This is a genomic window from Devosia faecipullorum (genome assembly GCF_015158295.1).
In the GTDB taxonomy this organism is placed as follows: Bacteria; Pseudomonadota; Alphaproteobacteria; order Rhizobiales; family Devosiaceae; genus Devosia; species Devosia faecipullorum.
This window is the reverse complement of record NZ_JACDXV010000006.1, coordinates 114,095-171,185: the sequence shown is the minus strand read 5'-3', so window position 1 is coordinate 171,185 and position 57,091 is coordinate 114,095. Positions and strand designations below refer to the sequence as shown.

The window sequence follows — 57,091 nt, the reverse complement described above, 5'->3', positions numbered from 1 at the left end:
GGTGAAATCGCCGAGGAAGATGTCGAGCTCAACCGCAATATCGGGCTCAACGGCCTCAAGATCATCCGTGAGATCGCCGCGAGGAAGCAGCCCGGTGAAGTCGTCAATATCCTGACCCATTGCAATGCCGGCTGGTTGGCCACCGTCGATTACGGCACCGCCACTGCCCCGATTTATCTCGCCGTCGAAGCAGGCATTCCGGTCCACGTCTATGTCGATGAGACCCGCCCGCGCAACCAGGGCGCGCAATTGACCGCCTGGGAGCTGAATGGCCATGGTGTGCCCCATACGCTGATCGTCGACAATGCCGGCGGCCATCTGATGCAGCATGGCCAGGTGGACATGGTCATCGTCGGCACCGACCGCACCACCGCCAATGGCGATGTGTGCAACAAGATCGGCACCTATCTCAAGGCCCTCGCCGCCAAGGACAATAACGTGCCGTTTTACGTCGCCCTGCCTTCGCCGACCATTGACTGGACGGTAAAGGATGGCGTGAAGGAAATTCCCATCGAGGAGCGCACCGGCGACGAGGTCTCCTTCGTGCAGGGCCGCGGCCCGGACGGCAAGACCGTCTCGGTGCGCATCTCGCCCGAGGGAAGCCCTGCGGCCAATCCGGCCTTCGATGTGACCCCCGCGCGCCTCATCACCGGCCTGATCACCGAGCGCGGTGTCGCGAAAGCCTCGCCTGAGGGGCTAAAAGATCTTTTCCCCGAACGGAACTGAGCCATGTCCATCCCCAATCGCCAATCGACTGAAGATGTCGCGGCCGGCATTCGCAGGCGGGTCTTCCTGCACACGATGCGCAATAATGGCGGCTATCTGAGCCAGGCCTGTTCAGCGGCCGAAAGTCTGGCCCTACTGTATAATGAAGTGCTCAAGCTGGGCGAACCGACGCTGCCGAAACTGCCGCCACCCTTTGCCGGCGTGCCCTCGGCCAATAATCCCGATGCCTTTACCGGCGCCGGCTATCATGGACCGTTCGCCCCCGATTATGACCGTTTCATCATTTCGCCGGCCCATTATGCCCTCGTCATCTACTCGGCCCTGATCCAGATGGGCCGCATGGACGAGAACGCGCTGGACCATTTCAACCGCGATGGCGGATCGGTGGAAATGATCGGCGCCGAGCACAGCCCTGGCATGGAGGTGACCACCGGCTCGCTGGCGCAGGGCCTGTCCATGGCCTCCGGCCTGGCCTGGGCACGCAAGCGCAAGGGCGAAAAGGGCAAAGTGTGGGTCTATATGTCCGATGGTGAATTCCAGGAAGGCCAGACCTGGGAGGCGCTGGCGGCGCTATCCTATCACGGCATCGACAATATCCGTGCCATCGTCGACGTGAACCGCCAGCAATGCGACGGCGCCATGTCCTCGGTGCTCGATCTTGGCGACCTGCCTGGTCGGGTCGCCGCTTTCGGCGTGACCTGCCGGTCAGTCGATGGTCACGACCTCGATGCGCTGCGCGCCGCCGCCGACAGCGCCGAACCGGGCAAGCCGCTGGTGATCCTGGCCAATACTTCGCCCTTCCAGGGCATGAACTATCTCCAGAAGCGCTTCCCGCGCCTGCACTACGTACGGTTCAAGACCAGGGAAGAACGCGAAGACATGAAACTGGCTTTGGCCGCCGAACTCGGCGTCGACCTGGCAGATATCTGAGAGGCTCGGAAAAATGGTCGAAATCGTCAATCGTCCCTATGCCAGGGCTTTCGAAACCTTTGCGATCGCGCGCCCGGAGGTGATCTGCCTCTCCGCCGACCTCACCTCTTCCTGCGAGGTCGATGGCTTCCGCGATAGGCATCCCGAGCAGTTCCTGTCCCTCGGCATGGCCGAGCAGAATATGCTCTCCTTTGCCGGCGGCATGGCCATGCACGGCTTCCGGCCGTTCCTGCATACATTTGCGGTCTTTCTTTACCGCCGGCCCTATGACCAGCTGATCAATTCCATCGCCTATTCGAACCGCAAGGTGCGGCTGATGGGTTTCCTGCCCGGCATCACCACGCCCGGCGGCATCACTCATCAGGCGATCGAGGATATTGCGGTGATGCGCACCATCCCCAACATGACGATCCTGGAAACCGGCGACGCCACCGAGGTCGAAACCGTGCTGGAGGTGGCGGACGCCGTGGACGGTCCGGTCTATGTCCGCGTGCTGCGCGGCGAAGTCCCGCGCCTGTTCTCGACCCCGTTCGAGTTCAACAAGCTGCGCACGCTTTCGGAAGGCGATGACATATTGGTCGTTACCTCCGGGGTTTGCACCGAAGAAGCCATGCGCGCCGCCGAACCATTGAAGGCACGCAATGTCGGGGTGCATCACCTGCATGTCTCGACATTGAAGCCGTTTGACCGGGCCGGATTGCTGCAGGCCGCACGCGGCAAGAAGGGCATCGTCACGCTGGAAAACCACCTCATCAATGGTGGCCTCGGCTCGCTGGTCGCGGAAATCCTGGCCGAAGAAGGGCTGGGCATTCGCTTCAAGCGGCTGGGCCTAAACGACACTTTCGCCCATGGCGCCTCCAAGCCTTACCTCATGAAGAAATATGGGCTCGACGCCCCGGCGCTGGTCAAAGCCATCGGCGAGCTGCTGGGCCGGAATCTCGACATCGACGATGCCGAATTCGAGGCGGCGCGCCTTGATACGGTCCATTCGGCGCAAAAGGCGGAAGCGCTCTGATGGCGCGCTTTTCGGTAACCTATTGGCTGGGCGCGAGCGATGAGCAGGAGGCGCGCGCCCGCGCCCTTGACATCGCGGCCGAGCAAACTGTCGAAATTCCCCGCGACATCGTGCCCAAGGGCTATGTCGAGGACGAAATCCTTGGCCGCCTCGAAGCGCTGCGCCCCGGCGTCGACGCCCGTGGCGGATACCTGGCCGAAATTTCCTATTCGGACGATGGCGTCGGCCCTGATTTCGTCCAACTGCTCAATGTCGTTTTCGGCAATTCCTCGATCAAGACCCAGACCCGCGTCGAGGATATGAGCCTGAGCGCAGCCATCGTCGATCTATGCCCCGGCCCCAAATTCGGCGCTGCCGGTCTGCGGGCCCGGGCCGGTGTCTCCGGGCCGATCCTGATGTCGGCGATCAAGCCGGTGGGGTTGACGACCGGGGAACTCGCCGGTCTCGCGCATCAATTTGCCTTGGGCGGAATGAACCTCATCAAGGACGACCATGGCTTGGCCAGCCAGGCGATGTCGCCCTATGAGGAGCGCCTCAAAGCCTGTACCGAGGCGGTGGCCGAAGCCAATCTGAGGACCGGGTTCAACGCCACCTACGTGCCCAATATTTCCGGCCCGGCGGTCGAGGTGTTCGACCGCGCCTGGATGGCGCAGGAATTGGGCGCAGGCGCCGTCATGCTTGCCCCCTCCCTGATCGGTTTCGACGTGGCCAGGACGCTGGCGGCCGACCCCGATTTCCTGCTGCCGATCATTTCGCATCCGACCTTTGGCGGAACCAATGTCATCACCCCGACCACCGGCTTCTCGCACCGGTTCTTCTTCGGGCTGCTGCAGCGGCTGATGGGGGTGGACGCGGTGGTCTATCCCAATTTCGGCGGAAGGTTTGGCTTTACCCGCGACGAATGTCTCGCCATTGCCGAAGGCTGTTCGGTGGAATTTTCGGGGTTGAAACCGATCCTGCCCGCGCCGGGCGGCGGCATGACCTTCGAACGCATTCCCGAAATGCGAGCCACCTACGGCGACGACGTGGTCTATCTCATCGGCGGGGCGCTCCTGCGCGAGCAGGACGATCTGCCCGGCGCCTGCCGGCGGCTGGCTGAGGCGGTGGGGCAGAGCTGAACGGCTCTCCCTACCAGCTTGGCGCCGCCAGCACGCCGCCATCCACCACCAGATTGGACCCGCTGATCCACCGCGCCGCATCGGAGGCGAGGAACAGCGCCGCGTCCGCAATGTCTTCCGGGGTCCCCAGTCGCCCGAGCGGGGCATTGGCCCGCCAGCGGCCGACGCCTTCCGGCCAGCGGGTGGACAGGCCACCGGTATCGATGAGGCCGGGGGAAATGGCATTGACCCTGATCCCCCTGGGGCCCAGTTCGAGCGCCGCCGCCCGCGTCAGCATGAGCAAAGCTGCTTTCGAGGCCGCGTAATGAGCATGCCCGGCGGCGGGCTGGAGCCCTTCGATGGAGGCGATGTTGACGGCGCAGGCGGGCCGTCCCGCCTGTGCCAGGGCGCGCATCAGCGCCATGGGGCCGGCCACATTGGCGGCCATCATTGCGGCCATTGCCTCCCCGGTAATCGTCTCGAACGGCAGAACCGGTTGCAGGCCGGCATTGTTGACGAGGATGTCGACCGGACCAAGCGCCGCAGTCACGGCGTCCATCAACCCTATGCACTGGTCTTCGGCGGAGAGGTTGGCTGAAAAGGCCTGGCCGCCGATATCGGCGGCTAGCGTTTCGGCGGCTTCGCGATTGGCGTGATAATGCACGGCGACCTTTGCCCCGGATTCGGCAAAGCGCAAGGCAATGCCCTGGCCGATGCCCCCAGATGCGCCGGTGACCAGCACGACATTACCGGAAAAATCGAAATGCGCCTGGGCCATCAGAGTGCCGGGAACAGCTTTTCGAGAATGCCGGTGATCTTCTGGCCGGAAATGGCGGCGTTCTCGATCACGTCCTCGATAGTGTCCGGCGCTTCACCCGGCGCGCCGGTGGCGGGATTGGTGATGGCCGAAAGGCCGAGCACCGGCAGGCCGGCGTGAACTGCGGCGATGGTTTCGAGAACCGTGGACATGCCCACGGCGTCGCCTCCCGTGGCGCGGAAATAGCGGCGCTCCGCCGAGGTTTCGAGCGACGGCCCGGTCAGCCCGAGATAAATACCGCGATGCAGTTTCTGGCCTGCGGCTTCGGCGGCGGCAATGGCCTTTTCACGCAGGGTCGGATCATAGGCGCGGGTGAGGTCGGGGAAGCGCAAGCCGATCCCGTCGTCATTGGGGCCGATCAGCGGATTGTGGCCGGTGAGATTGATATGATCCTCGATCAGCATCACCGAACCGGCCTCAAAAGCCGGGTTCAACCCGCCGGCGGCATTGGTGAGGATGAGCTGTTTGGGACCGAAAGCGCTGAGAAGGTAGATGGCGAGGGCGATGTCGCGCGCCGTCCAGCCCTCATAGAGATGGACGCGGCCCTGCATCAGCACCGTGCGGCGGCCGAAAAGTGTGCCGATGACGAGGCGTCCATGATGGCCGGGGGCGGTAGAGACCGGAAAGCCGGCAATTTCCTGATAGGGGATATAGGTGGGGTGGGCGACCATGTCGGCCAGATGGCCAAGGCCGGTGCCGAGGACGATGGCCGTGTCGCAGGGCGCCCCCATGCGCGAGGCGATCGAGGCGCGCGCGGCGTTCAGCCGGTCGATCTGGCGTTGTGTCATCGAAAAACTCCTAAAATGATCAGGCGATCGAAGCGCGGATGGCCGGGATCTGCGCTTCGGCTTCGGCTAGCGTGTCGGCAATGTCGAGCCTTGTGAGTTGCCCGTCGCGCACCACTTGCTCACCGCCGAGAAAGACATGGCGCACGTCGGACTTATTGGCGGAATAAACGATATGGGTCATGGGGTCGAACATCGGCACAGCATGGGGCCGCCGGAGATCGAGCAGGATCATATCGGCGAACTTGCCAACTTCCAGCGAACCGATGCGGTCAGCGGCGTTCAGCGCCTTGGCGCCGTTGAGCGTTGCCATGGCCAGGGCCTGCCTTGTGGTGACGACGCCGGCATCCATGGCGACGGCCTTGTGGATGGTGGCGGCCAGCCGCAGGGCGAGCCACATGTCGAGGTCGTTCCCCGACACGGCGCCATCGGTGCCCAGCGCAATATTGATGTCGGCATCGAGCATTTCTGGTACGCGGGCAAAGCCGGAGGCCAGCTTTAGGTTGGAGAGCGGATTGTGCACCGCCGTCGCGCCGCGCCGGGCCAGAATGGCGATCTCGGCGTCGCTGAGATGCACGCAATGGGCAAAGACAGAACGGTCATCCACGAGGTCATGATCTTCGAGATGATCGACGATGCGTCGTCCATAGCGTTCGGTCACGGTTTGCTGTTCGGCCGTGGTTTCGGCCACATGGGTGCAGAACAGGGCATCGTATTTGCGCGCCAGGGCCCGGGCGTCCTGCAAATGCTCAGGCGACACCGTATAGGTGCCATGCGGCATGGCGGCGGCGAAGACATCTTCGGCGCCCTTGAAGGTGTCGAAGAAAATCTCGGCCTTGCGCAATCGGGCGGCATGATCCTCGCCGGTTGGGCCGGGATAGTCGAAAAAGATGCCGCCGGTCGACACCCTGACGCCGACATCGCGGCCCGCCTGCACGGTTTCGTGCGGATGCCAGAACATGTCCATCACCGTGGTGACGCCGCCCAGCAATTGCTCGGCAAAGCCGAGCACCGAGCCCAGATGGGTGGTCTTTGGGTTGAGGATCGCCGCCTCGGCCTTCCACACGGTTTCCAGCCAGGGTTCGAGCTTGAGGTTTTCAACGAGGCCACGAAAGAGGGCGCTGGCAGCGTGGCAATGGGTGTTGATCAGGCCCGGCATGAGTAGCATGCCGGCGGCATCGACGACACGTTTTGCCTGACCCTGCATGGCGGCGAGTTCGTCTGCATTGCCAATATGGGTGATGCGGCCATTGCGGACGGCGACGCCGCCTTTTTCCAGCGTGGTGCCTTTGGCATCGGCCGTCGCCACGACGGCATTGGTTACGATCAGATCGATCATTTACGCCACTTTCGCTTTGCGCCAGGCCGAGAGCGCGAGGAGGACGATCAGCGTGGCCAGATAGGGCATCATGTCGCTGAATTGCTGTGGCAGGCCCAAGCCCTGGACCCGGAACGAGAAGGAATCCACAAATCCGAACAAGAGGGCGATCAACAGCACGGCAATGGGATGCCCGCGCGTCAGCAGCACAGCGACCACCGCGATCCAGCCGCGCCCGGCGCTCATGTTCTCGACGAAGAGATTGACATTGGCGATGGACAATTGCGCCCCGGCAAGGCCGCAAAGCGCGCCGCACATGACCAGAGCCCAAAGGCGCACGCGATTTGGACTAACGCCCCCGGCCACGAGGCCTGCCGGATTTTCACCGGCGGCGCGAATGCGCAGGCCCAGGCGGTGGCGGGCGAAGAACACATGCAACGCCAGCGCTGCGGCCACGGCGATGTAAAAGAGGATCGACTGACCGGAGAAAAACGGCCCCAGCACCGGCACCTGCGACAGGCCGGGAATATGGATGGGGGCAAAGCCCCTGATGCCGGGATCGCGGAAGGCGCCCGAGACATCGAAGATGGCGCGCAGCAGATAGACCGTCAGGCCCGCCGCAAACAGGTTTAGCCCGATGGAGACGACGATGCCGTCGCCCTTGCGGCGCAGATTGAACTCGGCAAAGAGCAGGCCCATGACCACGCCGCCGGCCATGGCGGCCAGCGCGCCCCACCATTCCGAGCCGAGGAAATAGGAGCCGAGAACCGCGCAGAACGCGCCGACCAGGATAAAGCCCTCCAGCGCAATATTGAACACGCCCGCCCGCTCGCAGATCGCTCCGCCAAGGGCGGCGAGCAGGATGGGGGTGAGAAAGCGCGGCACCGAATTGAGAAATGCCGGGTCGAGCAGCATATCAAGCACCATTGCCGCTCTCCCTGTCGCCGGTAAGGTTCGCTCCGGCCACGCGCCCGGCCACAAACAGGATGATGACCGCCTGCATGATCAGGGCGATTTCCTTGGGCACGTCCGCGCTGCGCTCCATGCCGGCGGCGCCGGTCTGCACCGCGGCGAAAAACAGGCCCGAAAGCGGCACTGCCCAGGGCACCATGCCGACCATCAGCACGGCGATGATACCGGTCCAGGCATAGAGGGGCTGCACCAGCATGCCATCAGTGAAGCGATGATGGACGCCATAGACGGCGAGCGCGCCGACAAGCCCGGCGATGGCGCCGCTCAACATCAGAGTGCGCAGCGTCAGCGCCGTCACCGGCAGACCGGAAGCGCGGGCGAAGTTCGGCGCCAGCCCGTTCATGCGGGCGCGATAACCGCCAATGGTCATGTTGGAATAGATGATCGCCAGGAAAGCGACGACGACAATGGCAAGAATGCCCATGTCGAGCCGCGTGCCGGGGAAGAGCGGTATCCAGGCCTCATTGGCCACCTGAAACGTCTGGGGCAGGCCGGAAGCCACATCGCGGAACGGGTGGCCGACGAGATAGGAGGCGATATAGCGCGCCGGATAATTGAGCAGCAGCGAGCCGATCAGAAGGGGCACGCCGACATAGGCATACATCATGCCCGCCAACAGGCCCCAAAACGCCCCGGCCAGCATGCCGGCCCCGATCCCGGCGGCAAGCACCAGCCAGCCCGGTCCGGGCAGATAGACACCGACCAGAGCCGCGACGATGCCGCCGGCCACCAATTGGCCCTCGCCGCCAATATTGAACAGACCGGCGCGGAAACTGATCATCACCGAGAGCGCCATGCCTACGATCAAGGTGGCGCGGCCCAAAGTGGTGAAGAGGTAGGCAAGGTTCCGCCCGCCGAAGGCGCCGTTGAAAAATCCGGCCACCGCTTCGCCGAAATTCGCGTTGGCGATGAACATCAAGGCCAATAAGATGCCGAAAATCCAGGCGAATACGGCAAGCCAGGGGCCGATCTGGCGCATGAAGCTCTGGTCCATCACGCCGCCCTTTCCGAGGTCATCAAGGCGCCGATGGCGAGCCTGTCGGCCTCCGCTGCCGCGAATTCCCCGGCAATACGGCCTTCATAGAGCACCAGAATACGGTCGGACAATGCCAGGACTTCATCCAGTTCGGTGGAGACGAGCAGGATCGCGTGTCCCTGATCGCGCATGCGGATCAGCTCGCGATGGATGAAGTCGATCGCCCCGATATCGACGCCCCAGGTGGGGTTTTCAGCAATGATGAGCGGCGTTTCCCGCGCCAGCTCGCGCCCGACGACGAGCTTCTGCTTGTTTCCCCCCGACATCGAGGAGCAACGCGCCGTCGGTCCGGCGACCTTGATGGTGAAGCGTTCGATCAGCTGGCGGGCAAAACCGGCCATCGCGGGGCGATTGAGCAGTGGGCCCCTGCTGAAAGCGGGCGTGCCTTCGCGGCCGATGACGGCGTTTTCATAGACGCGGGCGTCGAGGGCGAGCCCAACGGTCTGGCGGTCGGCAGGGATATAGCTCAGTCCCGCGTCGCGATGTCCGGCCACATCGGCCTCGGTGACGTCTCGATCCAGAAGAGTGATCCTGCCGGCAAGCGGCCTGCGCAGGCCAACCAGCGCTTCGATGATCTGGCTTTGGCCATTGCCGGAAATGCCGGCAATGCCGACGACCTCGCCGCGCTTGACCGCGAAGCTGACTGGTCCGGCCGTCCGGCCCTTCCTGCGCGCTGAGAGGTTTTCGACCTTGAGCACCGTGGCGCCGAAAGCCTGGCCACCGCGCGTCAGCGGCGAGGGCAGGTCGCCCCCAATGATGCCACGGGCGATTTCATCCTTGCTGGTGTCCGCCATGGCGCAGGAGCGCACCAATTTGCCACCACGCATGACGCTGACCCAGTCGGCAATCGCCACGACCTCGTCGAGCTTGTGGGTGATAAGGGCGATGGATTTGCCGCTTTCGCGGAAATTCCGAAGAATTTTGAACAGGTTCTCGGTTTCCTGCGGGGTGAGCACCGCCGTGGGCTCATCGAGAATGAGCATTTCGGCGTCGCGATAGAGAACCTTGAGGATTTCGACGATCTGGCGCTCGGAAACAGACAGATCGGCCACCTTGCGATCGACCGCGACCCCTATGCCGTAAAGGCGCGCGATCTCTTCGAGACGCCGGCGGGCCGCAGGGAAATCGACGAAGCCGAAAATGCGCGTCGGCTCGGCGCAGAGCACGACGTTTTCAAGAACGCTCATGGCGTCCTGCAACATGAAATGCTGGTGGACCATGCCCAGTCTGGCGGCGATGGCGTCCTGCGGATTGCGCCAGCGCTTTTCCGCGCCATCGATCCTGATATTGCCGGTCTCGGGGGTAATCATGCCGAACAGCACGTTCATCACCGTACTCTTGCCGGCGCCATTCTCGCCCACGACCGCATGGATCTGGCCAGGCGCAAAGCGCAGCGATACCTGATCCACGGCCGTTAAGGCGCCGAAACGCACCGTGATGCCGCTCATTTCGACCTGCATGGCCTGCCCCGGAACAGAATTGGCCTGCCGTCCCGGAAAGACGGCAGGCCGGATTATTTGTCTTAGTTCGCGGTCATCGGATCAGCGATGACGAGCGAGCCGTCTTCGATCTGGGCGGCGACTTCGCGCACCCGGGCCAGAACGTCCGGCATGCCGGTGATCAGGCACTGGCTGTCTGCCAGGCCGTCTTCGGCAAGCCCGATGATCGACATGCCGCCTTCCTTGAGGCCGAGCGTGGAGAAGGTCTGCTTGCCGCCCGCATCGATGGCTTCGATTGCCGCCAGAATGGCATTGTCGACGCGCTTGAGCGTGCCGGAAACCATGTGCTCGGGCGCTTCGGGGCAGAGATTTACGTCAACGGCGAAAGCCTTGAAATCGGCTTCCTTGGCGGCCTCGAACACACCGAAATCGCCGCCGGACGTGGCGGTGAAGATCACGTCCGAGCCGGCGGACCTGATGGCGAGCGCCTGTTCCTTGGCGCGCACCGGATCGGCAAACGGATTCTCGCCGCCCACCCAGCGGATATCCACCTCGACGCCTTCCTTCTGCGCCTTGGCGCCCATGGCATAGCCATCGGTGTAGCGGTGCAGGAACGGAATATCGAGCGCCGATACCACGCCCACCTTATTGGTTTCGGTCAGCATCGCCGCGACCACGCCGATCAGATAGGTCGCTTCATATTCGCGGAACACGGCGCAGTGAACGTTGTCGGGACGATTGTCGATGCATTGATCGACAATCAGGAATTGGGTATCGGGCACGGTCGGCGCGAGTTCGGCGATCACGTCGTTGAATTCGAACCCGGCCACCACGACCACCGAAGCGCCTTCATTGATGGCGGCCTCGACATTTTCCTTGCGCGCGGCGGCATTGGCGCTTTCGAAGGTCTTGGCCTCGGCGCCGTATTTTGCGGCGGCAGCCTCGGTGCCTGTCTGCCCCATCTTGAGGAAGGCATTCACCCCGATCGGATCGGGCGAGACATAAACAAAGAGCTTGTCCTGTGCCTGTGCCGCGCTTGCGGCGCCCAGAACGGCCAGACTTGCGCCCGCCAGAAGCGAAATCCACGACTTCATCGAAACCTCCTGTTCACCGCCGCTGAACCCGCAGCGGAATTCTCCCACGAGACAAGCATGCCGCCCTTTTGCCGGCAAGCGTCTCCACCCTTTATCGCCTGCAAGAGAACAATGGCTTTGACACGAGTCAAGGCAATTTCTACATTCGTCAGCGGCTTTTACATTTGTCTAAGTGCGCGTCATGGCTCCCTCCTGGTTTATCCCCGCCGCCGGCCTGCCGGAATTCTTCACCGGCGAGCGCTGCCACATCACCGAATTGCATAATGCGGCGGAAAGCCCGGAGACCTCGTTGGCGGTAACGCGGGTCGAGCCGGGGGTCACGACCCAGCTTCATGCCCTTACGGGCATCACCGAACGCTACGTCGTCCGCAAGGGTGAAGGACTGGTGGAAATCGGCGGGGTCACGCAGAAGCTGCAGGTGGGCGACAGTGCGATCATCCCGGCGGGCGTGGCGCAGCGGATCACCAATACCGGCGCACAAGATCTGGAATTCTATTGCCTCTGCACGCCGAGATTCGTGCCCGAGAGCTATGTGGACCTCGAAACAAACCCGCCGGCGGCGGTTTGATTTCCGACCGGCAGAAGATGGGCGGCCTATAAAGTGATGTCTCCGAGCGGCTTGGAGAGAAAACTCCGCGTTCGGCCCTTGGGGAAATCCGGCAAGACACCGAATACCTTATAACCGGCCCGCTGGTAGACCTTGAGGGCGTGGGGGCTGAACGTATCGATATGAGCGCCGTGGCATTGCCGGGCCAAGGCTTCGGTCTCTGCCATCGCCAGCAGGCGCGCGGCCAATCCCTGGCCGCGCCGGCTTTCGGCAACCCACAACCATTGCACATAGAGCCAGCCCCAGGCGGTATAACCGGATAGGCCGGCGAGGATGGCGCCGTCGTCATCGCGCATGACTACCGCCAGCGGACGTCGCTCGGAAGGGTCGACATCGGCGTCGTTGAACGCGGTCAATTGCCGGCCGATGATATCCAGGTCTTCCGCCGCTGGACTATCGGTGACCTCGATGGTGAGCCGGTCCATCGCTCAGGCGGCCAGGATGCCGCCGGTGAGCGGATGCGGGGCGCCCGTCGTTGTGGGAAAGCTGATCGGGAGCCCGCGCAAGACCCGGACGGCGAGCAGAGCAAAGCATTCTGCCTCGATGGCGTCGCCCCGCCAGCCAACAGCCTCGGCCGGCACGGCCTCAACCCTGGCGCGGGTTTGGAGCATGGCCATGATCGCTGGATTGTGTCGCCCGCCGCCGCAGACGATGAGTTTTTCGGGCCGGCGCGGCAGGATGTCGAGCGCCTTGCCGACGGCGCCGGTGGTAAAGGCGGTCAGTGTCGCCGCGCCGTCCTCGGGGCCAAGGCCATCGGCCATGCTGGAGAGGAAATCGAAGCGGTCGAGCGATTTGGGATAGGGGGCCGAAAGATAGGGATGGGTGAGCAGGCGCTGGAGGCGCACTTCATCCACCTTGCCACGCAGCGCCATTTCTCCGTTCCGGTCCATGTCGCCGAGGCCGAGATGCTTGATGAAATCATTGATCGGCGCATTGGCCGGACCGGCATCGAAAGCGACCAGATGGTCGTCGCCGTCCCACCAGGTGACGTTGGCGACCCCGCCCAGATTGAGCACTGCCGTATTGCCGTCAGTCGCGCCGATCATGCGCAGCAAGGCCTGGTGGTAGAGAGCGGCCAATGGCGCGCCCTGCCCACCGGCGCGAATATCGGCCGAACGGAAATCATAGGCGACAGGGATATTGGTCAATTCCCGCATCAACGCGCCATTGCCCAATTGACGGGTGGCGCCGATGCGGCCGGGCTGAGGGGCGCGATGCAATACGGACTGACCGTGAAAGCCGATTATGCCGATCTCTTCGGGTCGCAATCCGGCAGTGCCGATCAGATCGAGCACGGCCGCCGATTGAGCGCGGGTCAGGGCATCCTCGGCTTCGGCGAAGATCGCCGGTTCGTCGCCGTTGAAATTCCACGCGCGCGCCTGGGTCAGAGTTTCCTCCAGCAGGTCGCGGATCGCTTGTGGATAGGGCGCCAATGTATAGGCGCCGAAGCGCTCGATGGTCTCGCCGTCGGTGCGCAACAGCGCCACGTCGATATTGCCATCCAGCACGGTTCCCGTCATCAGCCCGACGGCCCAGATCGGCTCCATGATCGTCTCCTTACTTGCTATTGATGTAATCGCCGACGGCGCGGCGCAACGGGATGATGCCGCTGTCGAAATGGCGCGTGGGATGCACCCGATTGGTTAGAAGCGTCCAGGCATGGCCGCGCTCGAAATCGATCCACAGGCCTGTGCCGGTAAAGCCGGTATGGCCAATGGTCTGTGCCGAACAATGTTCGCCGCCCGACCAGCCTTCATAGGGGCGCTCCCAGCCATGGGTGCGACGGCCCGAGAGCGGCTTGCGGATCAGCGCCTCCGGCCCGGCATCGGCGAGCCTGACCTCGGCGAAATCGAGAAGGCTCGCTGCCGTGCCAAATAGGCCGGCATGGCCCGCGCCGGCGAGGGCAGAGCAATTGTCGTCATGCACTTCGCCCACCAGCACCCGATGACGCCAATAGCAGTCCTCGGTGGCCGCGGCTTGGGCAGGGTCGGCGGACCAGGCAAAGCCTGTGCCGGGGTCCATGTCGCGAATCCACTTGCCTTCGAGGCGTTCAAGCGCCAGGCCCAGCAGGATGAAATTGATGTCCGAATAGACCGAGGGCCCGGCGGCAAATTCGTGCTGGAGCAGGAAGGTGCGCAAAAGATCGGGGTCGCGCCCATAGGTATAGAGCGGAAAAACGGCCGGAAATGGGGTCTGGTGACCGAGACATTGCCGGAAGGTGACCCGGCGCTCCCAGTTGTCGAGATTGTAGTGACGGAAATCCGGCAGGACACTGGTCAAGGGGGCGTCGAGATCGATGCGTCCTGTGGCCGCCAGGGCGAGGATGCGTTCGGTGGTGAACAATACCTTCGTCAGCGAGGCGAGGTCGAACCAGGTATCCGCACCCATCTTCCGGCTTGTCGGCACCGTCTGCGCCTGGCCCGACGCGCGAATGGCCCGGTGGCCATCCCTATCGACCACGCCAAGCACACCTCCCGGAATGCGGCCCGCATCGATGGCGGTTTCAACAAGGGTGAAGGCCTGATCCAGTCGCACTTCGATGGAAGTCATTTCGTGTCCTCAAGGCGGACGCGGTGATCGTCTCCGGCCTCACGCCAGCGAGATGGCGGCGGCTCATAGCCGGCGGGGCGCACTAGGGACGGCACCTGCGTCATGTCTACGGCAAAATGCTGTCTGCGCCGCTCCACTGCCGGTACGGCGGCGATCAGGCGTTTCGTATAAGTGTGCTGCGGGGTAGAGAGCACGGCCCGCGCCTTGCCGATCTCGACGATCTGGCCGGCATACATGACTGCGACACGGTGGGCGATGCGTTCGACCACGGCCATATCGTGCGAGATGAACAAATAGGCGAGGCCGAATTCGCGCTGCAGATCGATCAGCAGTTCAAGCACCTTGGCCTGCACCGAGACGTCGAGCGCCGATACCGCTTCGTCCAGCACGACGACATCGGGATTGAGCATCAGGGCGCGGGCAATGCAGAGGCGCTGTCGCTGTCCGCCCGAGAATTGATGCGGGTAACGGGTCAGCGCGTCGGCGGGCAAGCCCACCCGGTCAAGCAGGAAGGCCATGCGCTCGCGCAGCGCCGCGTCGAGCCGGCGGCCATCGGCGATCGCGGGTTCGGCCAGGAGCGCCTCGACATTGAGGCGCGGATTGAGGGAGGCGAAAGGATCCTGAAACACCATCTGAATGGGATGGGCGCTGCGTCCAGACCCGGCCGTGATCTGTCCACCCGTCTTGCTGTTGAGATTGAGGAGGGCCCTCGCGGTGGTCGATTTGCCGCAGCCGCTCTCCCCGACAATGGCCAGGGTTTCGCCGGGCGCCAGATCGAAGCTGACCCCATCGACGGCATGAATGGCGCCTTTGGGTTTGAACCAGGATTTGCCGACGGGAAAGCGTACCACGAGGTCTTCGACCCGCACGATCGGTTCGGGGGCCGGCGCGCCATCGTCACGCACCGATTTGCCCGAAGTGAAATGCGGCACGGCGCGCAGCAAGTGTCTGGTATAATCGTGGCGGGGATGGTCCAGCACCATATCCGCCCTGTCCTGCTCCACGGCAAGGCCGCTCTGCATCACCATGATGCGGTCGGCAATGCCGGCAACCAGGCCAATGTCATGGGTGATGAAGATCATCGACATTCCGGTTTCGGCCCGCAATTCAGCCAGGAGCGCCATGATCTGGGCCTGCACCGTGACGTCGAGCGCCGTGGTCGGCTCGTCGGCGATCAACAGGCGCGGGCTGGCCGCAAGGGCCATGGCGATCATGATGCGCTGGCGCATGCCGCCGGACAATTGATGCGGATAATAGGCGAGGCGCGATGCGGCATCGGGAATGCGCACCCGCTCGAGCACTTCAAGGCTCACCTTGTGAGCCGCCGCGCCGCCGAGTCCCTTGGAAAGGCGGAACGCTTCCTCGATCTGCCAGCCGATGGTGCGCACCGGATTGAGCGAGGTCATGGGCTCCTGAAAGATCATGCCGATATCGCGGCCGCGAATGCCGCGCAGGGTTTTCTCGTCGGCTTGGGCGAGGTCGAGGATGGTGCCATCGGGCCGGGTGAACTCAATCGAGCCGTCAGTGATGCGGCCGCCCCCAAAATCGACCAGCCTGTTGATCGAGAGGGCGCTGACCGATTTGCCGGATCCCGATTCCCCGACAATGGCCAGGGTCTGGCCTGCATCGAGGTCGAAGCTTACGCCCCGGACCACCTCATTGGCCTCGGGATCCTGACCGAAGCCGACGCGCAGATCGCGGACAGAGAGCAATGGGGTCATGCTTGCCTCCTCTGGGTGCGAGGATCGAGAATGTCGCGCAAGGCGTCGCCGGTCAGGTTGAAGCCGAGAATGCCCAACATGATGGTCAAAGCCGGGAAGATCATCAGCCACGGCGCGTGCTGCATGAGATTGCGGCTTTCGGCCAGCATCAGGCCCAGGGAAGGCGTCGGCGGCTGGGTGCCGAGGCCGAGGAAGCTGAGGCCCGCTTCGGTGAGCAGCGCCCAGGCCAAAGCCAGGGTGACCTGCACTGCCAAAGGCGCGACCAGGTTCAGCAGCAGATGACGGGTCAGCACATAGGTCTGCGTGCTGCCGAAGGTGCGGGCGGCATCGACGAAGTCGCGCTGCTTGAGCGACAGGGCCGGACCTCGCACGACGCGAGCGAAGATCGGCGTGTAGACGATGGCGATGGCAACGACGCTGGTCATGGTTCCGGGGCCGACAATGGCGATGATGAGCAGAGCCAGCAGGATCGCCGGAAAGGCCAGCAGCACGTCCATGATCCGCATGAAGATGCCGTCCCAGATCCCGCCCCACCAGGCCGAAAGCAGGCCGATCACGGTGCCGGCCAACGTGGCGCAGGCCACCGAGGCGAAGGCGATGATCATCGATTGCCGGATACCTACCATCAGCCGGCTGAAGGCGTCGCGGCCCAACAGGTCGGTGCCGAACCAATAGGTGGCGTTCGGCGCCTTGAGCCTGTCAATGGCGAACAATTTCAACGGGTCGTGTGGAGTGAGCCCGATGCTGCCGAGAATGGCAGCGAGCAGATAGAGCCCGATAATCGCAATGCCGATGCGGCCGGAGGGATGCCGGAAAAGTGCGAGAAACAGCTTGACCATCAGCGTCCACCAATGCGGATGCGGGGGTCGAGCGCGACATAGGCGAGATCAACGAGCAGGTTGACCACCAGGAAGTTGAAGGCGATGAACAGTACCGTGCCCTGCACCAGCGCATAATCGCGCTGGGTGATGGCGTCGAGCACCAGGCGTCCGAGACCCGGCAGCGCGAAAATCTGTTCAACGATTACCGCGCCACCCAACAAATAGCCAAATTCGACGCCGGACAGCGTCACCACTGGAATGAGCGCATTGGGCAAAGCATGGCGCCAGATGACGCTGGCGGGTGAAGCGCCCTTCGAGCGGGCTGTACGCACGTAATCGTCGCTCAGGACGTCGAGCATAGCCGAGCGCGAAATACGCATGACGGAGGCGGCGAAGGCGAAGCCAAGGGTGATGGCGGGAAAGATGAGCTGGCCCATGCTGGCCAGGGGATCTGACATGAACGGGGTGAATACCCCCATGGCCGGCACGAAGCCGAACCAGACGGAGAGCGCGTAGATGATGAGGATGCCGATGACGAAACTGGGCGTCGATTGGCCCAGCATGGCCAGCACGCGCACGGCAAGATCGCTGGGGCGCTCATTGCGCGACGCGGCGAGCACGCCCAGCGGCACGCCGACGCCGAGCGCGATGACCATCGACATCAGCGACAATTGCAAGGTGAGCGGGAAACGCTCGAGGATCACGGTCAGGACCGGCTTGCCATAGATCGAGGATATTCCCAGATCGCCCCGGAACAGTCCGCCAAGCCAGCGCAGATATTGGGTCCAGACCGGCTGGTCGATGCCGAAATAGGCGCTAAGGGCGGCGCGCTGAGTTGGAGTGAGCAGGCCCGCTTCGGTGCCCAGCATGGCCGTGATCGCATCGCCCGGCACCAGCCGGATCGAGACGAAGACCAGGATGGATACGCCCAGAAGGATCAGGGGGAAGGTCAGCAGGCGCTGAACCACATAACTCATGACGATGACCCGAAAGATGGACCGGCCCGAAGGCCGGTCCACATTGGCTTTACTTGAATGAGACCTTGGTCAGGCCAAACAGAGTGCCGGTCGGCGAGGCTTCGAAACCGGAAACGGTGTTGAGCTGGGCCGTGTAACTATAGCCGGTGGAGAGCCACAGCCAGGGGGCCTGTTCGGCGAGGCGGCTTTCGAAGGCCTGGAAGATTTCCACGCGCTTGGCCGGATCGGTTTCAGCCTGGCCCTGCTTCATCAGGCTGTCCAGTTCGTCATCGACGAAGTTGGAAACCTTGACCAGATTGCCGTCCTTGGTGAAGTAGCGATTATACATCGGGAACGGATCCGGACGACCGCCGTTCTGGGCCACGGCCATGTCGAAATTGCCGGCCAGCCAGGTGTCGACATAGACGTTGAGTTCCATGATCTCGATTTCGAGATTGACACCGATTTCCGCCAATTGCGACTGCAATACCTGCGCTTCGGAGGCGGCGACCGGCGGCTCGCCAGTGGCGGCGATCACCTTGGCGGTGAAGCCGTCGACGCCAGATTCGGCCATCAGCTGCTTGGCCTTGTCCAGATCCTGCTCGTAGCAGAACAGGTTTGCCGGGTCCTGGGCAAAGGCGGGCATGGTCAGGGGGCCGGTCACCTTGCCTTCGCCGGCCAGAGCCGCGTCGATGATGGCCTGGCGGTCGATGGCGCAGCTCATCGCCTGACGGACTTTGAGATTGTCCATTGGCGCGCGGGAGGGGTTGAGCTGGAGCACGTTATAGGCGAGCACGCCGACGCGGTTGAGCTCAAGATTGGCTTCCGCAGGCACCAGGGTGGCCACCAGCGGATCGTTGAGCAAGGCGAAGTCGGTCTGGCCGGCGCGCAGGGAAGCGAGGATGGCCATTTCGTCGGGCAGGACCGAAATGGTGATGCCGTCGATGGCGAGATCGCCGCCGGCCCAATCGGGATTGGCGCTCAGCACTTCGCGAGCATTGGGCTCCCAGCTGTCAAGGACGAACGGGCCCGAACCCAGAGCCTGGGTGCCGATCGTACCGGCCTCGATTTCGGCTGCCGGAACCACCGCGGCGTTGATCGTGGCCATGGCGACCAGGATCGGCACGTCGGCGGTCGAGAGATTGAACACCACAGTGGCGGCGTCGGGGGTCTCGATGCTTTCGATCGAAAGGAAGTTGGAGCGCGCCGCAGCGGCCGTTTCTTCGTTGAGCAGGCGCTCGAACGAGGCCTTGACGTCGGCCGAAACCACCTGTGCGCCATTGGAGAATTTGGCGTTGGGGTCGAGCGAGAAGGTCAACGTCTTGGCGTCTTCGGCAAATTCCCAGCTCGAGGCGATGGCCGGAACCACGTTGAGATCGGCATCGAGGCGCACCAGCGGCTCATAGATCAATTCGAGCAGGCGCAGTGAGGAAAAGGCAGTCTGCTTGTGCGGATCAAGCCCGGTGGCGTCCTGCGACCAGGCCATGCGCAGCGTCTCGGCCTGGGCCGGAATGGCTGCGGCGACCGATGTCAGCGCCGTGGCGACGGCGAGACCGGTGAGAATTTTTCTGGAAAGATGGATCATGAATTTCCCTCACTGTTGAGCCGGCCGCTTCGGAGGCCGTGCCAAGGTCGTCAGGTGCATGCCTGGATGGGCGCGAGTCCTTCACCCGGCCGCACCAACCTCTATGACGACCCTATGAAGTCCCGGCTTAGTCTGTCAATAATTTTCAGAGTTGATGTTCGTTCTGAATTTTTGTTTCAATAGGCGTGGCGCACTTGCTCGGATAGGGGCGCGCGGTTTTCGCCGGCGAGCGCGGAAACGGGTCGGAAAGGGACGGATTTGGGCATACAATCAAGCATCGAAGCGTCCGCGGACAAGTTCACGCCGGCCATGCGCCGGGTGGCCAAGGTGATTCTCGACCAGCCCAGCATTGTGCTTGACCAGACCATTTCCGAGATCGCGGACAGCTGCGGCACCTCGGTGGCGTCGGTGGTGCGGTTCTGCCGGGTGCTGGGCCTCTCCGGTTATGCACAATTGCGCATGGCGCTGGCGACCGAGCTGGGCAAGGAGGCAGCGCAATTCGGCACCGACCTGATCCTTGGCGCGGAAATCGCGCAATCGGACACTTTGCAGGAAATGGCCTCGAAAGTGGCGTCGCTGGAAATCCTGGCCATAGACGAGACCGTGTCGGGGCTCGACTATGGTGCCCTGGAGCGTGTCGTCGCGGCCATCGATGGTGCTGAGCGCATCTTGATGTTCGGGATCGGCGCCAGCCAGTTCGTGGCCCAGGACCTGCACCACAAGCTGTTCCGTATCGGCCGCAACGCCTTCCTTTTGGCTGATCCGCACGAGGCCTGGACAGCGGCGCTGCTCTCCCCGGCCGGAACCGTGGCGCTGGGCTTTTCCCATTCCGGCACCACCGCCGACACGGTGCGGTTTCTCGAAATTGCCCGTCAGGCCGGGGCCCTGGCCGTGGCGCTGACCGGCTCCCCCGATTCGCCCCTCGCCAAGGCGGCAGATGAGCGCCTGGTGAGCCGGGCGCGCGAAAGCCGGCTGCGCGCCGGCGCCATGGTCAGCCGCATCGCCCAATTGGCCATTGTCGATTGCCTGTTTCTCGGTGTCGCCAGCCAGCGCTACGAACAGACCGTCGATGCGCTGCGCCGGACGCGGGACGTGACCCACCCGAAGTGATTGCGACGCCATAGATTGCGAGTGCTCCTCGCGCCACCACGATTGCCTCGCGGGGGCAGCGAAGTGGCAAATCTCACCCTCCCCACAAGGGGGATGCGTCCACATCGATGTTGCCGCCGCGATAGACCAGACCGCCCGGACGATCCTTGGCGAGGATCAGGGGGCCGTCGAGGTCCACCCAGCGCGCTTTCGACGCCAGGAGGCGGGCCGGAAGCATGGATAGCGAGGTGCTGACCATGCAGCCAACCATGATGGCGAGCCCGAGTTCTTCGGCGCGTTGGGCCACGGCCAGCGCCTCGGTCAGCCCGCCGGTCTTGTCGAGCTTGATATTGACCGCATCATAGCGCCCGACCAGGGCCTCCAGACCATCCAGTGCATGCACGCTTTCATCGGCGCAGATCGGCACCAGATGATTGATCTCAGCCAGTGCCGCATCCGCGCCGGCGGGCAGAGGCTGTTCCACAAGTTCGACGCGACAATGGCGGCAGATGTCCAGCAGGACATCCAGGTCATCCTCATGCCAGCCCTCATTGGCGTCAACGACCAACCGGGTATCGGGTGCCGCCGCCCGTACCGCGCCCAGCCGTTCCGCATCGCCGGGGGCGCCGAGCTTGATCTTGAGGAGAGGCAGATGCGCCGCCCGAGAGGCTGCCACAGCCATGGCATCGGGCGTGCCCAGACTGACGGTGAAGGCGGTTTCGATGCGCTGAGGCAGAATGATGCCCGCCAACGCTGCCACCGAAGTGCCGGCGCGCCTGGCCTCGAGATCCCAAAGTGCGCAGTCGAGCGCATTGCGGGCCGCTCCCGGCGGCAGGGCGTCCTGCAATTCGAGCCGCGTCATTCCGCCAGCAAGGGCGGGCGCCAGGGCCTCGATGGCCGAAAGGGTCATTTCCGGCGTCTCGCCATAATGGGAATAGGGGGTGCATTCCCCGCGCCCGACATAGCCATCCTGTTCGAGCCGCACCGACACCACTACGGCCTCGCTCTTGCTGCCTCTGGCAATGGTGAAATGGCCGGCAATGGGAAAGGCCTCGATACCGGCGTCTAGAATAATGGTCATGGTTCGCTCAGCCCGGCATGGGGAGGAAGAAGTGATTGTCGTCTGCCTCGATCACCTGCTGCTGGGGCAGCGCCGCCTGGCGGCGGATGTCGTCGATCCGGCCCAGTTCGTCGGCGAAACGGATATCGTCGAAGCGACGGTCGGGATCCGGAACGGCGGAGAGCAGCAGGCGGGTATAGGGATGGCGCGGATCGTCCAATACCTTGTCGACATCGCCCCATTCCACGATCTGGCCGGCATACATGACCATGATGTCGTTGGCCACATAGCGCGCCGTGGCGATGTCATGGGTAATATAAAGCAGAGCCAGTTTCAGCTCGGCCTTCATGTCGTTGAGCAGGTTGAGAATGCCCTGGCGCACCGAGACGTCGAGCATGGAGGTCGGCTCGTCGGCGACGATGACCTCGGGATTGACCGCGAGGGCCCGGGCAATGGAGATGCGCTGCCGCTGGCCACCGGACAATTCGTGCGGGAATTTGCTCATGATCAGGCCGGGGTCGAGCTTCACTCGCTCGAGCAATTCCACGATCGCCGCCTGCCGCTGGGCAGCGTTGAGCCTCTTCTGATGCAACCTCAGGGGGCGCTCTAGATGATAGCGGATCGTATGGGTGGGGTTGAGCGCGGCAAACGGATCCTGGAACACCATCTGCACGGCGGAACGATAGGCTTTGAGCGCGCGCGCATCGACCCGGCCCAGCGGTGCGCCACGAAACAGCAGCCTGCCCTCATCAGGGCTATATTCTCGCATGATGAGCCGGGCGGCCGTGGTCTTGCCGGAGCCGGACTCGCCCACCAGCGCCAGCGTGCGGCCGGGATGGAGGGCAAACGACACCGCTCTTGCCGCATAGACCGGCTTGTCGGCGCGGCCGAAAATCTTGGAAACATTGTCGAGGGCGAGAATGGGATCGCTCATGGCCTCGCCTCCACGTGGGGCCGCTCGCCGTGCAACTTGGGCATCGAGGCCCAAAGACGCTTGGTATAATCGTGCCGCGGCTGACGATAGATGGCCTGGGCGTCGCCGATTTCGACCAATTCGCCTTCCAGCATGATGCCGATGCGGTCGCTGACCTGGACCATCAGGCCCAGGTCATGAGTGATGAACAGCACTGCAAAGCCGAGCTTTTTCCGCAGCACGTCGATACGTTGCAGGATTTCGCGCTGCACCACCACGTCAAGCGCCGTGGTCGGTTCGTCCATGATCAGAAGCTTGGGATCGAGCGCCAGGCAAATGGCGATGACGATGCGCTGGCGCATGCCGCCGGAGCATTGATGCGGATAGGAATCGAGCCTTTCGGGGGCAATGTCCACCAGCGTCAGCAATTCGGTCGCTCGGGCGCGCGCTTCGGCGCGGCTGATCCTGCCATGCGCCCGGAGCACATCGTAAAATTGCGCCTCGATGGTCAGTACCGGGTTCAGCGAGTTCATGGCGCTCTGGAACACCATGGCGACTTCCTGCCAGCGGAACTTGCGCAGCTCGTCATCGGAGAGATCGAGCACATTGCGCCCGCCCACGAGGATTTCGCTGCCCGTGCGGATAAGGGCGGGCGGACGATGTAGCCGGCTGACCGCAAAGGCGATAGTGGATTTGCCGCAGCCCGATTCTCCGGCAAGCCCAAAAAATTCGCCCGGCCCAATGTCGAAGCTCACATCCTTGACCGCATGGAAATCCGCTTCTGCCCCGACATAGTCGATATTGAGATTGCGGATGGAAAGGACGGGTGCGCTCATAGCTTGCCCTCCCCGAGCCGCACCATGCGGCTCCAGCGATTGAGCATGCCCCCGGTCCGGAGGCGCGGATTGGCGATTTCGTCGATGGCGAAATTGAGCAGGGCCAGCCCGAGGCCAAGAAAGGCGAGGGCAAAACAGGGCGCCAGCAAATCCCACCAGGCGCCGACCGCCAGGGCCGCCGCGTTCTGCGCATTATAGAGCATGATGCCCCAGGAAACGGTATTGGGATCGCCCAATCCGAGGAATTCCAATGTCGCTTCGGTGATCACGGCGAAGATGACACTGCCGATGAAATTGATGCCGACAATGGAAATGAGATTGGGGAAGATCTCGAAGAGCATGATGCGCCAGCCCGGTTCGCCCAGCATTTCGGCGCTCTTGACAAAATCGCGCTGGCGGATGGAGAGCGTTTCTGACCGCGTCACGCGCACGCCCCAGGCCCAGGATGTACAGCCCAGGATGATGGCGATGACCAGGGGGCTGGCCTGTCCGATAAAGGCGGCGAGCACCAGAAGCAGCGGCAGATTGGGCACCACCAGCACCATATTGGTGAAGAAATTGATCACCTCATCGACCACCCCGCCCTTATAGCCGGCGATGATGCCGAGAATGGTGCCGATGAGTGTTATGAGCAGGCCCGCGCCAAAGCCCACCGCTAGCGATACACGCGCCCCATGCACGAGGCGCGAAAATACGTCGTGGCCGAGCCGGGTCGTGCCCAGCCAGTGATCCCAGCTTGGCGGCTGGTGCGGCCGGCCCACGCGCTTGACTGGGCTATATTCGGTCAGCAGCGGCGCGAAAATGGCCACGAGAATGATGATGGAAATGATGATCAGGCCGGTCAGGGCCTTCTTGTTATATAAGAGTTGAGTGAGGAGCTTCATCGCGTCAGGCCTTTTTGAGACGCGGATCGAGCAGGACATAGCTCAGATCGACCACGAAGTTGGAGATGAGCATTGCGGCCGTCATGATCAGCAATTGCCCCTGGATCACCGGATAGTCGCGCGCGATGATGGCCTGATAGAGCGTGTTGCCAAGGCCGGGATAGTTGAACACCACCTCGGTCACCAGCGAGCCGCCCAGAATGGTGCCGATGGCGATGGCCAGGCTCGATACCGTGGGCAGCAAAGCGTTACGCGCCGCATACCAAAGCATGACATTGTTGTCGCTGAGGCCCTTGGCGCGGGCCATGACGATATAATCTTCGCCCAAGAGGTTGATCATGTTGTTGCGCATGGTGACGGCGAAACCGCCGGTCAGCACGAAGACCAGGGTCAAGAGTGGCAGGGTGCCGTGATAGAGCACGCTGGAAATGTAGCGCCAGTTCCAGGCGGGGTCGATCAGCGGATTGGCGGCATAGCCATTGGGGAACCAGCCCAGACTGTAGCCGAAGACGAACAGCATGATGAGCGAGACGACCACGGCCGGCATGGAACTGGAAAAGATGGCGCCCAAGGAAATCACCGAATCGAGTAGACTTCCGCGGCGCCACGCGGCGGCGACGCCCAGAAGACTGCCCATGGTAAAGCTGATCAGGGTGGCAATACCCATCAGGCCCAGCGTCCAGATCAGCGCCCGGCCCAGCAATTCGGTCACGGGCAGGGGGAAATACTTGATCGAGCGGCCAAGATCGCCGGTGAAAACGCTTTTGAGATAGGCGAAATATTGCTCGCCCAGCGGCGCATCGATGAACCCGAAGGTCAATTTTAGGGCATTGAGGTTTTCAAGGCTCAATTCCGATCCGGCGCTGGCGAACATGATCTGGATCGGATCGCCCGGCATCAAACGCGGTAGGAAGAAATTGATGGTCGTGGCAACGAGAAATGCCGCCAGGTAGAACGCCAGTCGCCGCAGCAAAAAGGCCATGGTGATGTGTCCTTCCTTGAAAGAGGGGGGATGCGCCGTTGGCGCATCCCCGAACGCTTTGCTCGAGCCTTATTCGGTCGGGTCGAGATCGAGCAGCTGCAGCAGGCGGGCCGGATTGGCGTTGGAGACGACCGGAGAATATTTCGGGTCTTCAGCATTGGCCCACCCGGTAAAGCGGCTGGTATTGTACTGGTAGAAGGAGGGGCTGTTGTAGACCGGGATGACCGGCATGGCTTCCGCCACGATCATCTGGATTTGGTCCATGACAGCGCGGGCTTCCGCCGCATCCTTGATCTGGGTGTACTGGCCCAGAAGCTCCATCACCTCGGCATTTTCCCAATGCGGCGCGGTAAAGCGCGACTTGCCGAAATCGTTCGGGTTGAACGAGCGGATATAGGGGAAGTACGGATCGGCCGCCGACGCCAGGGCGTTGAGGGTCATCGAGTACTCACCGGCGATCAGACCGGAGGTCCAGACCGCCGCTTCCGGGGTGCTCATCTTCACGTTGAGGCCGGCTTCAGTGAGGCTTTCCATGGAAATCTGCACCGCGTCGATCCAGTCGGTCCAGCCATTGGGCACCATGATGTCGATGGCGATGGGCGTGCCGTCCGGATTGTCGCGGAAACCGTCGCCATCGGCATCGACATAGCCGGCCTCATCGAGGAGCGCAGTGCCGGCGTCGAAGTCGAACTGACCATATTGGCCGAATTGCGTTGCCACCTCGGGATTGGCGAAGCTCTTGTAGAGCTCGCCCAGCATGGCCGGATCCTCGTTGATCAGCGGATAGCCGTAGCCGGCAATGTCCACAATGGTCTGCCGGTCGATCAGCATGGAGAGCGCGCGGCGGAAATTGACGTCGTTGAACGCCTTGCGGTTGTTCTCGTCCGGTGTGGTCATGCTGAGTTGGAACGAGACCAAGCTCGACGGGGTGAACCAATATTTGTGGTGCTCGGGATCCTTGGCGACAAAAGTATTGTCGATGTCGGGAATGAAGCTGGTCGCCCAGTCCAGCGTCCCTTCCGCCAGGGCTGCCAGCACCTGCGGGTTGTCGGCCAGTTGCGGCATGCGCAGGCAATCGACCTTGAGATTGTCCGCATCCCAGTAATGGGGGTTGCGGCATTGCTCGTAGACCTGCGGAGTGAAGCGGGTGATCTCGGTCATCGGACCCGAACCAACCGGGTTCTCGTTGGCGAAGGTCACCGGATCTTCGATCTCGGCCCACACATGCTCGGGGACGATGGGCATGCCCACAATGGTGTTGGCGATCAGCGAATTGGCTTCCTTGAGGTGGAAGGTGACAGCGCGTTCATCGACCTTTTCCACCGAATCCAGCAGCGCCGAGACGGAGATGAAGTCGAGGGCCGGGAACTTGGTGAGATAATCATAGGTGAAGATGACATCATCGGCCGTCAGCGCTTCGCCGTCCGACCACATGAGGTCGGGGCGCAGCACGAAGGTGATCGATTTGAGATCGTCCGCCAGTTCGTAGCTCTCCGCCAGGCGGAAGGTCGGGGTGTTGGACTTGAGGCGGTTGAACACCACGAGCGGCTCATAGATGAAGTCGAGCGTGGTGTAGCGCGCCGAGGTCTGGCCGAACGGGTTGAAATTGCGCACGAAGGTCGTGGTCTGCTCGGCGGCCAGCGTCAGCACATTGCCGCTGGCCTCCTGGGCCTGGGCCGGCGCTGCCGCCATAAGGGCCAGCACGGATGCGGCTGCAATCCATGAAATTCTGGTCATTTCAATATCTCTCCTTGCTTGCGGGCCCGCCGTCAGGCGAAGCCGTTCTCCCTGAAAATCGTCTCCACCTCGGCATGCAGAGCCTGCACGTCGACATGGGTGGACCCGAGCCGTTTTTCGGCGCGGGCAATGCGCGCGAGGCTCTGGGCACCCAGCGGGCGGGCCGCCTTGGCCGCCGCCTCGCTGGCGGCCAGATCGCCCTGGCTATGCAAGGCGATGTCATAACCGGCGTCGAGCGCGGCGCTCACGCGCTCGGGCCAGGTTCCGGTGAGCGCCTCCATGGTGAGGCAGTCGGTGATCAGCACCCCGTCAAATCCGAGATCGCGGCGGATCAGTTCGCAGACAAGCGGCGAAACCGAGGCGGGGTGATCGGGATCGATCCGGGTGAAGATAAGATGGGCGACCATGGCCCAGGGCGCGTCGCGCAGGGCGATGAAGGGCCGGAAATCGGTCTGCTGCATGTCCGCGACGCTGGCATCGACCACCGGGCAGGTAAAATGCGGATCGACGTTCACGCGGCCATAGCCGGGGATATGCTTGAAAATGGGCATGGAGCCCACTTCGAGCATGGCCTCCACCACCACCCTGCCGAGTGTCGTCACCAGTTCAGGGTCATCGCCGAAGGAGCGATTGCCGATGACGTTGTGGGTGCCGGGACGGGCAAGGTCCACCACTGGCGTCGTGCCGCTGCCAAGGCCCAGCTCGCCCAGCATCGTGCCCATGGCGAGAGTGGAGAGACGCAAGGCGTACTTTCCGGTTTCGAGATCCTTGCGGGCCAGGGCGCCAAATTCGCCCAGCGAGCGGAACAGCGGCCAATTGCCGTTGTCGAGACGCTGTACGCGGCCACCCTCCTGGTCGATATAGACCGGCGCGTCGGCGCGGCCGACCGCGCCCTTGAACTGGGCGACGAGGTGCCTGATCTGGTCGGGATTGTCGAGATTGCGCTTGAACAAGAACAGGCCGAACGGGTTGGCTTCCCGGAAGAAGGCGATTTCCGAGGGCGACAATTCATGTCCTGGCATGCCGACGAAAATAGCGAGGGGCGTGGACATGATCTCAGTTTCCTTCCGGCCGCGGCTTCAGGCGCAGCAGGTCTTGGTAGATGTCTTCCTTGTCGGAGGGGATCGGCATTGCTCCGGCGGCATTGACGTAAAAATCCACCGGCCCGGCCGAACCGATCACCGCATAGGCGTAGCCCTGCGCCTTCATGGCGGCCAGCGTGTGATAGAATAGCGCGAGGCCAATATTCTTGCCGCGCTGGTCTTCGGTCACCCCGGTGGGTCCGAAGAAGCCGCGCGCCGTGGCGTCGTAGCAGGCAAAGCCCACCAATTGGCCATCGACAATGGCGATCAGGCAGCCGGGCGGCTGATGGGCCATGGCGGCGCTGACTTCGCTGACCCAATACTCGGAGAAATGCGCGCGCACCCAATCCTTGATGATGTGCTGCTCGGGCGGCAGCGCCACCCTGATGCTCGCCCCCACTCCTTCGGTGCGCGCCTTGAGAATGTCCATCTGGCGGCTATAGAGATTGACGAGCAGGTCCATGATGAGGCCCGCCTAACTTGCAGCGCGCGGCTGGTGCTGCGCGGCGGCGCGGCGCAGGAAGCCATCGGCCTCGCGTAGCGCTGCCTCGCCCTCTTCAGCGTCCATGCCCGTGAGCGCCATCAGGATGGCGAGCTTGACGTTGTTCTGGCTGGCGGCGAGGAATTTTTCGGCCTCCTCGGCCGAGCGGCCGGTGACTTCCACCAGAATACGGGTGGCGCGGGCAGCCAGCTTTTCATTGCTGACCGACAGGTCGACCATGAGGTTTTCATAGGACTTGCCGATGCGGATCATGCTGGCCGTGGTCAACATGTTGAGCACCAGTTTCTGAGCCGTGCCGGATTTGAGCCGGGTCGAGCCGGTCAGGGCCTCGGGGCCGACCAGCGGCGAAATGGCGATGTCGGCCATGCGGGCAATGGCAGAATCGGGATTGCAGGACAGTGCCGCCGTTACCGCGCCGATGCTCCTGGCATAGTCGAGGCCGCCGATCACGTAGGGTGTCCGCCCGCTGACGGCGATACCCACCACCACGTCCTTGGCTGTGAGATTGATTTTTTCCAGGTCGCGGCGGCCTTCGTCGCGCGAATCCTCTGCGCCCTCGATGGGGTGGCGCAGCGCCCGGTCGCCGCCGGCGATGAGGCCGACAACCATGCCTTCGGGGACGCCGAAAGTGGGAGGGCATTCGGAGGCGTCGAGCACGCCCAGGCGGCCGCTGGTGCCGGCGCCCATGTAAACGAGGCGCCCGCCGCCCTTGAAGGCCTCGACGATGCGATCCACTGCGGCCGCTATGTTGGGCAGCACGGCGCGCACTGCGGCGGCAACCCGTGCATCTTCCGCGTTCATCGCCGCCAGGATTTCAGCGCTCGACATCAGGTCGATCTGCATCGTATCCGGGTTGCGGGCTTCGGAAACGAGCTGTTCCAGCTCGGCCATGAGGGTGGTTTTTGCCATTGTGCCTATGCTCAGGTTCCGGAGCGATGCTAGAAGTGAATATTCCTGGTGTCAACGCGGCAAGGAATATTGTATTCCATATTCAACGCTTTCCCCAGGGGCCGAAGGTGACAAGCCGGGCCTTGGTGCGGGAGAGAGCCTTGTTGCAATTTGGGGGAGGTCGGCTTTAGTCCTTCATGCAAAGGATCATGGCCGGCGCCACGGGAATTGAAATGTCGATATTGAAAGTCCTTAGCGCCAAGCTCGATACCATGACGCTTGCTGATCGTCAGATCGCCCAGTTCATAATCGATGATCCCGAACAGATGCTGACCCTGTCGTCGGCGGCTTTGGCCGCCGCCACCGGCCGCAGTCAATCAAGCGTGGTCAAGTTCAGCCAGAAACTGGGTTATGCCGGCTATCAGCAGCTCAAGCTGGCGGTGAACAAGGCCAAGGCTCTGGAAGGCCATGCCCCGGGCGGGGTCATTCATGGCACCATCGATGCCAGCGATACCTATGTGGCCATCCTGCAAAAGCTCATTGGCAGCAAATTGTTGTCCATGCGCGAAACCCTGGCCGCAAATAACGAGCAGACGATCGATTTGGCCCTGAATTCGCTGGTAAACGCCCGAAAAATTCAATTGGCCGGCGTTGGTGCCTCCTCGCTTGTGGCCAAGGATTTTTCCTACAAGCTGCTCAAGCTCGGCCGTATGGCGCTGATCGATAGCGACAGCCATATCCAGATTTCCAATGCCTCCGCGCTCAACAGCTCCGATGTGCTCCTGGCGCTCTCCCATTCGGGCAGGAGCGTCGAAACCCTGCGCATTGCCGAGGTTGCGCGCCAGCGCGGCGCCACGGTGATCTCCATGACCGGCCTGCAACCCAATCCGCTCCTGGACCTGGCTGACATTCACCTGTTCACGGTGGCCGACGAGGAGCGTGTGCGCTCCTCGGCCATCACCTCGCGCGACGCCCAATTGATGCTGATGGACATGCTCTTCATCCTGATGATCCGCCAGCAGGCCGATGCGCACGACTTTATCCACAATTCGGAAAGCGCCGTCACGGTTCTTAAGTCCCGGTAATCGCTGACGGTCCGACCCGCCGGATTGCCCTCTTCCGAGGACGCTGCCACTTGCGGGGTGTGTAATACATTATTCTTGACATGTAATTTTGTTGGAATTTAGTATTCCATGAACATGCGGCTCAGAATGCCGTGGAGGATTCCTGCGAGGCGGGACGGGATGGAGAGAGCAATTGGCTCAGCTATCGCTTCGGGGCGTCAAGAAGCGCTTTCGCGACACGGAAGTGTTGCACGGCATCGACCTCGAGATCGGTGATCGCGAATTCGTCGTTTTCGTCGGCCCCTCGGGCTGCGGAAAATCCACCCTATTGCGCCTGATTGCCGGGCTTGATCCGATCACCGACGGCGAATTCGTGCTCAATGGCCATCGCATGAACGACGTGGCTCCGTCGCGTCGTGGCATCGCCATGGTGTTTCAATCCTATGCGCTTTACCCGCATATGGATGTCTATGAAAACATGGCTTTTGGCGCGCGCCTGATGGGCCTCGATAAGCCCGAGGTTGACAGGCGCATTGCCGAGGCGGCGCAGATGCTGCGCCTCGATAGCCTTCTCAAGCGCCGCCCGCGCGAATTGTCCGGCGGGCAGCGCCAGCGCGTCGCCATCGGCAGGGCGCTGGTGCGCAAGCCGGATGTGTTCCTGCTCGACGAGCCGCTGTCCAATCTCGATGCGGCTTTGCGTTCGGACGTTCGTCTCGAGATTGCCCGGCTGCACCGCGAGATCGGCGGCACCATGATCTATGTGACCCACGATCAGGTCGAGGCCATGACCCTGGCCGACAAGATCGTGGTCATGAACAATGGCCGTATCGAGCAGGTGGGCTCGCCCCGCGCGCTCTATGAGACGCCAGCCAATATCTTCGTCGCCACCTTTATCGGTTCGCCGCGCATGGCGCTGCTGGATGTGACGCGCAATGGCGATCGCCTCGGCGTCGCTGGCGGCGGCGCGATCCGTGTCGAGGCTGCGCCCGCCGCGGAAAAGCTCAAGCTGGGCCTGCGGCCGGACGCAGTCCGCCTCAGTCGTGGCGCGGCGGACGAGGGGTTTTCCGCCAGCGTCGTCTACACGGAATATCTGGGCGACAACGCCTATGTCTATGTCCGCCTCGCCGATGGCACCCTGCTTTCGGGTCGCACCGGCCCCAATGAGCTTTTTGCGCAGGACGAGGCGGTGACCGTGAGTTTCGCGCCGGACGCGGCGCATTATTTTTCCGCCGAGGATGGCCGGCGGCTGGAGCCCTGACAGGCTCTGGCACAGTCCATGCCAAGACGTTTTCAAGGGAAGGAAACCTGATGAAGAATACAATGATCCGCACCGGCGCCATTTTGAGCGCCGTGCTCGTCGCGGCCCCGGCTTTCGCCCAGGATTTGACATTCTGGAGCTGGCGTCAGGAAGACCGCGCCGCTTACGAACAGTTTATCGACACGTTCGAAGCGGCCAATCCGGGCATCAACGTCAAGTTCGAGACGTTTGAAGCGGCCAACTACAACACGATCCTCTCGACCGCTCTGGCCGGTGGCACCGGCCCCGACGTGATGATGGTTCGCGCCTATGGCGGCCTGGAAAATGTCGCTTTGGCCGGCTATCTCGAGCCGCTGTCCACCGACAACGTTCCGGCTTTGGCGGATTTTGCCGCGCCGGCGCTCGCTGCTGAAAGCGTACGTGCCGATGGCAAGGTCTATGCCGTGCCCTTCGCCAGCCAGACGCAATTGGTGATCTACAACAAGGCGATTTTCGACGCCAACGGCCTTGAAGAGCCCCAGACCTGGGACGAATTGGTCGCCGCCAGCCAGAAGCTCAAGGATGCCGGCGTCATCCCCTTCGCCAATGGCACTGCCACGGCCTGGCAGAACGAGACCGTCACTTTCGGCCTCGGCTCCTCGCTCATGGGCACCGATTTCTACAATGAATTGATGGCCGGCACCGCCGACTTCACCGATGCCCGCTTCACCGGCGCGCTGGCCGCAGTGGCCGAGCTGGCGGACAATTATTTCCCCGACGGCTTTATCGGCCTCGACTATCCTTCGGCCCAGCAATTGTTCGCCTCGGGCATGGCCGGCATGTTCGTCGGCGGCTCTTATGAAATGGCGACCTTCAAGGGCCTGAACAAGGATATCGAATTGGGCGTCTTTGCCGCCCCCGGCAAGGCCGCGGACGACGCCAAGCTGGTTGGCCTCTATTTCGACGGTGGCTATGCCGCCAATGCGGCCGGTGCCAACAAGGAAGCCTCGGTCAAGTTCCTCAATTACCTGGCCAGCCATGAATTCGGCCAGGCCTTCGCCAATACGCTTTCCAACATCTCGACGGTTCCGGGCGTCACCTTCGACAACCCGCTGCTCGCCGAGGTCAATGACCTGAACAAGTCCTCGATCCCCTACCTGATGCTCGCTCATTTCCGTTATGGCGAACCTTCGGGCTCGGTGTTGATCCAGGGTGAAATGCAGAAGCTGTTTGCTGGCGAAACCACACCTGAAGCCATCGGCGAAGCTCTGACCTCGGGCCTTTCCGCCTGGTACGAGCCGTTCAAGAAGTAAGGCGGTCCTCCCTCCGCCCTCGGGGGTGGCCTTAGCGCTACCCCCGCACCTCTCGCAGGAGCGCGCCCTTCAATGCCTCAATTTCGGATGACCGGCCGTGGCCTCTGGATCACAGCGCTGATCGTGCCGCCCCTGGCCTTCGTTGCGTTGTTCATTGTCTATCCGATCATTTCTGCCTTCGCCTATGCCTTCTTCGATTGGCAGGGCCTTCGGCGCGGCGCATTCGTGGGGCTGGAAAACTTCCATACCGTCTTGTTCGTCGAGCCCTATCGAAGCTGGACGCTCAACGCCTTCAAAAACAATATCATTGTCTTCTTCGCGCTCATGGTGTTGCAGAATGGGCTGGGATTCATCCTTGCCTATGCGCTCTGGCGCGAACTGCCGGGCGTGCGTTTCCACCGCATCGCCGTCTTTCTACCGGTCGTTCTTTCCACCATCATCGTCGCCTATCTGTTCAAGCTCTTCTACCATCCCCTGTTCGGCATGGTGAATGTCGGCCTTAAGAGCCTGGGTCTTGGTTGGTTGGCCCAACCCTGGCTCGGCCAGGGCAATACTGCGCTTTGGAGCATCATCGCCGCGCAGGCCTGGCACATGGTTGGTTTTCCCACCCTGGTGTTCCTCGCGGGCATGCAGCGCATTCCCGGCGAAATCCTTGACGCCGTGCGCATGGAAACCGAAAGCGAATGGGTCAAGATCACGAAAATCGTCTGGCCATTGGTGGCGCCAAGCGCCACGATCGTCTTCACCCTGCTGTTTGTCGGCGCCTTCAACTGGTTTGAACTGCCCTATATCATGGGGGGGCTAGATGGCTCGCCCTTCGGCTCGACCGACGTTCTGGGGCTTTATTTCTACCGCACCGCTTTCGGCAACGTGTCGTCCGGCCAGCAGGATTTCGGTCTCGGCAGTGCTCTCGCCGTGCTCATCTTCGTGTTCGTCGCGGTTATCGCCTCGGTGATCACGGTGCGGCTGCGGGCCCGGGAGATTCAGCTATGAGCATCGCCAATGCCGCCCATTACGAACAGAAAGGCCTCTTGGGTCGCCTGGGCCGCGACGGGCTGTTACAGGTCATTCTGATCGCCAATTCCATTCTGATGCTGGCGCCCATCGTCATCATGGTGTTCTCGGCCTTCAAGACCACGCCGCAGATTTTCCAGTCGCCGTTCGGCCTGCCCGATTTCACCCAGATCGGCAACTTCCTGAAAATCTGGACCGAGACCAATTTCCTGCGCTACCTGTTCAATTCCTTCGTTGTCACCGGTGCCTCGATGGTGCTGATCCTGACGCTGGGGACCATGGCCGCCTATGCCATCGGCCGCTATGCCTTTACCGGCGCCAATTTCATCCTCATGTTTTTCCTCGCCGGGCTGACCCTGCCGCTCAAGCTCGCCATCATCCCGCTCTTCATGTTGATGCGGGATCTCTCCATTCTCAACAATCAGCTTTCGCTGATCTTCGTCTATACGGCCATGGGCCTGCCCACGACCGTGTTCATCATGACCGGATTTATCCGCACACTGCCGAGTGAACTGGAGGATGCGGCGCGTATGGACGGGGCCAGCGAAGCGCGGATCATGTGGTCGATCATGCTGCCGCTGGTGCGCCCTGCCATGGTCATTGCCGGCATCCAGAACGTGGTGCCGATCTGGAACGATTTCTTCTTTCCGCTCGTTTTCATCCAGAACGACAACCTCAAGACGCTGCCGCAGGGGCTGACCACCTTCATGGGCGAATATACCACCGATTGGGGCGTGCTGTTCTCGGGCCTTACCCTCTCGGCAGCGCCGATCATTCTCATCTATATTGTGCTTTCGCGGCAATTCATTGCCGGCATGACCTCTGGAGCGGTGAAATGATGCTGCCGCGCGGTCTCGTCGTCTCCTGCCAGGCGCGGGCGGACAATCCCCTGCATGGCCCGCGCTTCATGGGCGCCATGGCGCTGGCGGCCAGCGAGGGCGGCGCGGTGGCCATTCGCGCAAACGGACCCGCCGATGTCGCCGCAGTATTGGCGGCGGGCCTGCCGATCATCGGCATCAACAAGATATTTTCCGAGACCCATCCGGTCTATATCACTCCCGATTTTGCCGCCGCCGCGGCCATTGTCGAGGCAGGTGCAGGCATCGTGGCGCTCGATTGCACCGAACGGCCGCGCGCCGGAGAGCATCCGCGCCTGTTGATCCGTCGTATCCGCGAGGAATTGGGCGCCGAAGTTTTTGCCGATATTTCCACCGCCGAGGAAGGTTTCAAGGCGGCCGATTGGGGGGCGGATTATGTCGCCACCACCTTGTCGGGCTATACCGAGGTAACGCTTCCCAAGCCCGAAACTCCTGACATCGAACTGCTCGAAATGCTCTCCTCCCGGCTTGCCATTCCCGTGGTGGCCGAAGGGCGCTACAATTCTCCCCAATTGGTGGGCCGCGCCTTCGAAGCGGGTGCCCATGCGGTTGTCGTGGGGACCATGATTACCAATCCGCGTGAAATTACCTGCATGTTCGTTCGGGACGGCGTGCCCTCGTGACTTCAGTGTATCTGGGATTGGATGTGGGCGGCACGGCCAGCCGCTGGGTGGCCTGCGAGACTGGCGGGAATATTCTGGCGCGTGGCGAGGTCGGCGGCGCCACCGCCCATGTGTTCAACCCGGCCGAACGCGCCCGTCTCGCCGGCATGCTGGACCAATTGGCCAGGGCTCTTGCCGAGGCGGGGCTGGCTGCGAATAGTCTGGTCGCTGGCTTCACCGGTTTTGGCGCTGCGGCAGCAGCGGATATCAGCGACATGGCCGGAACCGCACTGGGCATCGTGCCGGAGACGGTGCTCGTCAGTGACGACATCGTCCTCGCCTATGCGGCGCATTTCCAGCCCGGCCAGGGCCATTTGATTTCGGCGGGAACCGGCTCGATCGGTATTCATGTGACGAAAGCGGGCGAGACCATCCGCGTCGGTGGGCGCGGTATCCTTATCGACGATGCTGGCTCGGGCAGTTGGATCGCCCTGCGGGCGCTCGATCACATCTATCGCGTGCTTGATCGCCAGGGGGATTTTGCTGGGGTGGAATTGCTGGCCGAGCACCTGTTCGCCCTGGTCGGCGGGCGCGACTGGCATGATGTGCGCCAATATATCTATGCCGGAGATAGAGGCCGCATCGGTGCGCTCGCTTTGGGCGTAGCCCAGGCCGCCGAGGCAGGAGACGCAGCGGCGCTGGACATTTTGCGCGGGGCGGGGGCCGAATTGGCTGGGCTGGCTTTCGCCTTGCTGAAGCGCGCCGGGCCGGAGCCTGTTGCCGCTATTGGCGGTGTGCTGCAATTGCATTCCATCATCGCAAAAAGCCTGATCGAGTGCCTCCCCGGCGCCGAGGTGACCCGCCCGGCCATCGACACGGCACTGGCCGCTGCTCGTCTCCGTCCGGGACAGGCCTGGCATAGTCTCCTCAGCACAAGCGCCGCCAAGACCTGATCATAGGAGAAGGTGGAAGAAGGGTACGGCGGCTAAAATGCGAAACGTTCGCGCGCAACGATTTCGGAGAGAAAATCGGAGACCACCGTCACGCGCTTCATGGTCCTGAAATCCTCGTGCAACACTGTCCAATAGGACCGTTTGAGCGCATGTTCGGGCAGGATGCGGACAAGATTGTCGTCCCTGCCGGCCATGAAGGCGTGAAGAATGCCGATGCCCGCGCCCCAGCGCACCGCCTCGGTCTGTCCCATGGCCGAGGATACGGCGATCTGCGAACGCCATTCTGTGCTGAATGCCGCCGTATAATCGAGCGAGGCAGTGTAGAGCAGATCCTCGACGTAGCCCACCAGACGGTGAGAGCGCAGGTCGTCAAGGCTAGCCGGCGTGCCATGGCGGTCGAGATAGGCGCGTGAGGCATATAGCCCAAGTGAATAATCGGTGAGTTTGCGCGCCACCAGACGTCCTTCGCGAGGGCGCTCCAGCGTCACTGCGATATCGGCCTCGCGTCGCGACAGCGAGAAGGCCCGGGGGACCGGCACCAGTTCGATCCGCAAGAGGGGGTGGCGTTCGACCAGCTCATGTAGTCGTGGTGCGAGAAAGGCAACGCCGAAACCGTCAGGGGCGCCGATGCGCACGATGCCCTCGATCTCGCTATCGGCGTCAACCGCTTCCGCCGCCGCCAGCCCGGCGCTTTCCATGGCCTCGGCATGGATCAGGAACTGCTCGCCCTGCGCGGTCAGTTCGGTGCCGTTGGTGCGCCGCATGAACAGCCGGCTACCTATGGCCTGTTCCAGCGCCGACAATCGCCGCGCCACTGTCGCATGATTGAGCCCAAGGGCTTTGGAGGCCCCCAGGATTTGCCCATTGCGCGCCACGGCGAGAAAAATACGGACATCGTCCCAGTTCATTTGACTATAAATTTCGCACAACTGATGCGCGATTGCGCGCGTTGATGTGCGATTTGTATAGGTCGATTATTCCCTCCAGCCAAGGAAGGATTATCATGCGCACTATCGGACACTTCATCGACGGCGTCGAAACCAGCGGTAGCTCGACCGAATTCCAGGACGTTTTCAACCCCGCAACCGGGGAAGTACAGGCGCGTGTGGCGCTGGCCAGCCAGGCCGATCTCGAAGCCGCCGTCGCCTCGGCCGCCGCAGCCCAGCCGAAATGGGCCGCGACCAATCCACAGCGCCGGGCGCGTGTCTTTTTCAAGTTCGTCGCCCTGATCAATCGCGACATGCAGGAACTGGCCGAACTGCTCAGCGCCGAGCACGGCAAGACCGTCGAGGATGCCAAGGGCGACCTGCTCCGAGGCCTGGAAGTCTCCGAATTCGTCGCCGGTGCGCCCCATTTGCTCAAGGGGGAATTTACCGATGGCGCCGGGCCGGGGATCGACATGTATTCCATGCGCCAGCCGGTCGGCATCGGCGCCGGCATCACGCCGTTCAATTTTCCGGCCATGATCCCGCTCTGGATGCTCTCTCCCGCCATTGCCGCCGGCAATGCCTTCATTCTCAAGCCGTCTGAGCGCGATCCTTCCGTGCCGGTGCGGCTGGCGCAATTGGCCATTGAGGCGGGCCTGCCCAAGGGTATTCTGAACGTGGTCCATGGCGGCAAGCCGGTGGTGGACGCCATTCTGGAGCACGAAAAAATCGAAGCTATCAGCTTCGTGGGCTCCACGCCCATCGCGCGCTATGTCTATGGTGCCGCGGCTGCCAACGGCAAGCGCGTACAGGCTTTTGGTGGCGCCAAGAACCACATGATCATCATGCCTGATGCCGACATGGACAAGGCCGCCGACGCCCTGATGGGCGCGGGCTACGGCTCGGCTGGCGAACGTTGCATGGCCGTTTCGGTGGCGGTGCCGGTGGGTGAGGGTACGGCTGACCGTATTGTCGCCGCCCTCAAGCCGCGCGTCGAGACGCTCAAGGTCGGTCCGGCGACCGACCCTGCATCGGAAATGGGCCCCGTCATCACCAAGGCCAGCCAGGACCGCATCAAGTCGCTGATTTCCAGCGGCGAAGAGCAGGGGGCCGAGCTCGTCGTCGATGGCCGCGACTTTGCACTCCAGGGCTATGAGAACGGCTATTTCGTCGGCCCAACCCTTTTCGACCGGGTGACGGCAGACATGGACATTTACAAGGAAGAAATCTTCGGTCCGGTGCTGAGCGTCGTGCGCGCCAGTACCTATGAGGACGCAGTGAGCCTGATCATGAACAATGCCTATGGCAATGGCACGGCGATCTTTACCCGCGACGGTGATGCCGCCCGCGACTTCGCCGCACGCATCAATGTCGGCATGGTCGGCGTCAATGTGCCGGTGCCGGTGCCGCTCGCTTATCACAGTTTCGGTGGCTGGAAGGCCAGCGCCTTTGGCGACCTCAACCAGCATGGCACCGATTCCATCAAGTTCTGGACCCGCACCAAGACCGTGACGGCCCGCTGGCCCAGCGGTATCAAGGACGGCGCCGAGTTTCAGATGCCGACGATGAAATAAACCCTCAAGAGAGGGATCGGCACCGATCACGTCTCGGGGTGGCACGGCTGGTCCTGCCACCCTGAAAACATATGCGCAATTAGGAGAGCGAAATGAATCAGGACGAGGATATCAAATCGAGGATCGAGCGCCTGCGGGGCTATTGGCATCCCTTCCATCAGGGCCTGCTTGAACTGTCGCCCGACTATCTGGATGCCTATCTCGCATTTCAGCATGCCCCCTTCGTGTCGGCGAATCTCGAGGCCAAGGTCTGCGAGTTCATCTATATCGCGGTCGATGGAGCGGTCAGCCATCTCTATGCCTCCGGCGCCGCTCGTCATATCGAGATGGCGCTGGCCAAGGGCGCATCCAAGGCAGAAGTGCTTGAAGTCATTCAATTGACCACATTGTCGGCTCATATGACGCTTGAGGCCGGCATGCCGGCCCTGCTCGCCGGGATGGGAGAGGCGGGGCTGGACGCGACGGTGAGCCTCAATTCCGAGCAGCAGGCACGCAAGGATAGCTTTGTGGAATTGGCCGGCTATTGGCCGGAAGGCGGCGACGCCATGTTCGTTTATGCGCCCCATTTCGTGGATGCATATCTGCGTTATGCAGAAATACCCTATCGGGATGGCCCGCTGCCCCCCAAGGTCAAGGAATTCGTGCGCATCGCTGTCTGCGCTACTCCGGCCGGGCCGCAGCCAGAAAGCGTGCGACGCCATATCGGCCTTGCCTTGAGACATGGGGCGACGCCGGCTGAGATCGCAGATGTGCTGCAATTGAGCAGCGCCATCGCCATTCACACCTGCACCACCACGGTGCCGCCGCTGATGACCGCCGTCTCCTCAAAATAGCCTTGGATCTTTACAAAAAACGCAAAGATGTTTGCCGCCGATTGCGCGTTGAGCCGGGTCGCCCGCTGTCTTTAGTGTCAAAGCAGAATGTCCCAGGGCGTTCCAACAAGGAGGAGTTCATGTCCATTCGTTTCTCAGCCGCGCTTGCAACGCTTGGCGTTCTGCTGGCAGCGCCGGCCTTCGCGCAGGATGCGCAAAATTACCCGGATCGCCCGGTTACCATTATCGTGCCCTATAATCCCGGCGGGTCCACCGATGCGGGCGCGCGCCTGATCGGCCAGTCGCTGAGCGAACAACTGGGCCAGCCCTTCGTGGTGGAAAACAAGCCGGGCGCATCGGGCGTTATCGGCACAGAATTTGTCGCCAAATCGGCCCCCGATGGACAGACCGTGCTTGTCCATACATCCGCCATCGGCATCCACGCGGCCTTCAACGCCAATCTGCCCTACGATACCACGGGCGATCTGCGCGCCGTTTCGATCATCGCCGGCGGCCCGTTCGTTCTCGTCGCCAATCCTTCCCTGCCGGTAGATACGGTCGAGGAACTGGTTGAATATGCCAAGGCCAATCCCGGGCAGCTGAATTTCGGCTCAGCCGGTCTTGGCGGGTCGGGTCACCTCATCGGCGAACGCTTCAAGGCCTCGACCGGCATCGAGATGGTGCACATTCCCTATGCCGGCGGCGGGCCGTCGCAGGTGGGTCTGATGGCCAATGAGGTGCAGATCGTATTCGATACCCTCACCTCGATCCCCCTGATCAAGGAGGGCAAGCTCAAGGCCCTGGCGGTGACCTCCGATGAGCGTTGGCCGGATCTGCCGGACGTGCCCACCATTGCCGAAGCCGGTTACCCCGATGCGGCAGTAATGATCTGGATCGGCGCCTTCGTGCCGGCCGCGACACCCGATGCCATCGTGGACAAGCTCAGCGCCGCCATCGCCACTGCCGACGCAGATGCCACGATCGCGGAGCGCCTGTTCGGCGTGGGTATGAACCCGGTCGGCAATACGCCGGCGGAAGCTGATGCCACTCTCGATGCCGACATCGAGACCTGGAAAGCCCTGGCCGCAACCGGCCTGGTGATCAACTAGTCTCCCTCTCCTCCCTCCGGCGGGGGGCGGTTCGCCGCCCCCTGTCGCCCAAGGTGGAAATCATGCCCCAGAAATTGCGAATAGTTGTCAGTGCGGTTCCGACTGGACTGTGGTCCTTGCTTGCCGAAAGGCTTGAGGAGGCCGGAGCCGAGGTGGTGACTGTGCCATCCGGCACGGCTGTCCTCGATCTGCCGGACAATTGGATCCCCGATGGGCTCGTCACCACGCCAGCCTTGCACCAAGCGGTGCGCTTCGACCAGATCGATCTCGATCGCTGGGATGAAGCCGCCGATATTGAGCTCAATGGCCGTTTTCGCATCGGCCAGGCCGTCGCACGACTTATGCTGGCCGGCAATGGTGGCTCCATCGTCAATCTGGTGCATGCTGATGGCCTGCCGGGTGCGGTTGAGACCGGGAGTGCCGCAACTTTGAGCTACGCCACGGCTGGATTGTCGCGCGGCATCGCTCTCGATCTCAAGGACAGGGTGCGCTCCAATATCATCGCCCTAAATCCGGAGCCTGCGGCTTTGGCTGCAATGGCCGAACTGGTCCTGTTTCTATGCGGTCCCGAGGGGCGTGCCATCTCCGGTCAGCTCGCCGCCATCACGCCCGACCGATTGCAGCTTTTCGCCCAGTCGAGGCCGTTGCGCGTGGCCCATAGCGATACCGGCTGGGACGAAGCCTCGCTCTCCCGGCAGGCCTCTCGCTGGGCGCCCTTTCTACCCCGCCTGGATATGGAGAGCGCCCAATGACGGCACCGGCTTCGACATTGGAAGGAAAAGTCGCCATCGTGACCGGAGGCGGAGGCGGGATCGGTCGTGCTGTCTGCCAGCACATGGCCAGGCTCGGCGCCCGCATCGTTGTCAATGATCTCGGCGTGTCGGTGGCCGGAGACGCCGGTTCGGTCAAGGCCGCCGATGTCGTGGTCGAGGCGATCCGCGCCGAAGGTGGCGAGGCGGTCGCCAATATGCTGAGCGTCACCGAGCGCGCCTCCGGCCAGGCCATGGTCGAGCAGGCCATGGACACGTACGGCAGGCTCGACATCGTCATCAACAATGCCGGCATTATCCGCATGGGCGCTTTTGGCGACATGACCGAAAGCGATTGGCGCGGCGTTCTCGAGACCAATCTTCATGGCGCCGTCTATCTCAGCCATGCCGCCGCCCGGCTTTTCGTGCGGCAAAGGAGCGGCGCCTTCGTCCATATGTCATCGGCCGGAGGTCTGGTTGGCAGCACCAGACAGACCAATTACGCCGCAGCCAAGCTGGGCATAGTGGGGCTGTCGCAGACGCTTGCCCGCGATCTGGGGTCGCTGGGCATCCGCTCGAATTGCATCGTGCCCTCAAGCACCAGCCGCATGACCGAATTGACCGACAATGCGCGCAGGCATCTGCTGACGCCCGAAGCGCAGGAAAACCTGCGCCGCGCCCGCCTGGCCTCGGTGCCCGAGCATATGGCTCCGGTCGTCGCCTTTCTCGGCAGCAACGCTTCCGTAGCGCTTAACGGCCAGATCATCGGCGCGCGCGGCAGTGAGCTCTACCTTTACGGCCATCCCTCGCCCCAGCGCGATATTTCCAGCAGCAAACCGTGGTCGGCGCCTTGGTTCGAGGAGCATCTCATTGCCGCCTGGACGCCGTTCCTGACACCGCTTGAAGTCATCACAGACGTGTTTCGCTGGGCGCCCATTTCCGGCCCGGCGTCCCCCGATCCCTGAGAAAAAAGAGAGGCAGCAAATGGCCATTGGACAATTCGTCACCGATCTCGACAAAGGCGATGTGCTCGGACCGGTCGAATATACGCTCAGCGCCTTCGTCATCCGCGAATATTCCCATATCGTGGAAATGCATCATGAATGCTTCCAGGGCGCCGATGGCCTGATCATGCCGCCAACCCTGATCCATCTCGACAAGCTGCGGCTCTACAATGCCGCCTGTCCTGCCGGCACGGGGCCGACCGCGCGCATCCATTACGAATATGACGCCGAAGTCTTCGCGCCCGCCCGGGTCGGTGACAAGCTCAGCGTTGTCGGCCGTATCCTGGACCGGTTCCTCAAGAAGGGCCGCGAATACGTTTTGCTGGAAATGGAACTGACCAATGTCGAAACCGGCCAATTGCTGGTGCGCTACCGCGATCAGGTGATCCTCGCCTATTCCCAGAAAACCGAAGCCGCCTAAGGAGTTTTCGCCATGACCCTTTCTCTTGAAGCCGGCACCGAATTCCGCACCCGCGCGCGCGCCATGACCCGCGAACGCATGCGCTGGTATGTCGATGGTCAGCCCACGATCGGGGCCGATGACGGTCGGGTCCATACCCAGCCGCCCACCATTCATGACGATGACGAATATGCCCGCAAGCAGGGACTGCCCGGCATCATCGCCGATGGCATGATCTCCACCAACTGGATCCAGGGCTTGCTGGTCGATGTGTTCGGGCCGCAATTTGCCTGCCGCAGCCGGCTATCGACCAAATATATCGCGCCGATCTACGAGAACATGCAGGTCATAGCCTGCGCCCGCGTCAACACTGTCATCGTCAATGCCGAGGGCAAGGCGGAGCACACGCTTGATGTCTGGTGCGAGGATGACAAGGGCAAGAAGCTGACCGTCGGCACCGCCTGGGTGCGGGGCGCCTAAGGCGGACGCAGGGGGAGATCTGGTCGGTATGTCGGGCTCGGCCATGAGCGAAAGGCGGCTCGGGCTGGTCGGCGCGATCATGGTCGCGCTGGGCCCGCTTTCGGTCGCCATCTACACGCCGGCCTTGCCGACTATCGTTGGCGGGTTCAGAACGAGCGAAGCCGCCGGCAATCTTACGATCTCTGTTTTCTATATCGGGCTGGCACTGGGGCAATTGCTTTGTGGCCTGCTCTCGGACGGCCTGGGACGGCGCAATGTGGCGCTCGGCTTTTTTTCCCTCTATCTGGTCGCGGCCATCGCCTGCCTCGTTGCGCCCACTATTGAAACCCTGATCGTGGCGCGCGCCTTTCAAGGTGTCGGCGCTTCAGCGGGGCTGGTAATTTCGCGCGCTTTGGTGCGCGATCTGTTCACCGGCCAGGCCTCCTCGCGCATTCTCAACATGATGGCGATCATCATCGCTGCCGGACCCGCCATTGCCCCTGCCATCGGCAGCCTGATGCTCGCCTTTGGAGATTATCACTGGATTTTTGTCGCCATGGTCGTCCATGGCATGGTGGCGCTGCTGCTGGCGGGGATATTCATCGTTGAAACCGTTCCGGTCGATCTTGCACGTTTGAGGCCGCTCGGCATGCTCCGTTCCATGGGGATGCTGCTGACCAGTCGCGCCTTTCTCCTGCCCGCCCTCTGCACGGCGGGATGCGCGGGGGCCATTTATGGGCAGGCCAGCATCCTGCCTTTCCTGCTGATTTCCCGCGTCGGCATTTCGCCCCAGGAATTCGGTCTTGGGATGTTCCTGCAATCGGGCGTCTATATGCTGGCTTCGCTGTGGACGCGGTTCCTGCTGCGCCGCTTCGCGGCGGCGCAACTGGTACCCTGGGGCGCCGGCATCGCTTTGATCGGCGCCTTGGCGCTGATGGTCGGAACGATGGCTATGGAGCCCACATTCTGGAGCGTCATGCTGCCGGTCGCGCTATATGCATTCGGCTATGCCCATGCCGCGCCCGCAGTGATGACGGCGGCATTTTCGACTCACAAGGAACGCGCAGGCGCCGCCTCCGCCCTGCATGGCTTCATGCAGATCGCCACCGGCTTCATCATTGGATTGCTGGCAACGCTCTTTGTCGAGCCCGCCCACGCCATGGGCTTGCTGGTTGGATCCAGCATCATTTTCGGCGCCCTTACGGGGCTGGCCTGGCATCATCTCGACCGAGATTCAAGCGCATGAGGTCTCTGTCTCGTGGCAATGTGCGGCGAGACAGAGGAGATGCTTATTGCGCCTCGCGCAGGCCGGCCAGCAGCCCAGCCACATCGCCCCGGCGGAAACCCCAGCCCACGTTTTTTTCGGCCAGATTCACCAGCGCCTCGACCCGCTCCTGCGGCATGCGAGCGGCCTGGAACAGTGGGCCACCCTTGGACTTGGCATAGCCATAGCCATTGGTCAGCATCACATCGATATCCCGGGGCGAACGCGCAATGCCCTCGGAGACGATCAACGCCGCTTCGTTGATGATCGCGCCCATGATGGCATCGGCGATGGTCTGGCCGTCCGGCGCTGTCCGGCCGTTGAGCTCGGCATTGGCTTCGACCAATTGGTTGACCTGAGGCGACGGAATCGGCTTGCCGTCTTCGTCGTAGTCGTACCAGCCGGCATTGGTCTTTCGCCCCAGCCGCCCCAATTCGCATACGGCATCGGGAAGCGTCACATAGCGTTCGCGCGGATCGCGACCGAACGCCTTGCTCTGGCGCAGGCGCCAGGCGATGTCGAGGCCGGAAATATCGGAGACGGCGAAAAGCCCCATGGCAAAACCGAGCTTGGTGGCGGCTGCGTCGATGGTCTGGGGCAGGGCGCCATCATCGAGCGCATATTCGCACTGGGCGCGATAGCGGGCATAGATGCGATTGCCGATAAAGCCCTCGCAAGGTCTGGCCAGGACCGGCAGCTTGCCAATTTTCTTCGCCAACGCAAAGGCGCTGGCAACAATTTCCGGCGCGGTTGTCGCGCATTGCACGATCTCGAGCAGCTTCATTCGCGGCACCGGCGCGAAGAAATGCAGGCCGACAAACCGGTCTGATCGGCCGCTGGCGGCGGCCAATGTCTCGATGTCGAGATAGGATGTATTGGTGGCGATAATGGTTTGTTCCGGCAGCAACGCGCCAAGCCGGGATATGACCTCGGTCTTGACTGCCAGATCTTCGAACACGGCTTCGATGACGAAGTCGGTTCCCGCAAGGTGCTCGAAGGCCGTATTCGTCTCAAGTGCAGACAAGCGGGAGGCGGCATCCGCGCCTCGTAGCTTTCCGAGCCTTTCCAGATCGCCCAGAGTCTTGCTGATCGCGTCGCGTGCGCGCGCCAGCACGTTTTCATTGCTGTCGATCAATACGACCGGCAGACCTGCCGCGAGCAGGACCGCGGCAATGCCGGCGCCCATGGTTCCGGCGCCGACCACGCCGGCGCGGTGAATTGGCAGGAGCGGCGCGGCTTCCAGGGGCTTTGCCGCGGCGCGTTCGGCAAAGAAGTTATATCGCAGCGCGCTGGCTTCCTCGCCGGTGCGCAACCGCTGAAATGCGGCGCGCTCGATGTGCAACGCCTCCGCCACCGGGGTGGTTTCGATGAGGCGGACGGCAGCGACTGCCTCGATCACGCATTCGCGCCCGCGACCTCGCCTCAGCGCGGCATCGGCGGCAGCGTCGATGCTTTCGCGGCTGGCCGGAGGCGGAGTCAATTGGCTGGCGAGGCGCTTGCCTTTGCCCGCCAGGAAGGCCATCGCATCGCCGATGAGGTCATTGCCGGCCAAGGCATCGATCATCCCCAGCGCTAGCGCCTCGGGAGCGGCCACCCGCCTGGCGGAGGTGATAAGTTCGATCCCCGTCGGCAGGCCGACGAGACGCGGCAGGCGCTGCGTACCGCCCGCTCCGGGGATCATGCCGAGACCGACCTCGGGCAGGCCGAGCATGGCGTCGGGCACGGCGATGCGCCAGTCGCAGGCCAGCGCCAATTCATAGCCTCCGCCCAGTGCGGAGCCGTGAATAGCAGCGATGACGGGCAAGGCGCACGATTCGATGGCTGCGAGGATTTCAGGCAGTTCCGGCGGTGGCAGGGTCTTGCCGAACTCCTTGATGTCCGATCCGGCAATGAAGGACTTGCCCGCGCCCACGATGACGATCCCGGACAGCGTGTTGTCCACGCTCACCTGCCCGATCGCCGCCAACAGACCCTGGCGCACGGCGACGGAACTGGCATTGACCGGCGGGTTGTCGATGAATATCAAAGCGATGCCGCCCCGCCGGTCCACACGGACAGCGGTGCTTGTCGGCAAGGCCTCGTCGGAATAACGGATTTCTGTCACGCTCGTTCTCGCAGCAAGGGCCAGGATATGCCAAAGCTGTAGCCTGTTTACCGCGGCGTGATCTTTTCAAAATTCGCAAAGATCGTTTGTGACATTTTGCAGTTTTTCTAAGGTCATTCAACTGCACGATAGGCAGAACGGCCCAAGCCGAATTCATGTCCATGCTGGTCATGGACCCACAGGGAGGCGAAGTTGAGCGCTGCTGTTTTATTGCCCTGGCCCGAGCGGATCGGCGGCCTGGTCATTCTGGTTCTTGGTCTGGCCATCGCAGCCCAGTCGTTCAGCTATCCGCTGGGTACGCTCAACAATATGGGACCGGGCTTCTTCCCCATGGTTGCCGGGTTTGCCATGGCCTTTCTCGGTGGCCTGATTTTCTGGAAAGTTCCAGACGGCGGCCTGCCGGTCGAAGGCGGAAAACTCAGCCTGCGCCCGGCCCTTTTCGTCTTCGCCGGGCTTTTGGCCTGGGCTCTGCTCCTGCGTCCGGCTGGACTGATCATCGCCACGATCGTCATGGCGCTGCTCTCGGCCTTTGCCTATCCCAAGCCAAATGCGAGGCGCATCGCCCTTACCATCGTGCTGCTGCCGGCGCTGGGTTGGCTATTGTTCATCTATGGCCTGGGCATGCCCATGCGCGCTTTCCCTTGGTAGGCGAAAGGAACGAATATGGATTATCTTTCCGCCATCCAGATGGGCTTCGCGACGGCCTTGGAGTGGAACAACCTGCTGTTCTGCCTCGTGGGCGTGGCGCTCGGCACCGTGGTCGGGCTCCTGCCGGGCATCGGAGCGCTCTCTACCATTTCCATGCTGCTGCCGCTCACCTTCTACATGGAGCCGACCACGGCCATCATCATGCTGGCGGGCGTTTTCTATGGGGCGCAATATGGTGGCTCGATCGCCTCTATCCTGCTTAATATCCCGGGCACCGCGACCAATGCCATCACCTGCCTCGATGGCTATCCGCTGGCCAAGCAGGGCCGGGCCGGAGTGGCTCTGGCCATCACCACCCTCTCGTCCTTTGTCGGCGGTTCCTTCGCCATTCTGGTGCTGATGTTGCTGGGCCCCGTGCTGGCCGATGTGGCACTGGCCTTCGGGGCCCCCGAATACACTGCCATTATGATTTTCGGCCTCATCGCGGCCTCGACGCTGTCGGGGGGCTCGATGCTTAAGGGCCTCGCCATGGTCGTGGTCGGGGTGGCGCTGGGCACGGTGGGTATGGACATGAATACCGGCGTACAGCGCTTTCAGTTCGGCATGTCCGAATTGTCGGACGGGCTGAGCATCGTGGCTCTGGCCATGGGCCTGTTCGGCGTTGCCGAAATTCTCGTCAATCTCATGCGCAGCGACGGCAGTCCGTTCAAGGTGCATGACGTGACGCTGCGCTCGCTTATCCCCACGCGCCAGGACATCAAGGAAAGCACCATGCCCACAGTGCGCGGTACTCTGCTTGGTACTGTGCTGGGCGTCCTACCCGGCACTGGCGCCACCATCGCCTCCTTCATGGCCTACGCCACCGAGAAACGCGTTTCCCGGACACCCGCCATCTTCGGCAAGGGCGCCATGGCGGGTATCGCCGCGCCGGAAGCATCCAATAATGCTGCAGTGCAATCCGCGTTCATTCCCACCCTGAGTCTCGGCATTCCAGGCGACGCGGTGATGGCAGTGATGCTGGGGGCGCTGATGATCCACGGCATTGCGCCCGGACCGGGTCTCGTCAATCAGCATCCCGAATTGTTCTGGGGCCTGATCGCCAGCTTCTGGATCGGCAATGTCATTCTGTTGGTACTGAACCTGCCTTTTATCGGCCTTTTCGTGCGCATCCTCAAAATTCCCTATGATGCGCTCTATGTGGCCATGCTCTTCTTCATCTGCGTTGGCGTGTTCTCGATCCGCAACAACGTGTTCGACATTTTCGTCGTCATCGGCTTCGGAATTGTTGGGGTATTCATGATCCTGGGCCGCTATCCGGCCGCACCCTTGCTGCTCGGCTTCATTCTTGGCCCCATGATCGAAGAATATATGCGCCGGGCGCTGCTGCTGTCGCGCGGCTCGTTCGAGATCTTCGTTTCAACGCCGGTTTCTGCGACCTTCATCGTCTTGAGCCTCGTGACGCTGGTCGCGACCGCGGGCCTGCCGCTGCTGCGACGATCCATCCGCAAGGCAGCGAGCGACGTTACCGTCGACAACCAAGGGTAGGCATCAAAGTGCCTTTTCGAAGAGGTAAAGGCCATTGTCGGAGCGGTGGCGCCTGAGGGCGCCCCGATACCAGAGATGATTGGCGAGGCTGAGCGTCATAGCCGGAATGAGCTCGGCAAAACGCCGCATCGCCCTTTCGGAAAACACCAGCGGCGCCATTTCTACGCAGGTCATGGCACCGGACATTGCTTTTCCCAATTTGGCGAGGCGATCCTCATGTTGCCCGCGCAGCGACCGCGCATGGGCCGCGAGACCGGAGAACGGCAGGCCATGGCCGGGCAGTACCAGCATCTGTTCGGGAAGCGAGGCGAGCCGGTCGAGGAAGGCAAAATAATCGGCGAGCGGATCGGCCTCTGGTGCGCCGGGCCAGACGGCAATATGGGCGCCGGAACCGGCGAGGACTTGATCGCCCGAAAAGAACAGGCTCTCGTCTTCCGCCATCAGGCACACCGCCGCCGCAGAATGACCGCCCCCAAGCAGGACGCGCCACCTCCGCCCGGCCAGAGACAGGCATTCGTCGTCTTCCAGCGCGAGAACGTCCGCCGGAAAGGGTGCGAGCATGGAATAATCGATCGGCACGCTCGCGCCGGCGTCCTCATCATCCATGCCGAGCGCCAGGAGAAAATCCCGCAATCGCGATCTGTTTTCGTCCGGCGTGACTATGCTCGCCGCCAGCGCGTCTGCATGTTCGCGCGCGCTCATGAGGAGCTTTGCCCCGAACTGCCGCTGCAGATGGCGCACCTGCCCGGCATGGTCGCGATGCATGTGCGTGACGACAATAGCCTCAACCCCACCAAGCGCTCCGCTTTCTTCGGCACGACGCCAGATATGTTTGGTTTCGGTGCCGCACATACCGGTATCGACGACGATTTGCCTGCCCTTCGGCCCCACGATCCAGGCATTGACGGAGGCAAAGCGGCGCATAGGCGAAACGAGGCGGCGCAGTTCGGGCGTCACCGATAAAAGAGGGGAAAGCGACAATGGGGAGTGCCTTGTTTGATCCGCACGAGATTTAGCCTCTAGCGCGCGTCGAACAATGCCAAACCTCTGCGCAGCACCTTTGCAGGGTTCCGCCTACCCGAAATCTGTTTCTTTCACCAATTGGCGCAGAAAATCGGCCACTGCATGCACGCGCGGCGCGCGTTCGGTCGCCGGCGCGAGATTGAGCCAGTAATGGCGGCGCAATGCGACCTCGCCGGCAAGGACCGGCGCGAGGCCGTCTATCTGCCGCGCCAGATAGTGAGGCAGGACGCAGATGCCAGCGCCCGCCCGAGTCGCCTCCGCTTGGGCTTGCAGGCTTGAGCATTGCACCTGTGCCCGCAGACCTGGCAGCACTTCATCGAGATAGTCCAGTTCGCGCGAGAACAGCAGGTCTTCGATATAGCCGACCAGCCGGTGCGGTCGTAAGTCGTCGCGCCGCGTCGGCGCGCCGTAATGTTCCAGATAGGCCGGGCTGGCATAAAGGCCGAGCCCGTATTCGGCCAGCTGCTCCGAGGAAAACCGTGCGCCCGAGGCGGTGAGGGTGACCAGCAGATCGCCGTCGCGATGGGAGGGCGATTGGGTCTGCTGTATGGGGGCAAGTTGCACGACCAGTCTTGGATGGGAGGCGGTGAAGCGGGGCAGGTGGCGGGCGAGAAAGAAATTGCCGAACCCATCGGTGGTGGTCAGCCGCACCACGCCTCCCATGGTCGTGCCCGGCTGGCTCGATCCGGCGCCTGACCGCAGTGCCAGGGTCTCCATCTGTTCGGCATGCGCGAGCAAATCCTCGCCCGCTGGCGTGAGGCCATAACCGGCCAGGCTGCGCCGGAACAGCGTCTGGCCTAGGGCGTTTTCAAGCGCGGTGATGCGCCGGCCCACTGTGGTGTGGTCGGCGCCCAATATCCGGGAAGCGCCGCTCAAAGTGCCGGTGCGCGCCACTTCGAGGAAAAACCGCAGATCGTTCCAGTCAAAGGCCGCCATGACTTCCTCGTGCATTTTTGCCCGATATATGTGCAGGATTTGCTGTTTGCGCGAGCATTTTCGCACATTAGGCTCGCAATCCAGAGGTGCAAGTGATGAGCGATCTGGAATTCGACTTTATTGTATGCGGCGGCGGGTCTGCGGGTTGCGTATTGGCCAACCGCCTGTCCGAGAACGGCAAATACAGCGTGGCGCTGCTTGAGGCCGGGGGGAAGGACAATTGGATCTGGTTCCACATTCCGGTCGGCTATCTGTTCGCCATCGGCAATCCCCGATCCGATTGGTTGTTCCGCACCGAGCCTACGCCGGGTCTCAATGGCCGTGATCTGGCCTATCCGCGTGGCAAGGTGCTGGGCGGCTCCTCCGCCATCAACGCCATGATCTATATGCGTGGCCAAGCGGCTGACTATAACCGCTGGCGCGATATGGGCCTTGAGGGTTGGGGCTGGGACGACGTGCTCCCTCTGTTCAAGCGCCACGAGGACAATTGGCGCGGCGCTGAGGCCATGCATGGGACAGGGGGCGAATGGCGCGTCGAGCAGCCACGTCTGCGCTGGCAGGTGCTCGATTCCTTCATCGAGGCCGCCGAAAGCGCTGGCATCCCCGCCAGTTCCGATTTCAATACCGGCAGCAATGAAGGTTGCGGCTATTTCGACGTCAACCAGAAGCTGGGACGGCGCTGGAGCGCGGCGCGGGGTTTTCTCCGGCCGGCATTGAAACGTGCAAACCTGCAAATCCTCACCAATGCGCTGGTCGAGCGCGTCATTGTCGAATACGGCAAGGCCAGGGGCGTCAGTCTGATGCGCCAGGGAACAAGGCAGGTCATACGCGCTCGCCGCGAGGTGATCCTGTCGGCGGGTGCGGTGGCAAGCCCGGCCATTCTCGAACGCTCCGGCATCGGTGATGCCAACTATCTGCGCGGTCTGGGCATCGAGGTCACTGCCAACCTTCCCGGCGTCGGCGCCAACCTGCAGGACCATCTGCAATTGCGGCCCATCTACAAGGTTTCCGGCGTGCCCACCATGAACATGCTCTACCGCTCGCTGGTGCGGCGCGGCATGATGGGGCTGGAATATCTGTTCATGCGACGTGGCGCGCTGACCATGGCGCCCTCGCAACTGGGCGCGTTCACCCGCTCTTCGGATCGCCACGACACACCCAATATCCAGTTCCATATTCAGCCGCTCTCGCTGGATAAATTTGGCGATGCCATGCACGATTTTCCCGCCATCACGGTGAGCGTTTGCAACCTGCGGCCTGAAAGCCGGGGCAGCGTGCATATCCGGTCCGCCGCCTTCGATCAGGCGCCGATCATAGCGCCGAACTATCTGTCGGCAGAAGCGGACCGGCTGGTGGCCGCCCAGTCCATTCGCTGCGCCCGCAAGGTCATGAGCCAGCCCGCCATGGCTCGATACCGGCCCGAGGAGTTCCGGCCCGGTGCGCATCTTGAAAGCGATGACGATCTCGCCAAAGTGGCAGGGGATATCGGTACCACTATTTTCCACCCCGTCGGCACGGCGCGCATGGGCGTGAAAAGCGATCCGATGGCGGTCGTCGACAAGGATCTTCGGGTCTTCGGCGTGGCTGGCTTGCGGGTTGTCGATGCCTCGGCCATGCCCTTCATCACCTCTGGCAACACCAATTCTCCCACCATCATGATCGCGGAGAAGGCGTCGGCCGCCATTCTTCAAGAGGCAGGACTGCACTGACATGACCGAAGCGTTTATCTGCGCCTATAGGCGCACCCCGATCGGCCGTTTCGGCGGCTCGCTGTCCGCCGCGCGTCCCGACGATCTCGGCGCCGTTCCAATCAAGGCCCTCATCGACGAACAGGCCGGTGTGGATTGGGAGGCGGTGGACGATGTGATCTTCGGCAATGCCAATGGGGCTGGCGAAGACAATCGCAATGTCGCCCGCATGAGCGCCCTGCTCGCCGGCCTGCCTGTCGGCGTCTCCGGCACGACCATCAACCGTCTCTGCGGTTCGGGCATGGACGCGGTGATCATGGCCGCCCGGGCCATCCGCTCCGGCGAGGCCGAATTGATCATTGCCGGTGGCACCGAATCCATGTCGCGGGCGCCCTTCGTTCTGCCCAAGGCGGAAACCGCATTCTCGCGCCAGGCGGAAATCTACGACACCACGATCGGTTGGCGCTTCATCAATCCGGCCATGAAGGCGCAATATGGCGTCGAATCCATGCCCGAGACCGGCGAGAATGTCGCGCAGCAATTCAATGTCTCGCGCGAGGCCCAGGACGCCTTTGCGGCCCGCAGCCAGGACAAGGCCATAGCCGCGCAGCAAAATGGCCGGCTGGGCCGGGAAATCGCCCCGGTTGCCATCCAGCAGAAAAAGGGCGATCCGCTCCTCGTCAGCAGCGATGAGCATCCACGGCCCGGCACCAGCATGGAAACGCTGGCGCGGCTGCGACCGCTCTTTGCTGATGGCACGGTGACTGCCGGCAATGCCTCGGGAGTCAATGACGGCGCTGCGGCGCTGATCATCGCCTCAGAAGAGGCCGCGAAGCGGCATGGCCTCACACCCATTGTTCGTATTCTCGGTGGCGCGACGGCCGGGGTGCCGCCACGGATCATGGGCATGGGACCGGCCCCCGCCAGTAGCAAGCTTTTTGCGCGCCTCGGGCTTGGCGCCGCCGACTTCGACGTCATCGAACTCAACGAAGCTTTCGCCAGCCAGGGCATCGCGGTGCTGCGCGATCTCGGTATTGCCGAGGACGATGCGCGGGTGAACCCCAATGGCGGCGCCATTGCCCTCGGTCATCCGCTCGGCATGAGCGGCGCCCGCATTGCCGGTACGGCGGCGCTTGAATTGAGCCTCACCGGCAAGCGCCGGGCGCTCGCCACCATGTGCATCGGCGTGGGCCAGGGCATCGCCATCGCGCTTGAACTTGTCTAGGCCTTGGCGGCGGCTCAGTGAGCTGCCGCCTCGCCTTTGGGAGCCTGGTGCTCCCTGTCATCAGGCGCCTTGGGCATGAAGCGGCGGACAAAGGCACTGAAGCTGTCGATATAGGTCAGCAGCACCGGAACGACGAGCAAGGTGAGCGCCGTCGAGCTGATCAGCCCACCGATCACTGCATGAGCCATGGGCGCATTCTGTCCGCTGCCCTCGTGCAGGCTCAGCGCCAGCGGCAGCATGCCGAAGATCATCGCCAGCGTCGTCATGATGATCGGCCGGAACCGGGTGACCCCGGCTTCGACCAGCGCGTCGTAAAGGTTCCAGCCTTCCCTGACATGCTGGTTGGCATTGTCGACCAATAGGATGGCGTTCTTGACCACGAGACCCATCAGCATGATGAAGCCGATGGCCGAGAACATGTTGAGCGTCGATCCCCCAATCAACAGGCCCACCATCACGCCGATGATCGCCAAGGGAAGCGAGCCCATGATCGCCAGCGGCTGCAGGAAGCTGCCGAACTGGCTGGCCAGCACCAGATAGATGAAGATCACTGCCAACAGCAGCGCCGATCCCACCGAGCCGAACGTGTCGGCGATCTGCTCGACCTCTCCGCCGAAGGAGCTGCGATAGCCCGTTGGGAAGTCCAGCCGATCTATGGCGGCCTGCAATTGCGGCAAGATCGTTCCCAATTCGACGCCTTCGGTCGAGGCGGTGACGGTGACCCCGCGCTGCAGATCCTGCCGGTTGATCGTAGCCGGGCCGGTGCTTTCGATGATGTCGGCGACCTGGTTCAGGGTGATCATGGATGAGGAACCGGTCGCGCCCGATTGTGCGATGGGCAGATTGCCGATGGCCTCGACGTCATTGCGGAGATCTTCTGGCAGCCGAACCACCACGGAATAGACCTGGCCGTTCGGCGCAGTCCAATCGGCTACCTCCTCGCCGCTGATCAGCGGCCCCAGCGTGGCGGCGATCTGGCCGAGCGAGATGCCCAGGCTGTCTGCCAGTTCCCGATTGATCTGGATGCCGATGACCGGCTGAGCCTCGTCCAAGCTGGAGGCGATGTCGATTAGGCCGCCTATCCGGCCCATGTCGGCCATCAGTTCGTCAGCCAGACGCTCCAGCACCTCGAAACTGTCGCCGTATAGCGTCACCGACACCGGAGCGGTTCCTGCGCCCAGCATGGATGCCACCGCCACCTGGAATGTGGCCCCCGGCACGGCTTCCAGCGCCCGACGAATTTCCGGCATGACCTGGTCCGGCGAGCGGTCGCGCAGTTCCTTGTCCACCAGCGTCACGGTCAGCGTGCCGCTATTGGAGCCCGATGCGGCCATGCTGCCAGCAATGGTCGAATAGGTATTTTTTACTTCCGGCACGGCGCGAATGATGGTCTCGGCCTGCCGTAGCTTGCTGGCGGTGTAATCCTTGGATGACCCGGCCGGGGTCTCAACCGACACGGTAAAAATGCCGGTATCCGTCGCGGGAACGAATTCGACGCCGACGCGAGGAAACAGCATGACCGAGCCCACCAGCGACAACAGGGCGATGAGCAGCACCGATTTGCGGTATTTGAGGCCCCAGCGGATGAGATGGCGATAGCCCTCGGTCACCCATTCGAAAAACCGGTCGAACTGCTGCACCGCCCGCCCTACAGGTCCGCGTTTGGCATCGGGATTGGCTGCCGGATCATACCAGACGCTCGACATCATCGGATCGAGCGTGAACGCAACGAATAGCGAAATCAGCACCGCGACGGAAACGGTCACGCCGAATTGCAGGAAGAACCGGCCCATGATCCCGTCCATGAAGGCGACGGGCAGGAACACCGCTACGATGGACAACGTGGTGGCCATGACGGCGAGGCCGATCTCGTTGGTGCCGTCGAGCGCGGCCCGCAAATGGGTTTTGCCCATATGGAGGTGCCGGGTTATGTTCTCGCGTACCACGATGGCGTCGTCGATCAGAATGCCGACCGCCAAAGACAGAGCCAGAAGCGTCATCGTGTTCAGCGAGAAGCCGAGGAAATTCAGCGCCACCATGGTGCCGATGATCGAGATCGGGAGGGTGAGGCCGGTAATGATGGTCGAGCGCCAGGAATTAAGAAACAGGAACACGATGACGACGGCGAGGATAGCGCCTTCGATCAGCATGTTCTGCACCGCATGGAATGAATCCTCCACCGGCTTGGCATTATCCACCACGACCTGAATATGGACCTGGTCCTTGGGCAATTCTCTGGCCAACAGCCGATCGATGGTCTTGCGGATCTCCTGGGCGACCCCCACCGTATTGGCGCCCTGCATCTTGAGGATATCGATGGCCAGCGCGCGTTCGCCATTGAGGATAGCCAGGCTGGAGGCTTCTCCTGTGCCCTGCTCGATTGTGGCGACATCGCGCAAATGCACTGGCTGCCCGCCCTGATTGCCCACGGTGATGTCGTAGAAATCCTGTTCGTCCTTGAGACGCCCAAGCACCTGAATGGATCGCAAGATGCTGTCCTGGGTGATCGCGCCCGCGGCCAGATCCTTGTTGGCGGCCTGCAAGGCGCTGGTCACGGCGCCTGGGCTGATATTGAAGGCGGATAAACGGTCGGGATCGATCTGGATATTGAGCTGGCGGGGCACGCCGCCGATCACGGTGGCGCTGCCGACGCCATTGATATTGGAAATGCGCTTGACGATGATGTCTTCGGTCAGCGCTGTCAGGTCGCGGTCCGACAGCGTGTCGGAACTGACGGCCAGCGACAATAGCGGCAGATCGCCGGGATCAAAGCGCAGTACCTGCGGTTCGTTCGCACCGGCTGGAAGCCGGGCCTTGACCGGGTCGATCTTGTCGCGAACGTCCTGCGCCTTCTGCTGGGAATTGGCTTCCAGATCGAAGATGATGATGATCATCGCCTGGCCGGCCTGGGCGACGGACTGGATATTGTCCAGTCCGGCGATCGTGTTCACCGCTTCTTCGATCGGCTTGACGATATCGGCTTCCACGGCCTCCGGCGAGGCGCCCGGATAGCTCACCACCACGGCGACCACCGGCAGGTCGATGTCGGGGAGTTGCTCGACCGGAAGGCGCTGGTAGGAATAGATGCCGAAGACCATGATTGCCACCATGATCATGGTGGC

General features: G+C 62.5%; 53 protein-coding genes (2 of these 53 cut by a window edge). 25 read left to right on the top strand and 28 right to left on the bottom strand.

Annotated features, from left to right (window positions below; genetic code table 11):
* The 4 genes in view from mtnA to H0482_RS13765 are tightly spaced (at most 13 nt apart) and all read left to right on the top strand, a layout consistent with a single transcriptional unit that may run on beyond the window.
* Window positions 1-726, top strand: the 3' portion of a protein-coding gene (gene mtnA / locus H0482_RS13780; RefSeq protein ID WP_193730646.1) for an S-methyl-5-thioribose-1-phosphate isomerase. Its footprint begins 369 nt before the window's first position; only the last 726 of its 1,095 coding nucleotides appear in the window; its start codon lies beyond the left edge, outside the window; the stop codon is at window positions 724-726.
* A 3-nt stretch (window positions 727-729) separates the two neighbouring features.
* On the top strand, window positions 730-1,656 hold the full coding sequence (locus tag H0482_RS13775; protein ID WP_193730645.1) for a transketolase: 927 nt from the start codon (window positions 730-732) through the stop codon (window positions 1,654-1,656).
* A gap of 13 nt (window positions 1,657-1,669) precedes the next feature.
* The gene (locus H0482_RS13770) at window positions 1,670-2,671 is read left to right on the top strand and encodes a transketolase family protein (protein WP_193730644.1); all 1,002 of its coding nucleotides are present in this window, start codon (window positions 1,670-1,672) and stop codon (window positions 2,669-2,671) included.
* On the top strand, window positions 2,671-3,789 hold the full coding sequence (locus H0482_RS13765; protein WP_230989643.1) for a RuBisCO large subunit C-terminal-like domain-containing protein: 1,119 nt from the start codon (window positions 2,671-2,673) through the stop codon (window positions 3,787-3,789). Before H0482_RS13770 ends, H0482_RS13765 begins: the two co-directional genes overlap by 1 nt.
* A gap of 10 nt (window positions 3,790-3,799) precedes the next feature.
* Here H0482_RS13765 and H0482_RS13760 read toward each other — a convergent pair whose 3' ends face one another.
* The 7 genes from H0482_RS13760 to H0482_RS13730 all read right to left on the bottom strand — a co-directional run bounded on the left by H0482_RS13760 (window position 3,800) and on the right by H0482_RS13730 (window position 11,229).
* Window positions 3,800-4,546 carry an SDR family NAD(P)-dependent oxidoreductase gene (locus H0482_RS13760; RefSeq protein WP_193730643.1) on the bottom strand — a complete coding sequence of 249 codons (747 nt, stop codon included), beginning with the start codon at window positions 4,544-4,546 and terminating at the stop codon, window positions 3,800-3,802.
* Window positions 4,546-5,373, bottom strand: coding sequence for a purine-nucleoside phosphorylase (locus H0482_RS13755; protein WP_193730642.1), 828 nt, complete (start codon window positions 5,371-5,373; stop codon window positions 4,546-4,548). The genes H0482_RS13760 and H0482_RS13755 overlap by 1 nt, the downstream gene beginning before the upstream one ends.
* A gap of 19 nt (window positions 5,374-5,392) precedes the next feature.
* A complete protein-coding gene (locus tag H0482_RS13750) occupies window positions 5,393-6,709 on the bottom strand; it encodes an amidohydrolase (RefSeq protein ID WP_193730641.1) in 1,317 nt (438 codons plus the stop codon).
* Window positions 6,710-7,615: an ABC transporter permease gene (locus tag H0482_RS13745; RefSeq protein WP_210319179.1), complete on the bottom strand. Its 906-nt coding sequence runs from the start codon at window positions 7,613-7,615 to the stop codon at window positions 6,710-6,712.
* Window positions 7,605-8,654 carry an ABC transporter permease gene (locus H0482_RS13740; protein ID WP_193730662.1) on the bottom strand — a complete coding sequence of 350 codons (1,050 nt, stop codon included), beginning with the start codon at window positions 8,652-8,654 and terminating at the stop codon, window positions 7,605-7,607. Before H0482_RS13740 ends, H0482_RS13745 begins: the two co-directional genes overlap by 11 nt.
* Complete coding sequence (locus H0482_RS13735) at window positions 8,654-10,156, bottom strand: ABC transporter ATP-binding protein (RefSeq protein ID WP_193730640.1); 1,503 nt, start codon at window positions 10,154-10,156, stop codon at window positions 8,654-8,656. Before H0482_RS13735 ends, H0482_RS13740 begins: the two co-directional genes overlap by 1 nt.
* A 62-nt stretch (window positions 10,157-10,218) precedes the next feature.
* On the bottom strand, window positions 10,219-11,229 hold the full coding sequence (locus H0482_RS13730) for a BMP family ABC transporter substrate-binding protein (protein WP_193730639.1): 1,011 nt from the start codon (window positions 11,227-11,229) through the stop codon (window positions 10,219-10,221).
* Window positions 11,230-11,410: 181 nt separating this feature from the next.
* On the opposite strand from H0482_RS13730, the gene H0482_RS13725 reads away from it, so the two are divergent.
* Window positions 11,411-11,797, top strand: coding sequence for a cupin domain-containing protein (locus H0482_RS13725; protein ID WP_193730638.1), 387 nt, complete (start codon window positions 11,411-11,413; stop codon window positions 11,795-11,797).
* 26 nt (window positions 11,798-11,823) lie between these two features.
* Here H0482_RS13725 and H0482_RS13720 read toward each other — a convergent pair whose 3' ends face one another.
* Genes H0482_RS13720 through H0482_RS13690 form a run of 7 tightly spaced genes read right to left on the bottom strand, consistent with a single transcriptional unit; the run spans window position 11,824 to window position 19,469 of the window.
* On the bottom strand, window positions 11,824-12,261 hold the full coding sequence (locus H0482_RS13720; protein ID WP_193730637.1) for a GNAT family N-acetyltransferase: 438 nt from the start codon (window positions 12,259-12,261) through the stop codon (window positions 11,824-11,826).
* 3 nt (window positions 12,262-12,264) lie between these two features.
* Entirely contained in the window at window positions 12,265-13,383 is a 1,119-nt protein-coding gene (locus H0482_RS13715; RefSeq protein ID WP_193730636.1) for an anhydro-N-acetylmuramic acid kinase, read from the bottom strand.
* A gap of 10 nt (window positions 13,384-13,393) precedes the next feature.
* Window positions 13,394-14,386 (bottom strand): serine hydrolase domain-containing protein, encoded by a 993-nt coding sequence (locus H0482_RS13710; RefSeq protein ID WP_193730635.1) that lies wholly within the window; start codon window positions 14,384-14,386, stop codon window positions 13,394-13,396.
* Window positions 14,383-16,107, bottom strand: a complete 1,725-nt coding sequence (locus H0482_RS13705) for an ABC transporter ATP-binding protein (protein ID WP_193730634.1) — start codon at window positions 16,105-16,107, stop codon at window positions 14,383-14,385. The genes H0482_RS13710 and H0482_RS13705 overlap by 4 nt, the downstream gene beginning before the upstream one ends.
* Complete coding sequence (locus tag H0482_RS13700) at window positions 16,104-16,946, bottom strand: ABC transporter permease (RefSeq protein WP_193730633.1); 843 nt, start codon at window positions 16,944-16,946, stop codon at window positions 16,104-16,106. Before H0482_RS13700 ends, H0482_RS13705 begins: the two co-directional genes overlap by 4 nt.
* Window positions 16,946-17,905 carry an ABC transporter permease gene (locus H0482_RS13695; RefSeq protein ID WP_193730632.1) on the bottom strand — a complete coding sequence of 320 codons (960 nt, stop codon included), beginning with the start codon at window positions 17,903-17,905 and terminating at the stop codon, window positions 16,946-16,948. The genes H0482_RS13700 and H0482_RS13695 overlap by 1 nt, the downstream gene beginning before the upstream one ends.
* A gap of 49 nt (window positions 17,906-17,954) precedes the next feature.
* Window positions 17,955-19,469: an ABC transporter substrate-binding protein gene (locus H0482_RS13690; RefSeq protein WP_193730631.1), complete on the bottom strand. Its 1,515-nt coding sequence runs from the start codon at window positions 19,467-19,469 to the stop codon at window positions 17,955-17,957.
* A 258-nt stretch (window positions 19,470-19,727) separates the two neighbouring features.
* Here H0482_RS13690 and H0482_RS13685 point away from each other — a divergent pair, with 258 nt between their 5' ends.
* Window positions 19,728-20,579, top strand: a complete 852-nt coding sequence (locus H0482_RS13685; protein WP_193730630.1) for a MurR/RpiR family transcriptional regulator — start codon at window positions 19,728-19,730, stop codon at window positions 20,577-20,579.
* Between the two features lie 73 nt (window positions 20,580-20,652).
* On the opposite strand, the gene dgcA is transcribed toward H0482_RS13685, so the two are convergent.
* The 9 genes from dgcA to murQ form a co-directional block, all read right to left on the bottom strand.
* Window positions 20,653-21,639: an N-acetyl-D-Glu racemase DgcA gene (dgcA, locus tag H0482_RS13680; protein WP_193730629.1), complete on the bottom strand. Its 987-nt coding sequence runs from the start codon at window positions 21,637-21,639 to the stop codon at window positions 20,653-20,655.
* Window positions 21,640-21,646: 7 nt separating this feature from the next.
* Window positions 21,647-22,552, bottom strand: coding sequence for an ABC transporter ATP-binding protein (locus H0482_RS13675; protein WP_193730628.1), 906 nt, complete (start codon window positions 22,550-22,552; stop codon window positions 21,647-21,649).
* Window positions 22,549-23,367: an ABC transporter ATP-binding protein gene (locus H0482_RS13670; protein WP_193730627.1), complete on the bottom strand. Its 819-nt coding sequence runs from the start codon at window positions 23,365-23,367 to the stop codon at window positions 22,549-22,551. Before H0482_RS13670 ends, H0482_RS13675 begins: the two co-directional genes overlap by 4 nt.
* A complete protein-coding gene (locus H0482_RS13665; RefSeq protein ID WP_193730626.1) occupies window positions 23,364-24,251 on the bottom strand; it encodes an ABC transporter permease in 888 nt (295 codons plus the stop codon). Before H0482_RS13665 ends, H0482_RS13670 begins: the two co-directional genes overlap by 4 nt.
* Before the next feature lie 4 nt (window positions 24,252-24,255).
* Window positions 24,256-25,233, bottom strand: a complete 978-nt coding sequence (locus tag H0482_RS13660) for an ABC transporter permease (protein WP_193730625.1) — start codon at window positions 25,231-25,233, stop codon at window positions 24,256-24,258.
* Between the two features lie 69 nt (window positions 25,234-25,302).
* Window positions 25,303-26,970, bottom strand: a complete 1,668-nt coding sequence (locus tag H0482_RS13655) for an ABC transporter substrate-binding protein (protein ID WP_193730624.1) — start codon at window positions 26,968-26,970, stop codon at window positions 25,303-25,305.
* 32 nt (window positions 26,971-27,002) lie between these two features.
* Window positions 27,003-28,025 carry a glycoside hydrolase family 3 protein gene (locus H0482_RS13650; protein ID WP_193730661.1) on the bottom strand — a complete coding sequence of 341 codons (1,023 nt, stop codon included), beginning with the start codon at window positions 28,023-28,025 and terminating at the stop codon, window positions 27,003-27,005.
* Window position 28,026: 1 nt separating this feature from the next.
* A complete protein-coding gene (locus H0482_RS13645; RefSeq protein WP_193730660.1) occupies window positions 28,027-28,518 on the bottom strand; it encodes a GNAT family N-acetyltransferase in 492 nt (163 codons plus the stop codon).
* A 9-nt stretch (window positions 28,519-28,527) separates the two neighbouring features.
* Window positions 28,528-29,463, bottom strand: coding sequence for an N-acetylmuramic acid 6-phosphate etherase (gene murQ, locus H0482_RS13640; protein WP_193730623.1), 936 nt, complete (start codon window positions 29,461-29,463; stop codon window positions 28,528-28,530).
* Between the two features lie 212 nt (window positions 29,464-29,675).
* Here murQ and H0482_RS13635 point away from each other — a divergent pair, with 212 nt between their 5' ends.
* From H0482_RS13635 to H0482_RS13605, 7 genes are all read left to right on the top strand, one after another.
* Window positions 29,676-30,527, top strand: coding sequence for a MurR/RpiR family transcriptional regulator (locus H0482_RS13635; RefSeq protein ID WP_193730622.1), 852 nt, complete (start codon window positions 29,676-29,678; stop codon window positions 30,525-30,527).
* Window positions 30,528-30,699: 172 nt separating this feature from the next.
* Complete coding sequence (locus H0482_RS13630) at window positions 30,700-31,764, top strand: ABC transporter ATP-binding protein (RefSeq protein WP_193730621.1); 1,065 nt, start codon at window positions 30,700-30,702, stop codon at window positions 31,762-31,764.
* A gap of 50 nt (window positions 31,765-31,814) precedes the next feature.
* Window positions 31,815-33,056 (top strand): extracellular solute-binding protein, encoded by a 1,242-nt coding sequence (locus H0482_RS13625; protein WP_193730620.1) that lies wholly within the window; start codon window positions 31,815-31,817, stop codon window positions 33,054-33,056.
* 72 nt (window positions 33,057-33,128) lie between these two features.
* Window positions 33,129-34,049 (top strand): carbohydrate ABC transporter permease, encoded by a 921-nt coding sequence (locus H0482_RS13620; RefSeq protein ID WP_193730619.1) that lies wholly within the window; start codon window positions 33,129-33,131, stop codon window positions 34,047-34,049.
* Window positions 34,046-34,909 carry a carbohydrate ABC transporter permease gene (locus H0482_RS13615; protein ID WP_193730618.1) on the top strand — a complete coding sequence of 288 codons (864 nt, stop codon included), beginning with the start codon at window positions 34,046-34,048 and terminating at the stop codon, window positions 34,907-34,909. The genes H0482_RS13620 and H0482_RS13615 overlap by 4 nt, the downstream gene beginning before the upstream one ends.
* Window positions 34,906-35,571, top strand: a complete 666-nt coding sequence (locus tag H0482_RS13610; RefSeq protein WP_193730617.1) for an N-acetylmannosamine-6-phosphate 2-epimerase — start codon at window positions 34,906-34,908, stop codon at window positions 35,569-35,571. Before H0482_RS13615 ends, H0482_RS13610 begins: the two co-directional genes overlap by 4 nt.
* On the top strand, window positions 35,568-36,503 hold the full coding sequence (locus H0482_RS13605; RefSeq protein ID WP_193730616.1) for an N-acetylglucosamine kinase: 936 nt from the start codon (window positions 35,568-35,570) through the stop codon (window positions 36,501-36,503). Before H0482_RS13610 ends, H0482_RS13605 begins: the two co-directional genes overlap by 4 nt.
* A gap of 32 nt (window positions 36,504-36,535) precedes the next feature.
* Here the strand turns inward: H0482_RS13605 and H0482_RS13600 are convergent, their stop codons facing one another.
* A complete protein-coding gene (locus tag H0482_RS13600) occupies window positions 36,536-37,411 on the bottom strand; it encodes a LysR family transcriptional regulator (RefSeq protein ID WP_193730615.1) in 876 nt (291 codons plus the stop codon).
* A 95-nt stretch (window positions 37,412-37,506) separates the two neighbouring features.
* Here H0482_RS13600 and H0482_RS13595 point away from each other — a divergent pair, with 95 nt between their 5' ends.
* The 8 genes from H0482_RS13595 (at window position 37,507) to H0482_RS13560 (ending at window position 44,782) form a co-directional block, all read left to right on the top strand.
* The gene (locus tag H0482_RS13595; protein WP_193730614.1) at window positions 37,507-39,003 is read left to right on the top strand and encodes a CoA-acylating methylmalonate-semialdehyde dehydrogenase; all 1,497 of its coding nucleotides are present in this window, start codon (window positions 37,507-37,509) and stop codon (window positions 39,001-39,003) included.
* 92 nt (window positions 39,004-39,095) lie between these two features.
* Window positions 39,096-39,836 (top strand): carboxymuconolactone decarboxylase family protein, encoded by a 741-nt coding sequence (locus H0482_RS13590; RefSeq protein ID WP_193730613.1) that lies wholly within the window; start codon window positions 39,096-39,098, stop codon window positions 39,834-39,836.
* A 119-nt stretch (window positions 39,837-39,955) separates the two neighbouring features.
* Complete coding sequence (locus tag H0482_RS13585; RefSeq protein WP_193730612.1) at window positions 39,956-40,924, top strand: Bug family tripartite tricarboxylate transporter substrate binding protein; 969 nt, start codon at window positions 39,956-39,958, stop codon at window positions 40,922-40,924.
* 155 nt (window positions 40,925-41,079) lie between these two features.
* Window positions 41,080-41,676 (top strand): SDR family oxidoreductase, encoded by a 597-nt coding sequence (locus tag H0482_RS13580; protein ID WP_193730611.1) that lies wholly within the window; start codon window positions 41,080-41,082, stop codon window positions 41,674-41,676.
* Window positions 41,673-42,638 (top strand): SDR family NAD(P)-dependent oxidoreductase, encoded by a 966-nt coding sequence (locus H0482_RS13575; protein ID WP_193730610.1) that lies wholly within the window; start codon window positions 41,673-41,675, stop codon window positions 42,636-42,638. The genes H0482_RS13580 and H0482_RS13575 overlap by 4 nt, the downstream gene beginning before the upstream one ends.
* 19 nt (window positions 42,639-42,657) lie before the next feature.
* Complete coding sequence (locus H0482_RS13570) at window positions 42,658-43,098, top strand: hypothetical protein (RefSeq protein WP_193730609.1); 441 nt, start codon at window positions 42,658-42,660, stop codon at window positions 43,096-43,098.
* Between the two features lie 12 nt (window positions 43,099-43,110).
* Window positions 43,111-43,557, top strand: coding sequence for a MaoC family dehydratase (locus tag H0482_RS13565; protein ID WP_193730608.1), 447 nt, complete (start codon window positions 43,111-43,113; stop codon window positions 43,555-43,557).
* Between the two features lie 28 nt (window positions 43,558-43,585).
* The gene (locus H0482_RS13560; protein WP_193730607.1) at window positions 43,586-44,782 is read left to right on the top strand and encodes a Bcr/CflA family efflux MFS transporter; all 1,197 of its coding nucleotides are present in this window, start codon (window positions 43,586-43,588) and stop codon (window positions 44,780-44,782) included.
* A gap of 43 nt (window positions 44,783-44,825) precedes the next feature.
* Here the strand turns inward: H0482_RS13560 and H0482_RS13555 are convergent, their stop codons facing one another.
* Window positions 44,826-46,904, bottom strand: coding sequence for a 3-hydroxyacyl-CoA dehydrogenase NAD-binding domain-containing protein (locus H0482_RS13555; RefSeq protein WP_193730606.1), 2,079 nt, complete (start codon window positions 46,902-46,904; stop codon window positions 44,826-44,828).
* 192 nt (window positions 46,905-47,096) lie between these two features.
* On the opposite strand from H0482_RS13555, the gene H0482_RS13550 reads away from it, so the two are divergent.
* Both H0482_RS13550 and H0482_RS13545 read left to right on the top strand, forming a co-directional pair.
* Entirely contained in the window at window positions 47,097-47,552 is a 456-nt protein-coding gene (locus tag H0482_RS13550; RefSeq protein ID WP_193730605.1) for a tripartite tricarboxylate transporter TctB family protein, read from the top strand.
* Between the two features lie 15 nt (window positions 47,553-47,567).
* Window positions 47,568-49,097: a tripartite tricarboxylate transporter permease gene (locus H0482_RS13545; protein WP_193730604.1), complete on the top strand. Its 1,530-nt coding sequence runs from the start codon at window positions 47,568-47,570 to the stop codon at window positions 49,095-49,097.
* Window positions 49,098-49,100: 3 nt separating this feature from the next.
* Here the strand turns inward: H0482_RS13545 and H0482_RS13540 are convergent, their stop codons facing one another.
* Window positions 49,101-50,078: an MBL fold metallo-hydrolase gene (locus H0482_RS13540; RefSeq protein WP_193730603.1), complete on the bottom strand. Its 978-nt coding sequence runs from the start codon at window positions 50,076-50,078 to the stop codon at window positions 49,101-49,103.
* Window positions 50,079-50,171: 93 nt separating this feature from the next.
* Window positions 50,172-51,056 (bottom strand): LysR family transcriptional regulator, encoded by an 885-nt coding sequence (locus H0482_RS13535; RefSeq protein WP_193730602.1) that lies wholly within the window; start codon window positions 51,054-51,056, stop codon window positions 50,172-50,174.
* A gap of 95 nt (window positions 51,057-51,151) precedes the next feature.
* Here H0482_RS13535 and H0482_RS13530 point away from each other — a divergent pair, with 95 nt between their 5' ends.
* Both H0482_RS13530 and pcaF read left to right on the top strand, forming a co-directional pair.
* On the top strand, window positions 51,152-52,765 hold the full coding sequence (locus H0482_RS13530) for a GMC family oxidoreductase (protein ID WP_193730601.1): 1,614 nt from the start codon (window positions 51,152-51,154) through the stop codon (window positions 52,763-52,765).
* 1 nt (window position 52,766) lies between these two features.
* Window positions 52,767-53,969: a 3-oxoadipyl-CoA thiolase gene (pcaF, locus tag H0482_RS13525; RefSeq protein WP_193730600.1), complete on the top strand. Its 1,203-nt coding sequence runs from the start codon at window positions 52,767-52,769 to the stop codon at window positions 53,967-53,969.
* A 14-nt stretch (window positions 53,970-53,983) separates the two neighbouring features.
* Here pcaF and H0482_RS13520 read toward each other — a convergent pair whose 3' ends face one another.
* Window positions 53,984-57,091 carry the 3' portion of an efflux RND transporter permease subunit gene (locus tag H0482_RS13520; RefSeq protein WP_193730599.1) on the bottom strand. The gene runs 39 nt beyond the window's last position, so only the last 3,108 of its 3,147 coding nucleotides appear in the window; the start codon falls outside the window, past its right edge — the gene reads right to left on this strand; its stop codon occupies window positions 53,984-53,986.

Excerpts from the sequence above, each read along its gene's own strand:
- H0482_RS13775 (WP_193730645.1), top strand. The coding sequence starts at position 730 with ATGTCCATCCCCAATCGCCAATCGACTGAAGATGTCGCGGCCGGCATT.
- H0482_RS13770 (WP_193730644.1), top strand. The coding sequence starts at position 1,670 with ATGGTCGAAATCGTCAATCGTCCCTATGCCAGGGCTTTCGAAACCTTT.
- H0482_RS13765 (WP_230989643.1), top strand. The coding sequence starts at position 2,671 with ATGGCGCGCTTTTCGGTAACCTATTGGCTGGGCGCGAGCGATGAGCAG.
- H0482_RS13760 (WP_193730643.1), bottom strand. The coding sequence starts at position 4,546 with ATGGCCCAGGCGCATTTCGATTTTTCCGGTAATGTCGTGCTGGTCACC.
- H0482_RS13755 (WP_193730642.1), bottom strand. The coding sequence starts at position 5,373 with ATGACACAACGCCAGATCGACCGGCTGAACGCCGCGCGCGCCTCGATC.
- H0482_RS13750 (WP_193730641.1), bottom strand. The coding sequence starts at position 6,709 with ATGATCGATCTGATCGTAACCAATGCCGTCGTGGCGACGGCCGATGCC.
- H0482_RS13745 (WP_210319179.1), bottom strand. The coding sequence starts at position 7,615 with ATGGTGCTTGATATGCTGCTCGACCCGGCATTTCTCAATTCGGTGCCG.
- H0482_RS13740 (WP_193730662.1), bottom strand. The coding sequence starts at position 8,654 with ATGGACCAGAGCTTCATGCGCCAGATCGGCCCCTGGCTTGCCGTATTC.
- H0482_RS13735 (WP_193730640.1), bottom strand. The coding sequence starts at position 10,156 with ATGCAGGTCGAAATGAGCGGCATCACGGTGCGTTTCGGCGCCTTAACG.
- H0482_RS13730 (WP_193730639.1), bottom strand. The coding sequence starts at position 11,229 with ATGAAGTCGTGGATTTCGCTTCTGGCGGGCGCAAGTCTGGCCGTTCTG.
- H0482_RS13725 (WP_193730638.1), top strand. The coding sequence starts at position 11,411 with ATGGCTCCCTCCTGGTTTATCCCCGCCGCCGGCCTGCCGGAATTCTTC.
- H0482_RS13720 (WP_193730637.1), bottom strand. The coding sequence starts at position 12,261 with ATGGACCGGCTCACCATCGAGGTCACCGATAGTCCAGCGGCGGAAGAC.
- H0482_RS13715 (WP_193730636.1), bottom strand. The coding sequence starts at position 13,383 with ATGGAGCCGATCTGGGCCGTCGGGCTGATGACGGGAACCGTGCTGGAT.
- H0482_RS13710 (WP_193730635.1), bottom strand. The coding sequence starts at position 14,386 with ATGACTTCCATCGAAGTGCGACTGGATCAGGCCTTCACCCTTGTTGAA.
- H0482_RS13705 (WP_193730634.1), bottom strand. The coding sequence starts at position 16,107 with ATGACCCCATTGCTCTCTGTCCGCGATCTGCGCGTCGGCTTCGGTCAG.
- H0482_RS13700 (WP_193730633.1), bottom strand. The coding sequence starts at position 16,946 with ATGGTCAAGCTGTTTCTCGCACTTTTCCGGCATCCCTCCGGCCGCATC.
- H0482_RS13695 (WP_193730632.1), bottom strand. The coding sequence starts at position 17,905 with ATGAGTTATGTGGTTCAGCGCCTGCTGACCTTCCCCCTGATCCTTCTG.
- H0482_RS13690 (WP_193730631.1), bottom strand. The coding sequence starts at position 19,469 with ATGATCCATCTTTCCAGAAAAATTCTCACCGGTCTCGCCGTCGCCACG.
- dgcA (WP_193730629.1), bottom strand. The coding sequence starts at position 21,639 with ATGACCATTATTCTAGACGCCGGTATCGAGGCCTTTCCCATTGCCGGC.
- H0482_RS13675 (WP_193730628.1), bottom strand. The coding sequence starts at position 22,552 with ATGAGCGATCCCATTCTCGCCCTCGACAATGTTTCCAAGATTTTCGGC.
- H0482_RS13670 (WP_193730627.1), bottom strand. The coding sequence starts at position 23,367 with ATGAGCGCACCCGTCCTTTCCATCCGCAATCTCAATATCGACTATGTC.
- H0482_RS13665 (WP_193730626.1), bottom strand. The coding sequence starts at position 24,251 with ATGAAGCTCCTCACTCAACTCTTATATAACAAGAAGGCCCTGACCGGC.
- H0482_RS13660 (WP_193730625.1), bottom strand. The coding sequence starts at position 25,233 with ATGGCCTTTTTGCTGCGGCGACTGGCGTTCTACCTGGCGGCATTTCTC.
- H0482_RS13655 (WP_193730624.1), bottom strand. The coding sequence starts at position 26,970 with ATGACCAGAATTTCATGGATTGCAGCCGCATCCGTGCTGGCCCTTATG.
- murQ (WP_193730623.1), bottom strand. The coding sequence starts at position 29,463 with ATGGCAAAAACCACCCTCATGGCCGAGCTGGAACAGCTCGTTTCCGAA.
- H0482_RS13635 (WP_193730622.1), top strand. The coding sequence starts at position 29,676 with ATGTCGATATTGAAAGTCCTTAGCGCCAAGCTCGATACCATGACGCTT.
- H0482_RS13625 (WP_193730620.1), top strand. The coding sequence starts at position 31,815 with ATGAAGAATACAATGATCCGCACCGGCGCCATTTTGAGCGCCGTGCTC.
- H0482_RS13620 (WP_193730619.1), top strand. The coding sequence starts at position 33,129 with ATGCCTCAATTTCGGATGACCGGCCGTGGCCTCTGGATCACAGCGCTG.
- H0482_RS13615 (WP_193730618.1), top strand. The coding sequence starts at position 34,046 with ATGAGCATCGCCAATGCCGCCCATTACGAACAGAAAGGCCTCTTGGGT.
- H0482_RS13610 (WP_193730617.1), top strand. The coding sequence starts at position 34,906 with ATGATGCTGCCGCGCGGTCTCGTCGTCTCCTGCCAGGCGCGGGCGGAC.
- H0482_RS13600 (WP_193730615.1), bottom strand. The coding sequence starts at position 37,411 with ATGAACTGGGACGATGTCCGTATTTTTCTCGCCGTGGCGCGCAATGGG.
- H0482_RS13595 (WP_193730614.1), top strand. The coding sequence starts at position 37,507 with ATGCGCACTATCGGACACTTCATCGACGGCGTCGAAACCAGCGGTAGC.
- H0482_RS13590 (WP_193730613.1), top strand. The coding sequence starts at position 39,096 with ATGAATCAGGACGAGGATATCAAATCGAGGATCGAGCGCCTGCGGGGC.
- H0482_RS13585 (WP_193730612.1), top strand. The coding sequence starts at position 39,956 with ATGTCCATTCGTTTCTCAGCCGCGCTTGCAACGCTTGGCGTTCTGCTG.
- H0482_RS13575 (WP_193730610.1), top strand. The coding sequence starts at position 41,673 with ATGACGGCACCGGCTTCGACATTGGAAGGAAAAGTCGCCATCGTGACC.
- H0482_RS13570 (WP_193730609.1), top strand. The coding sequence starts at position 42,658 with ATGGCCATTGGACAATTCGTCACCGATCTCGACAAAGGCGATGTGCTC.
- H0482_RS13565 (WP_193730608.1), top strand. The coding sequence starts at position 43,111 with ATGACCCTTTCTCTTGAAGCCGGCACCGAATTCCGCACCCGCGCGCGC.
- H0482_RS13560 (WP_193730607.1), top strand. The coding sequence starts at position 43,586 with ATGTCGGGCTCGGCCATGAGCGAAAGGCGGCTCGGGCTGGTCGGCGCG.
- H0482_RS13545 (WP_193730604.1), top strand. The coding sequence starts at position 47,568 with ATGGATTATCTTTCCGCCATCCAGATGGGCTTCGCGACGGCCTTGGAG.
- H0482_RS13535 (WP_193730602.1), bottom strand. The coding sequence starts at position 51,056 with ATGGCGGCCTTTGACTGGAACGATCTGCGGTTTTTCCTCGAAGTGGCG.
- H0482_RS13530 (WP_193730601.1), top strand. The coding sequence starts at position 51,152 with ATGAGCGATCTGGAATTCGACTTTATTGTATGCGGCGGCGGGTCTGCG.
- pcaF (WP_193730600.1), top strand. The coding sequence starts at position 52,767 with ATGACCGAAGCGTTTATCTGCGCCTATAGGCGCACCCCGATCGGCCGT.